The following is a 52,163-nucleotide window of genomic DNA, read 5'->3' as shown; positions in this document are numbered from 1 at the left end:
GTCGAGTACCGGCACCGGCTCACCAAAGGTGAATGCCTCCATTTTCGGGGCGCTGGCGGTCATTTTTTTTGCCGCAGGTTGCGGTGTTTTCCCTTTTTTCTTGCTCATCAGTAAAACTCCAGAATGGTGGATGTCAGCGGGGTGCTGATACCGGCGGTGAGTGGCTCATTTAACAGGGCGTGCATGGTCGCCCAGGCGAGGTCGGCGTGGCTGGCTTCCTCGCTGCGGCTGGCCTCATAGGTGGCACTGCGTCCGATGCTGGTCATGGTCTTGCGGATAGCCATAAACGAGCTGGTGATGTCGGTGGCGCTGACGTCGTATTCCAGACAGCCACGGCGGATGACGTCTTTTGCCTTGAGCACCATTGCGGTTTTCATTTCCGGCGTGTAGCGGATGTCGCGCGCGGCGGGATAGAACGAGCGCACGAGCTGGAACACGCCGACACCGAGGCCGGTGGCATCAATACCGATGTATTCGACGTTGTATTTTTCGGTGAGTTTGCGGATGGATTCAGCCTGGGTGGCAAAGTCCATGCCTTTCCACTGGTGACGCTCAAGTATTCTGAATTTGCCACCGGCCACCACCGGCGGTGCCAGTACCACGCATCCGGCGCTGTCGCCACGGTGTGACGGGTCGTAACCAATCCATACCGGGCGGGAGCCGAACGGATTGGCGGCAAACGGCGCATAGTCTTCCCATTCTTCCAGCGTGTCGACCATGCAGCGTTGCAGCTCCTCGAACGGGAACACCGATGCCTTGTCGTCAACAAATTCACACATGAACAGGTTTTTAAAATCGTCGGCGCTGTTTTCGCGTTTGAGCTGCTCAATGTCGAACAGCGTGCAGCCGCCTTTCAGGGCGTCCTCAATGGTGACAATCTGTCGCCACTGGCCGTCCGCACAGAGAAGCCCACCGGCAAGGGCGTTATGACTGACGTCGATTTCCACGCGTTCGGCGGCGCTGGCGCGTCCCCGGTTAAACAGTTCACCCGACCAGAACGGGTAGGCGTCGTGCGCCAGCGTGGACGGGGTGGAGAAATAGGTCGAGCGCAGGTGACTCTGTGAGGCCATACCTGATGCCACCTTACGCAGTACCTGAAAATTCGGGATCCAGAAAATCTCATCGACGTACAGGTCGCCGTTATGACTCTGCGCGGTGTTGGAGTTGGTGCCGAGAAAAATCAGTTTTGCGCCGTTATTGCCCAGGACAATCGGGTCACCGGTCAGGTCAACGTCAACCAGACGGGCAAAGGCGATGATGTATTCGCGGAACACATACGCCTGCGTTTTACTGGCCGACAGAAAAATCTGGTTATGACCGGTTTTCAGGGCACGCAGCAGCGCCTCGCGGGAAAAATAAAACGTCGCGCCAATCTGGCGGGATTTCAGGATATCGCGGATGCGGTGCTCAAGCCCGGCGCGATACCAGTGCAACTGATAGTCGAAAGACTGCTCAAAGAAAATCTGCTCCAGCTTTTCGATGGCCTCGTCACTGAAAAAATTCTTTTTCGGTTTGCGACGCCCGCCTTTGTTGCGGTTAGCGACGTTCGGATTAAGGTCTGCCTCGTTGCCGGTCTGACTGTAACGGTTGACCCGCGCCAGTCGTTCAATCTGGCGTCCGAGCAGGTCAATTTCCTTGAAATCACCGCCGGTTTTCTGCGGTTTGATGATGAGCTGGGTCAGCCGCGCTTCCAGGCTCATTTCGACACGGCTGATGGGGGCAACACTGTCCCAGCCGTCGCGCTGTTTCCAGCTCTGCACCGTCGGGCGTTTCATCTGCAACATGGCGGCAATCTGCGGCACGGAAAACCCCTGCCAGTACAGCAGCGCCGCCTGACGACGCGGGTCGTGTAAAAGAGTGGTGTCTGTGGTGATGGTCATGAATACCTCGCCGTGATAAATACACGGCAAGGCTACTGAGTCGCGCCCTGCGATTCGCTAAGGTGCTGTTGTGTCAGTGATAAGCCATCCGGGACTGATGGCGGAGGATGCGCATCGTCGGGAAACTGATGCCGACATGTGACTCCTCTAATCACTATTCAGGACTCCTGACAATGGCAAAAAAAGTCTCAAAATTCTTTCGTATCGGCGTTGAGGGTGACACCTGTGACGGGCGTGTCATCAGTGCGCAGGATATTCAGGAAATGGCCGAAACCTTTGACCCGCGTGTCTATGGTTGCCGCATTAACCTGGAACATCTGCGCGGCATCCTGCCTGACGGTATTTTTAAGCGTTATGGCGATGTGGCCGAACTGAAGGCCGAAAAGATTGACGATGATTCGGCGCTGAAAGGCAAATGGGCGCTGTTTGCGAAAATCACCCCGACCGATGACCTTATCGCGATGAACAAGGCCGCGCAGAAGGTCTATACCTCAATGGAAATTCAGCCGAACTTTGCCAATACCGGCAAATGTTATCTGGTGGGTCTGGCCGTCACCGATGACCCGGCAAGCCTCGGCACGGAATACCTGGAATTCTGCCGCACGGCAAAACACAACCCCCTGAACCGCTTCAAATTAAGCCCTGAAAACCTGATTTCAGTGGCAACGCCTGTTGAGCTGGAATTTGAAGACCTGCCTGAAACCGTGTTCACCGCCCTGACCGAAAAGGTGAAATCCATTTTTGGCCGCAAACAGGCCAGCGATGACGCCCGTCTGAATGACGTGCATGAAGCGGTGACCGCTGTTGCTGAACATGTGCAGGAAAAACTGAGCGCCACTGAGCAGCGCCTCGCTGAGATGGAAACCGCCTTTTCCGCACTTAAGCAGGATGTGACTGACAGGGCGGATGAAACCAGCCAGGCATTCACCCGCCTGAAAAACAGCCTCGACCACACCGAAAGTCTGACCCAGCAGCGCCGCAGCAAGGCCACCGGTGGTGGCGGTGACGCCCTGATGACGAACTGCTGACCGGCGTCAGTCAGTCCGGGAAAACCTTCACGATTAACCCTTAATTTCAGGAAAAACTATGCGCCAGGAAACCCGCTTTAAATTTAATGCTTACCTGTCCCGTGTTGCCGAACTGAACGGCATCGACGCCGGTGATGTGTCGAAAAAATTCACCGTTGAACCGTCGGTCACCCAGACCCTGATGAACACCATGCAGGAGTCCTCTGACTTTCTGACCCGCATCAACATTGTGCCGGTCAGCGAAATGAAAGGGGAAAAAATTGGTATTGGTGTCACCGGCTCCATCGCCAGCACCACAGACACCGCCGGTGGCACCGAGCGTCAGCCGAAGGACTTCTCGAAGCTGGCGTCAAACAAGTACGAATGCGACCAGATTAACTTCGATTTTTATATCCGCTACAAAACGCTTGACCTGTGGGCGCGTTATCAGGATTTCCAGCTCCGTGTCCGTAACGCCATTATCAAACGCCAGTCCCTTGATTTAATCATGGCCGGTTTTAACGGCGTGAGGCGTGCCGAAACCTCTGACCGCAGCAGTAACCAGATGCTGCAGGATGTGGCGGTCGGCTGGCTGCAGAAATACCGCAATGAAGCCCCGGCGCGCGTGATGAGCAAGGTTACTGACGAGGAAGGTCACACGACCTCTGAGGTCATCCGCGTGGGTAAGGGCGGTGATTATGCCAGCCTCGATGCACTGGTGATGGATGCGACCAACAACCTGATTGAGCCGTGGTATCAGGAAGACCCTGACCTTGTGGTGATTGTGGGGCGTCAGCTACTGGCGGACAAGTATTTCCCCATCGTCAACAAGGAGCAGGACAACAGCGAGATGCTGGCCGCTGACGTCATCATCAGCCAGAAACGCATCGGTAACCTGCCGGCGGTACGCGTCCCGTACTTCCCGGCGGATGCGATGCTCATCACAAAGCTGGAAAACCTGTCCATCTACTACATGGATGACAGCCATCGCCGCGTGATTGTGGAAAACCCGAAACTCGACCGCGTGGAGAACTACGAGTCAATGAACATTGATTACGTGGTGGAAGACTACGCCGCCGGTTGTCTGGTGGAAAAAATTAAGGTCGGTGACTTCTCCACACCGACTAAAGTGACCGCAGAGCCGGGAGCGTAACCGATGACGAGTCCCGCACAGCGCCACATGATGCGGGTCTCGGCAGCGATGACCGCGCAGCGGGACGCCGCCCCGCTGCGACATGCAACTGTCTATGAGCAGATGCTGGTCAAGCTGGCCGCAGACCAGCGCACACTGAAAGCGATTTATTCAAAAGAGCTGAAGGCCGCGAAAAAACGCGAACTGCTGCCGTTCTGGTTGCCGTGGGTGAACGGCGTGCTGGAGCAGGGCAAAGGTGCACAGGATGACATTCTGATGACGGTCATGCTGTGGCGTCTGGATACCGGCGATATTGCCGGTGCGCTGGAGATTGCCCGTTATGCCCTGAAGTACGGTCTGACCATGCCGGGTAAACACCGCCGCACCCCGCCGTATATGTTCACCGAGGAGGTGGCGCTCGCGGCCATGCGCGCCCACGCTGCCGGTGAGTCTGTGGATACCCGCCTGCTGACGGAGACCCTTGCACTGACCGCCACGGCAGACATGCCTGATGAAGTGCGCGCAAAGCTGCACAAAATCACCGGTCTGTTTCTGCGTGACGCTGGTGATGCCGCCGGTGCGCTGGCTCACCTGCAACGTGCGACACAGCTCGACTGTCAGGCAGGCGTCAAAAAAGAGATTGAACGACTGGAGCGGGAGCTGAAACCGAAGCCGGAGCCGCAGCCCAAAGCGGCCACCCGCGCCCCGCGTAAGACCCGGAGCGTGACACCGGCAAAACGTGGACGCCCGAAAAAGAAAGCCAGTTAACAACCGAATGCGCCCCGCGCCAGGGCGGCACGCCGGTCAGTGAGGGTGAATCACCTGACACTGCACCGGCGTCCACCGCCCGACTTTTCAGAGGTAGTCATGATGACGCTGATTATTCCGCGAAAGGAGGCTCCCGTGTCCGGTGAGGGTACGGTGGTCATCCCGCAACCGGCAGGCGACGAGCCGGTGATTAAAAACACGTTCTTTTTTCCCGATATCGACCCGAAGCGCGTCCGGGAACGTATGCGCCTTGAGCAGACCGTCGCCCCCGCCCGTCTGCGTGAGGCCATCAAGTCAGGCATGGCGGAGACGAATGCGGAGCTGTACGAGTACCGCGAACAGAAAATTGCCGCCGGTTTTACGCGTCTGGCGGAAGTCCCGGCGGACGATATCGACGGTGAAAGCATCAAAGTTTTTTACTACGAGCGCGCCGTGTGTGCGATGGCGACCGCATCGCTTTATGAGCGTTATCGCGGCGTGGATGCCAGTGCCAAAGGCGACAAGAAGGCCGACAGCATTGACAGCACCATTGATGAGCTGTGGCGGGATATGCGCTGGGCAGTGGCGCGCATCCAGGACAAGCCGCGCTGCATTGTGAGTCAAATCTGATGAAGACCTTTGCGCTACAGGGCGACACGCTCGACGCCATCTGTGTCCGGTATTACGGGCGCACTGAGGGCGTGGTTGAGACCGTGCTCGCCGCAAATCCGGGACTGGCTGAACTGGGTGCGGTGCTGCCACACGGCACCGCCGTCGAACTGCCCGACGTTCAGACCGCGCCCGTGGCTGAAACTGTCAATCTGTGGGAGTAACGCATGACAGCAGAAGAAAAAAGCGTCCTGTCGCTTTTCATGATTGGGGTGCTGATTGTTGTCGGCAAGGTGCTTGCCGGTGGTGAACCCATCACCCCGCGTCTGTTTATCGGGCGCATGTTGCTCGGTGGTTTTGTCTCGATGGTTGCCGGTGTTGTTCTGGTGCAGTTTCCTGACCTGTCACTGCCTGCGGTGTGCGGTATCGGCTCCATGCTGGGTATCGCCGGTTATCAGGTGATTGAGATTGCCATTCAGCGCCGCTTTAAGGGTAGGGGGAAACCGTAATGCCGGTTATTAACACGCATCAGAATATCGCCGCCTTTCTCGACATGCTGGCCGTGTCCGAAGGGACGGCAAACCATCCGCTGACGAAAAACCGGGGCTATGACGTGATAGTCACCGGACTGGACGGGAAGCCGGAAATTTTCACCGACTACAGTGACCACCCGTTCGCACATGGCCGACCGGCGAAGGTGTTTAACCGTCGCGGTGAAAAATCCACGGCCTCAGGTCGCTATCAGCAGCTTTACCTGTTCTGGCCGCATTACCGCAAACAGCTTGCCCTGCCGGATTTCAGTCCGTTGTCACAGGACAGACTTGCCATTCAGTTGATCCGCGAACGCGGTGCACTGGATGACATCCGGGCGGGACGCATTGAGCGAGCCATTTCACGCTGTCGCAATATCTGGGCGTCCCTGCCGGGTGCCGGTTACGGTCAGCGTGAGCATTCACTGGAAAAACTGGTCACCGTCTGGCGTACCGCTGGCGGCGTACCGGCTTAAACGGAGTAAACACCATGAAGAAATTATCCCTTTCACTGATGCTGAACGTGTCGCTGGCGCTGATGCTGGCACTGTCCCTGATTTACCCGCAGAGCGTGGCCGTCAATTTTGTCGCCGCCTGGGCGATTCTGGCGACGGTTATCTGTGTGGTTGCCGGTGGTGTCGGCGTGTATGTCACTGAGTATGTGCTGGAACGCTACGGGCGGGAGCTGCCGCCAGAATCGCTGGCCGTGAATATTGTCGCGTCGCTGTTTTTGCAGCCGGTGCCGTGGCGCAGACGGGCGGCGGCTCTGGTGGTGATGGTGGCGACGTTTATCTCGCTGGTCGCTGCCGGGTGGATTTTTACCGCGCTGATTTACCTCGTGGCGTCGGTGTTCTTCCGGTTGATACGCACGGCCTGTCGTCAGCGTTTTGAGGGGCGGGAACCATGTCAAAGCTGATGATTGTACTGGTTGTGTTGTTATCGCTGGCGGTGGCGGGGCTGTTTCTGGCGAAGCATGAAAACGCCAGACTGCGCGCTTCGCTGGGCAGGGCGAACAACGTCGCCAGTGAACAGCAGACGACCATCACCGTGCTGAAAAATCAGCTTCATGTTGCCATCACCAGGGCAGATAAAAACGAGCTGGCGCAGGTTGCACTGCGTCAGGAGCTGGAGAACGCCGCGAAGCGTGAAGCACAGCGCGAGAAAACCATCACGAGGTTACTTAATGAAAACGAAGATTTTCGCCGCTGGTACGGCGCTGACCTGCCTGATGCTGTGCGCCGGTTGCACCAGCGCCCGGCCTGCACCGACGCCAGTGATTGTCCACAACGCCTGCCCGAAAGTGAGTCTTTGCCCGATGCCGGGCAGTGACCCGGAGACGAACGGCGATTTAAGTGCCGATATCCGGCAGCTTGAGAACGCGCTGGCACGCTGTGCCAGCCAGGTAAAAATGATTAAACACTGTCAGGACGAAAACGATGCTCAAACCCGACAGCCTGCGCAGGGCGCTGACTGATGCCGTCACGGTGCTGAAAACCAGTCCCGAGATGCTGCGGATATTCGTGGATAACGGGAGTATTGCCTCCACACTGGCGACGTCGCTGTCATTTGAAAAGCGTTACACGCTCAATGTCATTGTGACCGACTTTACCGGTGATTTTGACCTGCTCATCGTGCCGGTGCTGGCGTGGCTGCGGGAAAATCAGCCCGACATCATGACCACCGACGAAGGCCTGAAAAAAGGCTTCACATTTTATGCAGACATCAACAATGACAGCAGCTTTGATATCAGCATCAGCCTGATGCTGACCGAGCGCACGCTGGTCAGTGAGGTTGACGGCGCGCTACATGTGAAGAATATCCCGGAACCCCCGCCGCCGGAGCCGGTCACCCGCCCGATGGAGCTGTATATCAATGGCGAACTGGTGAGCAAGTGGGATGAATGAGTTTAAGCGTTTTGAAGACCGGCTGACCGGACTGATTGAATCGCTGTCACCGTCAGGGCGTCGGCGACTGAGCGCCGAACTGGCGAAACGTCTGCGTCAGAGTCAGCAGCGCCGGGTGATGGCACAGAAAGCCCCGGACGGCACACCCTACGCGCCACGCCAGCAGCAGAGCGCCAGAAAAAAGACCGGTCGTGTTAAGCGAAAAATGTTTGCGAAACTTATCACCAGTCGTTTTTTGCATATCCGCGCCAGCCCGGAACAGGCATCAATGGAATTTTACGGCGGGAAGTCACCGAAAATCGCCAGCGTGCATCAGTTTGGTCTGTCGGAAGAAAACCGGAAAGACGGTAAGAAAATTGATTATCCGGCGCGTCCTCTGCTCGGCTTTACCGGTGAGGATGTGCAGATGATTGAAGAGATTATCCTGGCTCATCTCGACCGTTAGTTGTGCCATTCCCGACACCTCATCGTCACATTGCCGCCGGTATGACCCGGCGGCATCCTTCCCGTTATGAACACTCTCGCAAATATTCAGGAACTCGCGCGCGCACTGCGCAACATGATCCGCACCGGCATTATCGTCGAAACCGACCTTAACGCCGGTCGCTGCCGTGTGCAGACCGGCGGCATGTGCACCGACTGGCTTCAGTGGCTGACCCATCGCGCCGGTCGTTCGCGCACATGGTGGGCACCTTCCGTGGGGGAACAGGTGCTGATTCTGGCCGTGGGCGGTGAACTCGACACGGCGTTCGTTCTGCCGGGGATTTATTCCGGCGATAACCCCGCGCCGTCTGCGTCGGCGGATGCCCTGCATATCCGTTTCCCTGACGGGGCGGTGATTGAGTATGAACCTGAAACCAGCGCACTCACGGTAAGCGGAATTAAAACAGCCAGCGTGACGGCTTCTGATTCTGTTACTGCCACGGTGCCGGTGGTCATGGTGAAAGCATCAACCCGCGTCACTCTGGACACACCGGAGGTGGTCTGCACCAACAGGCTGATTACCGGCACGCTGGAAGTGCAGAAGGGCGGGACGATGCGCGGCAACATTGAACACACCGGCGGTGAACTCTCATCAAACGGTAAGGTACTGCACACTCATAAACACCCCGGCGACAGCGGCGGCACAACCGGGAGTCCTCTATGACAGCGCGTTATCTCGGAATGAATCGCAGTGATGGCCTGACGGTCACTGACCTCGAGCATATCAGCCAGAGTATCGGCGATATCCTGCGCACACCAGTCGGCTCACGGGTGATGCGTCGTGATTACGGCTCGTTGCTGGCGTCAATGATTGACCAGCCGCAGACCCCGGCGCTTGAGTTGCAGATTAAGGTCGCCTGTTACATGGCGGTGCTGAAATGGGAACCCCGCGTCACCCTGTCATCCGTCACCACTGAGCGCAGTTTTGACGGGCGAATGACGGTCACGTTAACCGGCCAGCACAACGACACTGGCCAGCCACTTTCGTTAACCATCCCTGTGAGTTGAAACCATGCCGATTATCGACCTGAACCAGCTACCCGCACCGGATGTGGTCGAGGAGCTGGACTTTGAAACCATTCTTGCCGAACGCAAGGCGACACTGATTTCCCTTTACCCGGAAGACCAGCAGGAGGCGGTCGCCCGTACCCTGACGCTGGAATCCGAGCCTCTCGTCAAACTGCTGGAGGAAAATGCGTATCGCGAGCTTATCTGGCGTCAGCGTGTGAATGAGGCTGCACGGGCGGTGATGCTGGCCTGTGCAGCCGGTAATGACCTTGATGTGATTGGTGCCAATTACAACACCACGCGCCTGACTATCACCCCGGCAGATGATTCGACTATCCCGCCGACACCGGCAGTGATGGAGTCTGACACCGATTATCGTCTGCGTATTCAGCAGGCGTTTGAAGGCTTAAGCGTCGCCGGGTCGGTGGGAGCCTATCAGTATCATGGTCGCAGTGCCGACGGGCGTGTCGCGGATATCTCTGTCACCAGTCCGTCTCCGGCCTGTGTCACCATCTCTGTGCTGTCACGTGAAAATAACGGTGTGGCATCTGAAGACCTGCTGGCGGTGGTGCGCAACGCCCTGAATGGCGAGGACGTCAGACCGGTGGCCGACCGTGTGACCGTGCAGTCTGCCGCCATCGTTGAATACCAGATAAATGCCACGCTTTACCTTTACCCTGGCCCCGAAAGCGAACCCATTCGCGCTGCCGCCGTGAAAAAACTGGAAGCGTATATCACGGCACAGCACCGGCTGGGGCGCGACATCCGACTGTCTGCCATTTATGCCGCTTTGCATGTGGAGGGCGTGCAGCGTGTCGAGCTGGCCGCACCACTGGCCGACATCGTGCTCAACAGTACGCAGGCGTCTTTCTGCACCGAATACCGCGTCGTGACCGGAGGCTCGGATGAGTGATTCGCGCCTGCTGCCGACCGGCTCATCACCGCTTGAAGTCGCCGCTGCAAAAGCCTGTGCGGAAATTGAAAAAACGCCGGTCAGTATTCGTGAGCTGTGGAACCCGGATACCTGCCCGGCAAATCTGCTGCCGTGGCTGGCGTGGGCGTTTTCGGTCGACAGGTGGGATGAAAAGTGGCCGGAAGCGACAAAACGCGCCGTTATCCGCGATGCCTATTTCATCCACTGTCATAAAGGCACTATAGGTGCAATCCGGCGTGTGGTGGAGCCGCTCGGCTATCTCATCAACGTGACGGAGTGGTGGGAAAACAGTGACCCGCCCGGCACTTTCCGGCTCGATATTGGTGTACTGGAAAGCGGCATCACAGAGGAAATGTATCTGGAAATGGAGCGGCTGATTGCTGATGCCAAACCTGCAAGCCGTCACCTTATTGGTCTGAACATTACCCAGGACATTCCCGGCCACCTGTTCGCCGGTGGTGTGGCTTATGACGGCGATGTAATTACGGTTTACCCCGGATAAGTGAGGAATAATGAGCACAAAATTCAAAACCGTTATCACCACTGCCGGTGCAGCAAAGCTGGCAGCGGCAACCGCGCCGGGAGGGCGGAAGGTCAACATTACCACGATGGCCGTCGGGGACGGTGGCGGTCAATTGCCGGTGCCGGATGCCGGACAGACAAAACTTGTTAATGAGGTCTGGCGACATGCCCTGAATAAAATCAGTCAGGCCAATCGACACAGTAATTATATTATCGCAGAGCTGGTCATCCCGCCGGAGGTGGGCGGTTTCTGGACGCGTGAGCTTGGCCTGTACGATGATGCGGGAACGTTAATTGCTGTGGCGAACATGGCCGAAAGTTATAAGCCAGCTCTTGCCGAAGGCTCAGGACGTTCGCAGACCTGCCGCATAGTCATTATCGTCAGCAGTGTGGCCTCAGTGGATCTGACCATCGACACCACAACAGTGATGGCAACGCAGGATTACGTTGATGACAAGATTGCAGAGCATGAACAGTCACGACGTCACCCGGACGCCTCGCTGACCGCAAAAGGTTTTACTCAGTTAAGCAGCGCGACCAACAGCACGTCTGAAACACTGGCCGCAACGCCGAAAGCGGTAAAGGACGCCTATGACCTTGCTAACGGGAAATATACTGCACAGGACGCCAGCACGGGGCGAAAAGGTCTTGTTCAGCTAAGTAGTGCCATCAACAGCGAATCTGAGACGCTCGCAGCAACGCCAAAGGCGGTTAAGACAGCATATGACCTTGCTAATGGCAAATACACTGCACAGGACGCCACCACGGCACGAAAAGGGATTGTTCAGTTAAGCAGCGCCACTAACAGCGATTCTGAAACACTTGCCGCGACTCCAAAAGCGGTTAAAGCCGCGAATGACAATGCAAACGGGCGCGTTCCTGGTGAGCGTAAGGTCAATGGCAAACCGCTGACCAATGATGTCAATATTACATCGCAGGATATTTTTAACGGTCAGAGTATTGGGATTGGTGCAAACCAGAATCTGGATAATTACAAAACGCCGGGACTGTACCATCAGCCACTGAATGCGAATACAAGCGCATCGCTGAAATACCCGGAGAATCTTGCAGGTACTCTGGTTGTGCTTAGAAATGCCGGAATAACACAAATTTACTATGTCTATAACACATCAAGAAGCTATACCCGCAGCCAGTATTCAACGGGTGGCTGGACACCATGGACACCGCAGGATTCATTTCCGGTAGGTGCTCCAATCCCGTGGCCTTCTGATTCAGTACCTACAGGCTATGCCCTGATGCAGGGGCAGGCTTTTGATAAAGCAGCCTATCCCCTGCTTGCAGTAGCTTATCCGTCAGGGGTGATTCCAGATATGCGCGGCTGGACAATCAAGGGCAAACCCGCCAGTGGTCGCGCCGTATTATCACAGGAACAGGACGGAATTAAATCACATACCCACAGTGCCAGTGCATCCAGTACGGATTTAGGGACGAAAACAACCAGTTCGTTTGATTACGGGACAAAAACGGTCAGCACGTTTAACCACGGCACAAAAACGACAAACAATACGGGAGCGCATACACACACTGTCGGTGGTCGTTACGGTGGTGACTCCATCGGGGGTAAACAACGCGTACAGGTATCAGGAACCAACCAGGTGTCAAGCTCTGCGGGAGCACACGCCCATACAGTCGACATTGGTCAGCATAATCACACGGTTGGCATTGGTGCTTACAGCCATTCCATTGCGATTGGCGCGCATAGTCATACCGTCACTGTAAGTGCCACAGGTAATTCAGAGAACACCGTAAAAAACGTTGCGTATAACTATATTGTGAGGCTGGCATAATGACTTTCAGAATGAGTGCAGAGACACAAACTATCCGCGTTTTCAATTTACTTGATGGAACCAATGAATTTATTGGCGAAAGTGACGCATATATTCCGCCGCATACAGGTCTTCCTGCAAACAGTACAGACATTGCACCTCCAGATATTCCGGTGGGTTTTGCCGCCGTTTTCAATGCAGATGAAATGAAATGGGATCTGGTGGAAGACCATCGTGGAAAGACTGTCTATGAAACAAAAACAGGAGCAGCCATTTATATTTCTGAACTTGGCGCATTACCTCCAGACGTGACAGCCATTTCCCCGGATGGGGATTATCAGAAATGGAACGGAAATGCGTGGGTGAATGATGAGAATGCAGAGCGTGATGCGCTTGTCAGAGCGGCTGACTCTCAGAAGAAAGAGCTGGTTGCATATGCAGGTGAAATTATTGCCACGCTGCAGGATGCTGTCGATTTAGATATGGCTACCGAGGAAGAAAGGTTAAGCCTGACACACTGGAAAAAATACCGTGTGCTACTGAATCGCGTTCAGTCGGAAAATACTCCGGATATAGAATGGCCAGAAATGCCGCAATAAATCGTATTAGCTCTGGTGTGAGATTACTCATCTATGGCACAGAGTAAAACCTAATCTGACTGTCCGCTCTGTGCTAGGAGCGGACGTGATGCATATCTGTCACCAAATTTAATGTGCCACTACAAACAGAGTATATAGTTGAATATTATAGTGCTCCCCGGCCTAATGAATATAACGGTGGATTACCGCCGAACGAGTCGGAAAATAGATACTGGAAAAACTCTAAAATCGAGGCCGGTTTTTGCTGTTCTCTACAATAATAATCGGATTTTCCCATGACAAGTTTAATAGTATTTAGGTGCCTGAAGTGAAGTTGAAGAAGCTATTGATGAAAGTTGTGAAAGTGGTAAAGGAGCAGGTTCTAAGTACCGTTATTTCGGGAATAATAGGCATAGCGGCTACAGTAGGGCTTTTCCATTTCACTTCACAGCCAATACGATCTGCTGATGTTCGCGAAAAATTAGTTGAAATGGCTCGGGAGTGCATCCAGCAGCAGCTTGCCACACATTTGGACTCAGTGGCGTTTGACTCAGTGGCTAGCGAGTCTCTCGATCTAAGCACCTCAAACTCCGTTGTAGTCTACGGAAGAGCTGTGAGCACAAATGGTGCCCTTAGCCGTTTCCTGATGGTCTTCGAGCCCTCTGGACAGAGTCTGATAGATAAGGTGGTTGGCAGACCTGGATTCTACGATATTGGGTATTGGGCAATCATCCCAGACGCAGGGGACGACGAGGTTGTGGCTTCTTCAGTAAACATTGAAGACCTCGACAAAGATGGTAACAAGGACATACTAGTCCGCTTAAAGTCAACTTACGCGGATGGTGTATCCAAAGGGCTTCTTATACTTAAAAAGGATATCCATGATGTATGGCATTTGATGGGGCTTCCATCAATGACAGAGATCATGCATTCCATTGCTGCAGGTCAGCCTCCCCAGCCGGAAGGTCTTCACCTTCCACTTCCGGCAATACAATGGTTTAGTAATGACGAAAAACTCAAACCAAAGTCTGATATCAAACAATATCTTAATTGGGAAATTGACGAAGATAACTTGCAGGTCGCTGATTCCACTGGAAATCATTCTTTTTGGATGTTCAGAAACGGCACCAAGATAAAAATGTTCGAGAATGGACAAGCCGGCTACAAGCACTTTGGTGTACTGGTCAACATCAATGATGAAGAGGCGATACAGGGAAGGCATCATCTCATGGTCAGCTTTTTCAAGATAGAGAATAATAGTTTGGTTCCTGATCCGAATTGGAACTGGGCCTATCCCATGTTCTCTATCGGATTAGAGGATAGCCAGGAAGTTGAATTGAGTGAAATGCAGGAAGCGGGCTTACAAGCTCATGTTTCTGGTAGCTCCGTTTTCGGCCTGACAGAGTTTGGGAAAATGGACTCAGATTAATATTCGCTAACCTTACCAACGAAGAGCAGGTCACAGGTATGGCCTAATTATGTTTTCAGAGGAGTCAGGGCTCAAGAATGCCCCCAGATAAGCCATAAATCCTGTAGCGCAAAATCGTCTCAGATGACGCAGAGATATTAAAAACGCCTCAACCTGTTCATCAATTAATTGATAGGTTGAACTGTTAGTTAAACCTTCACCAACAGAAAGGTATGAACTTTTTCGACTCGCTCAAAGCTGGCTGTCAGAGCTGATAGCATTTTGGCTACGTAAATTGTCAGTTGGAAACTGAGCGAGTACAAATCAAGACTGGCGGGTTGATTGCCCGCCTTTTCTTTATCTGTTGTTTCATCCACTGACCAGTCAGGTCAAATAGCGTCTCATGCACTGCCCAACAGAAAATAGTTGCACCCATTAACCACGGAGTTAAACGGATGAGTGACTATCATCACGGAGTGCAGGTGCTGGAGATTAACGAGGGCACCCGCGTCATTTCCACCGTATCCACGGCCATTGTCGGCATGGTCTGCACGGCCAGCGATGCGGATGCGGAAACATTCCCCCTCAATAAACCGGTGCTGATTACCAATGTGCAGAGCGCAATTGCAAAGGCCGGTAAAAAAGGTACGCTGGCGGCGTCGTTGCAGGCCATCGCTGACCAGTCAAAACCGGTCACCGTTGTCGTACGCGTGGAAGACGGCACCGGCGACGACGAAGAAACGAAACTCGCGCAGACCGTTTCCAATATTATCGGCACCACCGACGAAAACGGTCAGTACACCGGGCTGAAAGCCCTGATGGGGGCGGAGTCGGTTACCGGCGTTAAACCACGCATTCTCGGCGTACCGGGACTGGACACCAAAGAGGTTGCCGTCGCACTGGCATCGGTATGCCAGGAACTGAATGCATTCGGGTATATCAGCGCATGGGGCTGTAAAACCATTTCCGAGGCAAAAGCCTACCGTCAGAATTTCAGCCAGCGTGAGCTGATGGTCATCTGGCCGGATTTCCTCGCATGGGATACGGTTACCAGTACCACTGCCACCGCGTATGCCACCGCCCGTGCGCTGGGGCTGCGTGCCAAAATCGACCAGGAGCAGGGCTGGCATAAAACGTTGTCCAATGTCGGGGTGAACGGTGTTACCGGCATCAGCGCCTCTGTATTCTGGGATTTGCAGAAGTCCGGCACTGATGCTGACCTGCTTAATGAGTCAGGCATCACTACGCTGATTCGCCGCGACGGCTTCCGCTTCTGGGGTAACCGTACCTGCTCTGATGACCCGCTGTTCCTCTTTGAAAGCTACACCCGCACCGCGCAGGTACTGGCCGACACGATGGCCGAGGCGCACATGTGGGCTATTGATAAGCCAATTACCGCAACGCTGATTCGCGACATCATTGATGGCATTAATGCCAAATTCCGCGAACTGAAAAACAACGGTTATATCGTGGATGGCACATGCTGGTTCAGTGAAGAAGCCAATGATGCGGAAACCCTCAAGGCCGGAAAACTGTATATCGACTACGACTATACCCCGGTGCCTCCTCTCGAAAACCTGACCCTGCGCCAGCGTATTACTTCCAGATACCTGGCAAGTCTGGTTACCTCGGTTAACAGCAATTAAGGAGCCTGACCGATGGCAATGCCGCGCAAACTCAAGTTAATGAACGTCTTTCTGAACGGCTACAGCTATCAGGGCGTTGCAAAGTCCGTCACGCTGCCAAAACTGACCCGTAAATTCGAAAACTATCGCGGTGCGGGGATGAACGGAAGCGCACCGGTAGACCTCGGCCTTGATGACGATGCGCTGTCAATGGAGTGGTCGCTCGGGGGCTTCCCGGATTCGGTTATCTGGGAGCTTTACGCCGCAACCGGTGTGGATGCCGTGCCGATTCGTTTTGCAGGCTCTTACCAGCGTGACGATACCGGCGAAACGGTGGCCGTCGAGGTGGTCATGCGTGGCCGTCAGAAAGAAATCGACACCGGCGAGGGTAAACAGGGAGAAGACACCGAGTCGAAAATCTCCGTGGTCTGCACCTATTTCCGGCTGACGATGGACGGTAAGGAGCTGGTCGAAATTGACACCATCAACATGATTGAGAAGGTGAACGGCGTCGACCGGCTGGAGCAACACCGCCGCAATATCGGCCTGTGATTTTCATCCGGTCAGCCCGGCTGACCGGTTAACACCGATTCAGAAGTGAGAAAACCATGAACAAAGAAAATGTGATTACCCTGGACAATCCGGTCAAGCGTGGTGAGCAGGTTATCGAACAGGTCACGCTGATGAAACCCAGTGCGGGGACGCTGCGCGGTGTCAGTCTGGCTGCGGTCGCAAACTCCGAAGTCGATGCACTGATTAAGGTGCTGCCGCGCATGACCGCACCGATGCTGACTGAGCAGGAAGTCGCCGCGCTGGAACTGCCTGACCTTGTGGCGCTGGCAGGTAAGGTGGTCGGTTTTTTGTCGCCGAACTCGGTGCAGTGACGTTTCCGAAAAATCTCTCGGTCGATGACCTGATGGCGGATGTTGCAGTGATATTTCACTGGCCGCCATCAGAACTGTATCCCATGAGCCTGACCGAACTCATCACATGGCGCGAAAAGGCGCTCCGGCGAAGCGGAAACACGAATGAGTAACAATGTAAAATTACAGGTATTGCTCAGGGCTGTTGACCAGGCATCCCGCCCGTTTAAATCCATCCGCACAGCGAGCAAGTCGCTGTCGGGGGATATCCGGGAAACACAAAAATCACTGCGCGAGCTGAACGGTCACGCATCCCGTATTGAGGGATTTCGCAAGACCAGTGCACAGCTTGCCGTGACTGGTCATGCACTTGAAAAGGCGCGGCAGGAAGCCGAAGCCCTTGCCACACAGTTTAAAAATACCGAACGACCGACCCGTGCTCAGGCGAAAGTGCTGGAATCCGCAAAGCGTGCGGCGGAGGACTTACAGGCGAAATATAACCGCCTGACGGATTCCGTTAAACGCCAGCAGCGGGAACTGGCCGTTGTGGGAATTAATACCCGCAATCTTGCACATGATGAGCAGGGACTGAAAAACCGTATCAGTGAAACCACCGCACAGCTTAACCGTCAGCGTGACGCGCTGGCGCGTGTCAGTGCACAACAGGCAAAACTTAACGCAGTCAAACAGCGTTATCAGGCAGGAAAGGAACTGGCCGGAAATATGGCCTCAGTGGGCGCTGCCGGTGTGGGGATTGCTGCTGCGGGAACGATGGCCGGAGTTAAGCTGCTGATGCCCGGTTATGAGTTTGCGCAGAAAAACTCAGAATTACAGGCTGTGCTCGGAGTGGCAAAAGACTCCACCGAAATGGCCGCACTACGCAAACAGGCGCGCCAGCTCGGCGATAATACCGCAGCCTCGGCAGATGATGCAGCCGGTGCGCAGATTATTATTGCGAAAGCCGGTGGGGATGTTGATGCCATTCAGGCGGCAACGCCGGTCACGCTGAATATGGCGCTGGCGAACCGTCGCACGATGGAAGAAAACGCCGCCCTGCTGATGGGGATGAAATCCGCCTTTCAGCTTTCAAACGATAAGGTCGCTCATATCGGGGATGTTCTCTCCATGACGATGAACAAAACCGCCGCCGATTTTGACGGTATGAGCGATGCGCTGACCTATGCCGCACCTGTGGCAAAAAATGCCGGTGTCAGCATTGAAGAAACCGCCGCAATGGTCGGGGCACTGCATGATGCAAAAATTACCGGTTCAATGGCGGGGACGGGAAGCCGTGCCGTGTTAAGCCGCCTGCAGGCACCGACGGGAAAAGCATGGGATGCACTCAAAGAGCTTGGTGTGAAAACCTCAGACAGCAAGGGAAACACCCGGCCAGTATTTACCATTCTGAAAGAAATGCAGGCCAGTTTTGAGAAAAACCGGCTCGGTACTGCCCAGCAGGCTGAATACATGAAAACCATTTTCGGGGAGGAGGCCAGCTCAGCCGCCGCTGTGCTGATGACTGCCGCCTCAACCGGAAAGCTGGACAAACTGACCGCTGCGTTTAAAGCCTCAGACGGAAAGACCGCAGAGCTGGTAAATATCATGCAGGACAACCTCGGCGGTGACTTTAAGGAGTTTCAGTCCGCTTATGAGGCGGTGGGGACTGACCTGTTTGACCAGCAGGAAGGCGCACTGCGTAAGCTCACGCAGACGGCCACAAAGTATGTGTTAAAACTCGACGGCTGGATCCAGAAAAATAAATCACTGGCGTCAACCATCGGCATTATTGCCGGTGTTGCACTGGCGCTGACTGGCATCATTGGTGCCATTGGCCTCGTAGCCTGGCCGGTTATCACCGGCATCAATGCCATCATCGCGGCAGCAGGCGCAATGGGGGCAATCTTCACGACGGTTGGCAGTGCCGTTATGACGGCCATCGGGGCGATTAGCTGGCCGGTTGTGGCTGTGGTGGCCGCCATTGTCGCCGGGGCGTTGCTTATCCGTAAATACTGGGAGCCTGTCAGCGCATTCTTTGGCGGTGTGGTTGAAGGGCTGAAAGCGGCATTTGCGCCGGTGGGGGAATTGTTCACGCCACTTAAACCGGTGTTTGACTGGCTGGGTGAAAAGTTACAGGCCGCGTGGCAGTGGTTTAAAAACCTGATTGCCCCGGTCAAAGCCACCCAGGACACCCTGAACCGTTGCCGTGACACGGGCGTCATGTTCGGGCAGGCACTGGCTGACGCGCTGATGCTGCCGCTTAATGCGTTCAACAAACTGCGCAGTGGTATTGACTGGGTACTGGAAAAACTCGGTGTCATCAACAAAGAGTCAGACACACTTGACCAGACCGCCGCCAGAACTCAAGCCGCCACGTATGGCAGCAGTGGTTATATTCCGGCGACCAGCTCTTATGCAGGCTATCAGGCTTATCAGCCGGTCACGGCACCGGCTGGTCGCTCTTATGTAGACCAGAGTAAAAACGAATATCACATCAGCCTTACGGGTGGTACTGCGCCGGGGACACAGCTTGACCGCCAGTTACAGGATGCGCTCGAAAAATACGAGCGGGATAAACGTGCGCGCGCCCGTGCCAGCATGATGCATGACGGTTAAGGAGGTGAGGAAAAATGATGCTCGCGTTAGGTATGTTTGTTTTTATGCGCCAGACGCTGCCACACCAGACCATGCAGCGTGAATCAGATTATCGCTGGCCGTCAAATTCCCGTATCGGTAAACGGGATGCCTTTCAGTTTCTCGGTGTTGGCGAGGAAAACATTACGCTTGCCGGTGTGCTTTATCCCGAACTGACAGGCGGAAAGCTGACGATGACCACGCTCAGACTGATGGCAGAGGAAGGCCGGGCGTGGCCGTTGCTGGATGGTACCGGCATGATTTACGGCATGTATGTCATCAGCAGGGTGAGTGAAACAGGGAGTATTTTCTTTGCAGACGGCACACCCCGGAAAATTGATTTTACGCTGTCGCTCACCCGCGTTGATGAATCACTGGCCGCGCTTTATGGCGATATCGGTAAACAGGCGGAATCGCTCATCGGTAAGGCTGGCAGTATGGCGACCAGATTCACGGGTATGACGGGGGCGGGATAATGCTGGATGCGCTGACATTTGATGCAGGCAGTACGCTGACGCCGGATTACATGCTGATGCTCGACAGCAGGGATATTACCGGCAATATCAGCGACCGTCTGATGAGCATGACCCTGACGGATAACCGGGGCTTTGAGGCTGACCAGCTTGATATTGAACTGAACGATGCCGACGGGCAGGTCGGGCTGCCGGTTCGTGGCGCTGTCCTGACGGTGTATATCGGCTGGAAAGGTTTTGCCCTGGTATGCAAAGGGAAATTCACCGTTGATGAGGTTGAACACAGGGGCGCGCCGGATGTGGTCACTATCCGCGCCCGGAGTGCAGATTTTCGCGGGACGCTCAATTCCCGCCGTGAAGGCTCCTGGCATGACACCACGCTCGGTGCGATTGTTGAGGCGATAGCCTCCCGTAACAGGCTGGAAGCCAGTGTCGCTCCGTCACTGGCCGGAATTAAAATCCCGCACATCGACCAGTCGCAGGAGTCTGATGCAAAATTCCTGACCCGCCTTGCTGAACGCAACGGCGGTGAGGTGTCGGTAAAAATGGGAAAATTGTTGTTTCTCAAAGCGGGGCAGGGGGTGACGGCCAGCGGTAAAAAAATCCCGCAGATTACCATCGCCCGCAGCGACGGCGACCGTCATCATTTTGCGATTGCTGACCGTGGAGCCTACACCGGCGTAACGGCAAAGTGGTTACACACCAAAGACCCGAAGCCACAAAAGCAGAAGGTAAAACTGAAACGCAAAAAGAAAGAGAAACACCTGCGCGCACTGGAGCACCCGAAAGCGAAACCGGTCACGCAGAAGAAAGCGCCAAAAGTACCGGAAGCGCGCGAAGGTGAATACATGGCCGGTGAGGATGACAATGTTTTTGCCCTGACCACGGTATATGCCACGAAAGCGCAGGCCATGCGCGCCGCTCAGGCGAAGTGGGATAAACTGCAACGGGGCGTTGCGGAGTTCTCCATCAGCCTGGCTACCGGTCGGGCAGATATTTACACGGAAACACCGGTTAAGGTGTCAGGCTTTAAGCGCGTCATAGACGAGCAGGACTGGACCATCACTAAGGTGACACATTTTCTGAATAATAGCGGCTTCACGACGTCCTTAGAGCTTGAGGTCAGGCTTTCTGATGTGGAGTACGAAACAGAAGATGATGAGTGATGTTTTTATTTTATCTGTTTGTTTTATAAGGATAAATTAACTAAAATGGCACCATCAACAAAACCGGAAGAGGTGCTCGCGATGTTTCATTGTCCTTTATGCCAGCATGCCGCACATGCGCGTACAAGTCGCTATATCACTGACACGACAAAAGAGCGTTATCACCAGTGTCAGAACGTGAATTGCAGCGCCACGTTCATCACTTATGAGTCGGTACAGCGATACATCGTGAAGCCGGGAGAGGTCCACGCCGTAAGGCCGCACCCGTTGCCATCAGGACAGCAAATTATGTGGATGTAATTACAAACAGAAAGCCCCTCAGTCGAGGGGCTTTTTTGTCGATGTGGTCAATGTGTGGACGTGACCAGAAATAAATCCTTTTATTTCATGTGATTAGATATCAAAAAATGTCACCAATAACTGACATTGCGGTGTTTCTCCAGATGTGGCCCATCTGAGGCCGTGTTGATGCGCAGCTCGCAGGCTGCGTCGAGTCTGTTTTGGCAGTCACCTTAAAGTATAGATAGCTGACAAAAAAGGCTCTGTTGTTAAAAAAGGCCCCACTTTCGTGGAGCCTTTATTGTACGCTTTTTACTGTACGATTTCAGTCAAATCTAATTACATAGACTGAGTGAAGGTACGAGTAATAACGTCCTGCTGCTGTTCTTTAGTCAGCGAGTTGAAACGTACTGCGTAGCCAGATACACGGATGGTCAGCTGCGGATATTTTTCCGGGTTTTCCATCGCATCGAGCAGCATTTCACGGTTCATTACGTTCACGTTCAGGTGCTGACCACCTTCGATGGACGCTTCGTGGTGGAAGTAACCATCCATCAGACCTGCCAGGTTGGTCTTACGAACTTCGTCGTCTTTACCCAGTGCGTTTGGAACGATAGAGAAGGTGTAAGAGATACCATCTTTAGCGTAAGCAAACGGCAGTTTAGCAACGGAAGTCAGAGAAGCTACAGCACCTTTCTGGTCACGACCGTGCATCGGGTTAGCGCCCGGTCCGAACGGCGCGCCAGCGCGACGACCGTCTGGGGTGTTACCCGTTTTCTTACCATACACAACGTTAGAAGTGATGGTCAGAACAGACTGAGTCGGGATAGCGTCACGGTAGGTGTGCAGTTTCTGAATTTTCTTCATGAAACGTTCTACCAGGTCAACAGCCAGATCATCTACACGAGGATCGTTGTTACCAAACTGCGGATATTCGCCTTCGATTTCGAAGTCGATAGCCAGACCGTCTTCGTCACGAATCGGTTTAACTTTCGCATATTTGATTGCAGACAGGGAGTCAGCAGCAACGGACAGACCAGCGATACCACACGCCATGGTGCGGATAACGTCACGGTCGTGCAACGCCATCAGAGAGGCTTCGTAGCTGTACTTGTCGTGCATGTAGTGGATGATGTTCAGTGCAGTGATGTACTGTTTAGCCAGCCAGTCCATGAAGTGATCCATGCGCTCCATCACTTCATCGTAGTTCAGGACGTCGCCTTTGATCGGTTCAGATTTCGGACCAACCTGCATTTTCAGTTTTTCGTCAACGCCGCCGTTGATTGCGTACAGCATGGTTTTCGCCAGGTTTGCACGCGCACCGAAGAACTGCATTTGTTTACCAACGATCATCGGGCTTACGCAGCAAGCGATAGCGTAGTCATCGTTGTTGAAGTCCGGACGCATCAGGTCATCGTTCTCATACTGCAGAGAAGAGGTATCGATGGACACTTTAGCAGCGAATTTCTTGAAGTTCAGCGGCAGTTTTTCAGACCACAGAATGGTCATGTTCGGTTCCGGAGACGGACCCATTGTGTACAGGGTGTTCAGGAAACGGAAGCTGTTTTTGGTAACCAGCGTACGACCGTCGAGGCCCATACCACCGATAGATTCGGTTGCCCAGATCGGGTCGCCAGAGAACAGTTCATCGTACTCAGGAGTACGCAGGAAGCGAACCATACGCAGTTTCATGACCAGGTGGTCAACCATTTCCTGCGCTTCTTGTTCGGTGATCTTACCTGCTTTCAGATCACGTTCGATGTACACATCCAGGAAGGTGGAGGTACGACCGAAGGACATTGCAGCACCGTTCTGAGACTTAACAGCAGCCAGATAGCCGAAGTAAGTCCACTGGATAGCTTCCTGAGCGTTGGTAGCCGGACCAGAGATGTCATAGCCGTATTTAGCAGCCATTTCTTTCATCTGACCCAGAGCGCGATGCTGTTCAGCGATTTCTTCGCGCAGACGGATGGTCTGTTCCAGGTTTACGCCGTTTTCCAGATCGGTCTGCAGAGAGGTAAACTGTGCCAGTTTATCTTTCATCAGGTAGTCGATACCGTACAGTGCAACGCGACGGTAGTCACCGATGATACGACCACGACCATAAGCATCTGGCAGACCAGTCAGAACACCGGATTTACGGCAACGCAGGATGTCTGGAGTATAAACGTCGAACACACCCTGGTTATGGGTTTTACGGTATTCAGTGAAGATTTTTTTGATCATCGGATCCAGTTCGCGGTTGTACGCTTTGCAGGAACCTTCGATCATTTTGATACCACCGAACGGGATAAGAGCACGTTTCAGCGGAGCTTCAGTCTGCAGACCAACGATTTTCTCAAGCTGTTTGTTGATATAGCCAGCGTCGTGAGAAGTGATGGTGGAAGCAACAGCGGTGTCAAAGTCAACTGGCGCGTGAGTGCGGTTTTCCAGTTTAACGCCTTCCATTACTTTGTCCCACAGGGTAGTGGTCGCTTCAGTAGCGCCAGCCAGGAAGGACTCGTCACCCTCGTACGGAGTGTAGTTTTTCTGAATGAAGTCACGGACGTTTACTTCATTCTGCCAGTCACCTTTGGTAAAACCTTCCCAGGCTGTGGCTAACTTTTCATTAAGCTCGGACATGTAACACCTACCTTCTTAAGTGGATTTTTTATTTACTGCGTACTTCGACACCGATTAATGGTGATCGTTTTCACGCAGGTAAATGACCCAGTATGTCAACCCAACCAACAAACCACCGCCGATAATATTACCGATCGTAACCGGAATCAGGTTATCAGTGATGAAATTCATCACGGTCAGGTGAGAAAAATTTTCCGGTGCTGAACCGACAGCGGTCCAGAATTCCGGCGTAGCGAAGTCGCGGATTACAATACCCATAGGGATCATAAACATGTTTGCGATACTGTGCTCAAAACCGCTGGCAACAAACATCGCGACCGGCAGCACCATGATAAACGCTTTATCCATCAGGCTGCGACCAGAATAGCTCATCCATACTGCCAGACACACCATCAGGTTAGCCAGGATACCGAGGCAAACGGCCTCAATAAAAGTATGGTGCACTTTGTGGTCGGCGGTTTGTAGGACATTCAGTCCCCACTGACCGTTGGCGGTCATATACTCGCCGGAAAGCCACATTAAAAGTACAAACAACAACGCGCCGACAAGGTTGCCAAAATAGACATTCAGCCAGTTTTTCGCTAACTGGCCCCAGGTGATGCGCCCGCTCGCCTTGGCAACAACGATCAATACCGTGGAAGTAAAGAGATCGGCGCCGCAGACAACACAAAGAATCAGTCCCAGAGAGAAGCAAATGCCGCCAACCAGTTTTGCCATGCCGAAGGGCATTGTACCTGTGCCAGTGGTTGCTGTGATATAGAAGACGAATGCGATTGAGATGAAAACACCGGCAGTTATCGCCAGATAGAAAGTCTTAAGCGGATGTTTCGTTGCTTTATAGACACCCGCTTCTTCGGCCACTTTGGCCATTGCTGCAGGAAGTAAAAGATCAAAAGGGTTGTCAGCTTTCACACTAACTCTCTCTTTATTAAGTCGGCGACGAGATACTAACAAAGCATTATAGATGAGAATTTGATATAGATCATATCTCGCCTGGCTTATAGGCCCGTAACTCGCATGGTTTTTATGCAAATACGGAGTAAATATTTGATTATCCAAATAAAAATAAATTTTAAAAATTAACAAATGAGTTGAATTTTTTCCGTATCCTCCACCAAAACAGTTAATTAAAAGGGAGCATCAGGCAAATAAAGCAACAATATCGATCGTATTTATTAAATACAAATTACCGACATTTAACTTTATAATTACAATTATTTTGTTAATGCGAATATAGGTAAAGCGGGGCATTAAAAAACGCCCCGTAATATAACCCAGAGTAATGATTAAGCCTACATTGCGTAGGTTATTTGATTTTATTTTGCCCAGAACGCTGCTTTGGCGCGCTGTAATTTTTCGTAGGCTTTCAACAGCGATTGATGGGATGCGAAGGCTTGCAGGTCGCTGTCTACAGGTTGCAGACCATAAAACGCCGCGTCGCCGCTTATTGCCGCATTGGCGGCTTCTACCGCACCTGCGCCGTACATACGGATAAAGGCGTTCAGATATTGCAGCGGCTGGCGATCTTCTTCCTGCGCGAGTAATAACAATGTTTGCAGGCAACGATAATAGTTGGCGCGTTCTGCGCTAAACACCGAAGCATTAAATTCCATTGTCCATTCGGTCCAGACCAGAGCCTGTTCCAGATCGCCACCAGCCAGTGCCAGCATCGCTTTTAGTTCACCGATGCGAAGGGTGTACCAGCCATTATTTGGTCCCGTCGCCAGACCCAGCAGTTCACGTACACGGGTAAAGTCATCAAAACCTTCTTCATCCAGTTGCTCGATGAGGTTCAGATAATCTTCTTTTTCCCACTGACTGCCTGGCAGTGACAAAATGGTTTCGCGCAGATGGCTACCCATGCTGTTGTTGGCGAGCCATAAATCTTCTGCCGGATAAATGTCAGACATGCCAGGGACAATAATGCGGCAAGCATAAACGCCCAGATGTTCATAATCGGCAATATAAACTTCTTTATCTTCTCTATTGAAGATAGCCATCAGTGTGGCGAACTCCTCTTCGGTAGTGCCGGAGAAATTCCAGTCTACAAAGGGATAATCTGCCTCTTGCTTGAACAAGTCCCAGGAGATCAAACCGCTGGAATCGATAAAGTGGGTTTCGAGGTTGGTATGTTCTGCAACTTCTTCATCATCGAAGGTCGGAGGGGTAAAGACATCCAGATCTTTCAGACTACGGCCCTGCAGTAATTCGGTTACTGTGCGTTCCAGCGCAACGCCAAAATCAGGATGCGCGCCGAAGGATGCAAAGCAGGTACCGTTAGTCGGATTGAACAGTACTACGCAAATCACCGGATACTGACCACCAAGCGAACCGTCATAAGCGAAGATAGGGAAACCTTCCGCTTCCAGTGTTTCGATGGCTTCAACTACCGCTGGATAGCGTGCCAGCACTTCGCTCGGGATCTCCGGCAGGCTGATGCTTTCAGCAATGATGCGGTTTTTTACATAACGTTCGAAAACTTCGGATAACCCCTGAACACGCGCTTCGTTGCGGGTATTACCAGCAGACATACCATTAGAAACATACAGGTTGCCAATGATGTTCATCGGAATATAGACGGTTTGATTATCCGACTGGCGGGTGAATGGCAGGCCGCAAATGCCGCGCTCTTCGTTACCGGATTGCAGATCAATCAACATACTGCCAGTCAGTTCATTTTCCGGGTCATAAAACGCACGCAGACGATCATCGAGCAGGCCTTCTGGCACGTCGTCACTTTCGGTTAGAGGAAACCATTTTTCGTTGGGATAATGCACAAACGGGCTGTTGGCGATGGTCTCGCCCAACCAGAAATCAGCAAAAAAGTAGTTCGTAGAAAGACGCTCGAAATATTCACCAAGAGCAGAAGCCAGCGCTGCTTTTTTAGTCGCACCTTTACCGTTGGTAAAACATAACGCGCACTCTTTGTCGCGAATATGCACAGACCAGACGTTAGGCACCGGATTCAGCCAGGAAGCCTCTTCAATTTGAAAACCGAGGTCGGAGAGTTTTTGCTGGAAGCGAGCGATGGAGTCTTCCAGTGCGGCATCTTTGCCGGGGATAAATGTTTGCGTCATGAAAATCACTTTAGTCGTACGGAAAGCGCGCAATAATACGGGTTTTATCGCAAAGGTGCCATCATTGCCGCCATACAGACTGGCTGTTGGTTATATGCTTTTAGCGGATAATCCATGATAAACGCATAAGAATGAAGGTATGCATAATATAAAGCCATGCCGGGAGCCGATGGCTATGACCACATTCAGTGTAGCGAAATCATTCACATGAATGCGGGTGAAAAACAATTATGTCCACATTGTGTAAATCCAGTATTGACGAAGGTAAGTTGGATAAAACGGATGGCCTGACAGCAAAAATATCGGTTTTTGGGTAATAATCCGAGAGATTCTGTTGTGTGACGCGTGCCACATTTTTGCCCTCAACGGTTTTACCCATTGCGGCGCGTGCCACTGAATGATAAAACCGATATCCACAGGAATAATGTATCGCCCGGGTCGCAATCGATTGACTGTGGGTTAATAGCAACGCAACGTGGTGAGGGGAAATGGCTCAAATCTTCAATTTTAGTTCTGGTCCGGCAATGCTACCGGCAGAAGTGCTTAAACAGGCTCAACAGGAACTGCGCGACTGGAATGGTCTGGGTACATCGGTGATGGAAGTGAGCCACCGTGGCAAAGAGTTCATTCAGGTTGCAGAGGAAGCCGAGAAGGATTTTCGCGATCTTCTTAACGTCCCCTCCAACTACAAAGTATTGTTCTGCCACGGCGGCGGCCGCGGTCAGTTTGCTGCTGTACCGTTGAATATTCTTGGTGATAAAACCACCGCAGATTATGTCGATGCCGGTTACTGGGCGGCCAGTGCCATTAAAGAAGCCAAAAAATACTGCACGCCAAATGTCTTTGACGCTAAAGTGACCGTTGACGGTCTTCGCGCGGTTAAACCAATGCGTGAATGGCGACTCTCTGATAATGCTGCTTATATGCATTATTGCCCGAATGAAACCATCGACGGTATCGCCATTGATGAAACGCCAGACTTCGGCAAAGATGTCGTGGTTGCTGCCGACTTCTCTTCAACGATTCTTTCGCGTCCGATAGATGTCAGTCGTTATGGAGTAATTTATGCGGGCGCGCAGAAAAATATCGGTCCGGCGGGTCTGACAATCGTCATTGTTCGCGAAGACTTGTTGGGTAAAGCAAATATCGCTTGCCCATCGATTCTGGATTATTCCATTCTCAACGATAACGACTCCATGTTTAACACGCCGCCGACCTTTGCCTGGTACTTATCTGGCCTGGTTTTCAAATGGCTGAAGGCGAACGGCGGTGTGGCAGCGATGGATAAAATCAATCAGCAAAAAGCCGAACTGCTGTACGGTGTGATTGATAACAGCGATTTCTACCGTAATGATGTGGCGAAAGCTAACCGTTCGCGGATGAACGTCCCATTCCAGTTAGCAGACAGTGCTCTGGATAAACTGTTCCTCGAAGAGTCTTTCGCCGCGGGCCTTCATGCGCTGAAAGGTCACCGTGTGGTCGGTGGAATGCGTGCTTCTATTTATAACGCCATGCCGCTGGAAGGCGTTAAAGCGCTGACAGACTTCATGGTTGAATTCGAACGTCGTCACGGCTAATGCCGAAATTTTGCTTAATCCCCACAGCCAGACTGTGGGGTTTTTATTTCTGTTGTAGAGAGTTGAGTTCATGGAATCCCTGACGTTACAACCTGTCGCTCGTGTCGATGGTACGATTAATCTGCCTGGTTCCAAGAGCGTATCTAACCGCGCTTTATTATTGGCGGCATTAGCACACGGCAAAACAGTATTAACCAATCTGCTGGATAGCGATGATGTTCGCCATATGCTTAATGCGTTAAAGGCGTTAGGGGTAAGCTATACGCTTTCTGCCGAGCATACGCGTTGCGAAATCATCGGCAATGGTGGCCCATTACATGCTGAAGGCGCGTTGGAGTTATTTCTCGGTAATGCCGGAACGGCAATGCGTCCACTGGCTGCGGCACTTTGCTTGGGACACAATGATATTATTCTGACCGGCGAGCCACGCATGAAAGAACGCCCGATTGGTCACCTGGTGGATGCGCTGCGCCAGGGCGGAGCGAAAATCACTTACCAGGAACAAGAGAATTATCCACCGTTGCGTTTACTGGGCGGTTTCATCGGCGGCAACGTTGAAGTTGACGGCTCTGTTTCCAGTCAGTTTCTCACCGCATTATTAATGACTGCGCCGCTTGCGTCGCAAGATACGGTCATTCGCATTAAAGGCGATCTGGTCTCTAAGCCTTATATTGATATCACGCTGAACATGATGAAAGCGTTTGGTGTTGAGATTGAAAATCAGCACTACCAACAGTTTGTGGTGAAAGGCGGGCAGTCTTACCAATCTCCGGGGAGCTATTTAGTGGAAGGTGATGCCTCCTCGGCCTCTTACTTCCTTGCCGCAGCAGCGGTTAAAGGCGGTACAGTAAAAGTGACCGGCATTGGACGCAACAGTATGCAAGGCGATATTCGTTTTGCTGACGTGCTGGAAAAAATGGGGGCGACCATTAGCTGGGGGGATGATTATATTTCCTGCACGCGTGGCGAACTGAACGCTATTGACATGGATATGAACCATATCCCTGATGCGGCGATGACTATTGCAACGACGGCGTTGTTTGCAAAAGGCACTACCACGCTACGCAATATTTATAACTGGCGCGTAAAAGAGACGGATCGTCTGTTTGCGATGGCGACCGAACTACGCAAAGTTGGTGCGGAAGTGGAAGAGGGGAATGACTTTATCCGCATCACGCCGCCGGAAAAATTGCGGTTTGCTGAAATCGCGACTTATAACGATCACCGTATGGCGATGTGTTTTTCGCTGGTGGCATTGTCAGATACACCGGTGACGATTCTCGACCCAGGATGCACCGCTAAAACGTTCCCGGATTATTTCGAACAACTGGCGCGGATTAGTTTCTAGTTTTTTCTTTTCCGCCGCACCGTCCGGTGCGGCGATTCCTTACTTTTTCTGGCATTTTGCGTCGCTTATTTATTCTACAATCAACTTCAATCATTCTGTATTTTGCACGCAGAGTTAACGATTTGTGGCGTTGGCGCGTATAATGCGCGGCGATTATGTTAACAGTACGCCTGTGTTAAGGAGATAAAGATGACGGCAATTGCCCCGGTAATCACCATTGATGGCCCAAGCGGTGCAGGGAAAGGCACCTTATGTAAGGCTATGGCGGAAGCATTGCAATGGCATCTGCTGGACTCGGGTGCAATTTATCGCGTACTGGCGCTGGCGGCATTGCATCATCATGTCGATATCGCGTCGGAAGACGCCCTGGTGCCGCTGGCATCCCATCTGGATGTGCGTTTTGTGTCGACCAATGGCAATCTGGAAGTGATCCTCGAAGGGGAAGATGTCAGTGGTGAAATTCGCACTCAGGACGTGGCGAATGCTGCGTCACAAGTGGCGGCATTTCCTCGTGTGCGTGAGGCGCTGTTGCGTCGACAGCGCGCATTCCGTGAGTTACCCGGACTGATCGCCGATGGCCGGGACATGGGAACGGTGGTATTCCCTGATGCGCCAGTGAAAATTTTCCTTGACGCTTCCCCGGAAGAACGTGCGCATCGCCGCATGCTACAGTTGCAGGAGAAGGGCTTTAGTGTTAACTTTGAGCGCCTTTTGGCCGAGATAAAAGAACGCGACGACCGCGATCGTAACCGTGCGGTAGCGCCATTGGTTCCGGCAGCCGATGCTCTGGTGTTGGATTCCACCACCTTAAGCATTGAGCAAGTGATTGAAAAAGCGCTACAATACGCGCGCCAAAAACTGGCTCTCGCATAAGCGACCGAATTTGCAGTACCCCCGTTGCAATGGAATGACAGCGGGTATGTTAAACAACCCCATCCGGCACGGAGCTAGGTGGACGTTAAATATAAACCTGAAGATTAAACATGACTGAATCTTTTGCTCAACTCTTTGAAGAGTCCTTAAAAGAAATCGAAACCCGCCCGGGTTCTATCGTTCGTGGCGTTGTTGTTGCTATCGACAAAGACGTAGTACTGGTTGACGCTGGTCTGAAATCTGAGTCCGCCATCCCGGCTGAGCAGTTCAAAAACGCCCAGGGCGAGCTGGAAATCCAGGTAGGTGACGAAGTTGACGTTGCTCTGGACGCAGTAGAAGACGGCTTCGGTGAAACTCTGCTGTCCCGTGAGAAAGCTAAACGTCACGAAGCCTGGATCACGCTGGAAAAAGCTTACGAAGATGCTGAAACCGTTACCGGTGTTATCAACGGCAAAGTTAAGGGCGGCTTCACTGTTGAGCTGAACGGTATTCGTGCGTTCCTGCCAGGTTCTCTGGTAGACGTTCGTCCGGTGCGTGACACTCTGCACCTGGAAGGCAAAGAGCTTGAATTCAAAGTAATCAAGCTGGATCAGAAGCGCAACAACGTTGTTGTTTCTCGTCGTGCCGTTATCGAATCCGAAAACAGCGCAGAGCGCGATCAGCTGCTGGAAAACCTGCAGGAAGGCATGGAAGTTAAAGGTATCGTTAAGAACCTCACTGACTACGGTGCATTCGTTGATCTGGGCGGCGTTGACGGCCTGCTGCACATCACTGACATGGCATGGAAACGCGTTAAGCATCCGAGCGAAATCGTCAATGTGGGCGACGAAATCACTGTTAAAGTGCTGAAGTTCGACCGCGAACGTACCCGTGTATCCCTGGGCCTGAAACAGCTGGGCGAAGATCCGTGGGTAGCTATCGCTAAACGTTATCCGGAAGGTACCAAACTGACTGGTCGCGTGACCAACCTGACTGACTACGGCTGCTTCGTTGAAATCGAAGAAGGCGTTGAAGGCCTGGTACACGTTTCCGAAATGGATTGGACCAACAAAAACATCCACCCGTCCAAAGTTGTTAACGTTGGCGATGTAGTGGAAGTTATGGTTCTGGATATCGACGAAGAACGTCGTCGTATCTCCCTGGGTCTGAAACAGTGCAAAGCTAACCCGTGGCAGCAGTTCGCGGAAACCCACAACAAGGGCGATCGTGTTGAAGGTAAAATCAAGTCTATCACTGACTTCGGTATCTTCATCGGCCTGGACGGCGGCATCGACGGCCTGGTTCACCTGTCTGACATCTCCTGGAACGTTGCAGGCGAAGAAGCAGTTCGTGAATACAAAAAAGGCGACGAAATCGCTGCAGTTGTTCTGCAGGTTGACGCAGAACGTGAACGTATCTCCCTGGGCGTTAAACAGCTCGCAGAAGATCCGTTCAACAACTGGGTTGCTCTGAACAAGAAAGGCGCTATCGTAACCGGTAAAGTAACTGCAGTTGACGCTAAAGGCGCAACCGTAGAACTGGCTGACGGCGTAGAAGGTTACCTGCGTGCTTCTGAAGCATCCCGTGACCGCGTTGAAGACGCTACTCTGGTTCTGAGCGTTGGCGACGAAGTTGAAGCTAAATTCACTGGCGTTGATCGTAAAAACCGCGCAATCAGCCTGTCTGTTCGTGCGAAAGACGAAGCTGACGAGAAAGATGCAATCGCAACTGTTAACAAACAGGAAGATGCAAACTTCTCCAACAACGCAATGGCTGAAGCTTTCAAAGCAGCTAAAGGCGAGTAATTCTCTGACTCTTCGGGATTTTTATTCCGAAGTTTACTGAGTTTACTTGACAGATTGCGGGTTTCGTCCTGTAATCAAGCACTAAGGGCGGCTACGGCCGCCCTTAATCAATGCAGCAACAGCAGCCGCTAAATTTGCCTTTAAGGAACCGGAGGAATCATGACCAAGTCAGAATTGATAGAAAGACTTGCCACCCAGCAATCGCACATTCCCGCTAAAACGGTTGAAGATGCAGTAAAAGAGATGCTGGAGCATATGGCCTCGACTCTTGCGCAGGGCGAGCGTATTGAAATCCGCGGTTTCGGCAGTTTCTCTTTGCACTACCGCGCACCTCGTACCGGACGTAATCCGAAGACTGGCGATAAAGTGGAACTGGAAGGAAAATACGTTCCTCACTTTAAACCCGGTAAAGAACTGCGCGATCGCGCCAATATTTACGGTTAAGTTTTAAGAAAACTTGAGCGCGAAAAAAGCACCTGGCAGGTGCTTTTTTCATTTCTGTCATCTGGAACTGGAAGCTGCTTCGCAGAGTTTTGTGTAGTTTTCACCTTTCCGTTAAATTCTTTTGAACGCGCCTCGGGGAAAGCAAAACTCCCGCCAGACAACCGCTTAACAAAATTGCACACTTTCCAAAAACAGGGAGGAGTGCATGAAAATAACGACGGTCGGCGTATGCATAATTTGCGGAATTTTTCCGCTGCTGATTTTGCCGCAATTGCCTGGGACATTGACCCTTGCGTGTCTGACTGCCTTCGCCTGCGTACTTGCATTTATTTCTGTTAAAGCCGTCCGTTATATATCGCTGACATTACTGTTTTTTCTTTGGGGCGTATTAGCAGCGAAGCAAATTTTATGGGCAGGAGAAACCTTAACCAGCACGACGCAGGATGTAATCGTCGAGATTACCGCCACTGATGGTATGACCACTCATTATGGCCAAATTACCCGTCTCCAGGGACGGCAGCTATTCCCGTCGCCAGGTATCACACTGTATGGCGAATATTTGCCGCAAGCGGTTTGTGCCGGGCAGCAATGGGCAATGAAGCTCAAAGTACGTGCGGTTCACGGTCAACTTAATGACGGCGGTTTTGACAGCCAACGTTCTGCTGTTGCCCAGCACCAGCCGCTAACCGGGCACATTCTTCAGGCGAGTGTCATCGAACCGGGTTGTCGTCTGCGAGCGCAATATCTGGCGTCGTTACAAATGACTCTGCAACCCTATCCGTGGAACGCGGTTATTCTTGGTTTAGGTATGGGCGAACGGTTATCTGTGCCTAAAGAAATCAAAAATATTATGCGCAATACCGGTACGGCGCATTTGATGGCGATATCGGGCTTACATATCGCCTTTGCGGCATTGCTGGCAGCGGGGCTAATTCGCGGGGGGCAAATTTTTCTTCCTTCGCGTTGGATTTACTGGCAGATGCCATTGATTGGCGGAATTTGCTGTGCCGCTTTTTATGCCTGGCTGACCGGAATGCAGCCGCCAGCACTGCGTACTGTAGTGGCGCTCGCGACCTGGGGAATGCTTAAGTTGAGCGGGAGGCAATGGAGCAGTTGGGATGTATGGATATGCTGCCTGGCGGCAATTTTACTGATGGATCCCGTTGCTATTCTTTCGCAAAGCTTGTGGCTCTCTGCCGCTGCAGTGGCTGCGCTAATTTTCTGGTATCAGTGGTTTCCCTGTCCTGTCTGGTCGCTGCCGCCCACCTTGCGCACAGCCGTTTCACTCATCCATCTGCAGTTGGGAATAACGCTCCTGTTACTACCAATACAAATCGTCATGTTTCACGGTATTAGTCTGACCTCATTTCTGGCGAATTTGTTTGCAATTCCCTTGGTGACATTTATTTCGGTCCCATTGATCCTTGCCGCGATGATTGTGCATTTAAGCGGACCGATCATCGTGGAACAGTGGCTTTGGCTTATTGCTGACCGTTCGTTAGCCTTACTCTTTTGGGCGTTAAAAAATTTACCCGAAGGATGGATCAATATTGCTGAACGCTGGCAATGGCTGTCATTTTCTCCGTGGCTATTGTTGATTATATGGCGATTCAACGCATGGAGGACGCTGCCTGCGGTGTGTCTGGCTGGAGGAATTATGATGTGCTGGCCGCTATGGCAAAAACCCCGGCCTGATGAATGGCAGGTGTACATGCTTGATGTCGGGCAAGGGCTGGCAACGGTGATAGCCAGAAATGGCAAAGCGATTCTCTATGATACGGGACTGGCCTGGCCGGAGGGGGATAGTGGGCAACAACTGATTATCCCCTGGCTGCGTTGGCATAATATTGAACCGGAAGGCATCATTCTTAGCCACGAGCATTTGGATCATAGGGGAGGGCTGGACTCAATATTGCATACCTGGCCGACGTTATGGGTCAGAAGCCCATTAAACTGGGAGCATCACCAGCCCTGTGCACGTGGTGAAGCGTGGCAATGGCAAGGATTGCGCTTTAGTGCTCATTGGCCCTTGCCTGGTAGTGATGACAAAGGAAATAACCATTCCTGCGTGGTTAAGATTGATGATGGAACATATAGCATTCTTTTGACTGGCGATATTGAAGCATCGGCTGAACAAAAAATGCTAAGTCGTTACTGGACGCAGTTGCAGGCAACATTACTCCAGGTGCCTCATCACGGCAGTAATACGTCATCATCATTGCCATTCATTCAACGAGTGAATGGCAAGGTGGCGCTGGCGTCAGCATCACGCTATAACGCATGGCGATTGCCTTCGAACAAAGTTAAGCATCGCTATCAACAACAGGGTTATCAATGGCCGGATACCCCACATCAGGGGCAAATAACAGTCAATTTTTCTGCGCGAGGTTGGAGAGTAAGCAGCCTAAGGGAACAAATTTTACCTCGTTGGTATCATCAGTGGTTTGGCGTGTCAGTGGATAACGGGTAGAATATGCGGCTATTTCAACAAATGCTGGTTTTTTGAATGCATAACGACAAAGATCTCTCTACGTGGCAGACATTCCGCCGACTGTGGCCAACCATTGCGCCCTTTAAAGCGGGTCTGATCGTGGCGGGCGTAGCGTTAATCCTCAACGCAGCCAGCGATACCTTCATGTTATCGCTCCTTAAGCCACTTCTTGATGATGGCTTTGGTAAAACAGATCGCTCCGTGCTGATGTGGATGCCGCTGGTGGTTATTGGTCTGATGATTTTACGTGGTATCACCAGCTATATCTCCAGCTACTGCATCTCCTGGGTATCGGGCAAAGTGGTAATGACCATGCGTCGCCGTCTGTTTGGCCATATGATGGGAATGCCGGTGTCATTTTTTGACAAACAGTCAACCGGAACACTGTTGTCACGTATCACATATGATTCCGAACAGGTTGCTTCGTCATCTTCTGGTGCGCTGATTACAGTGGTGCGTGAAGGCGCATCCATTATTGGCCTGTTCGCCATGATGTTCTATTACAGCTGGCAGCTGTCAATTATTTTGATTGTGCTGGCGCCGATTGTCTCGATTGCAATCCGTATTGTTTCTAAGCGTTTCCGCAGCATTAGTAAGAACATGCAGAACACCATGGGGCAGGTGACTACCAGTGCGGAACAGATGCTGAAAGGCCACAAAGAGGTGTTGATTTTTGGTGGTCAGGAAGTAGAAACGAAGCGTTTTGATAAAGTCAGCAACAAGATGCGTCTGCAGGGGATGAAGATGGTATCTGCATCGTCTATCTCTGATCCGATCATTCAGCTGATCGCCTCTTTGGCGCTGGCCTTTGTTCTGTATGCGGCGAGCTTCCCAAGCGTCATGGATAGCCTGACTGCCGGTACGATTACTGTCGTTTTCTCTTCGATGATTGCGTTAATGCGTCCGCTGAAATCGTTGACCAACGTTAACGCTCAGTTCCAGCGCGGTATGGCCGCTTGTCAGACGTTGTTCACCATTCTGGATAGTGAACAAGAGAAAGACGAAGGTAAACGAGAGATTGAACGTGCCACCGGCGATGTGGAATTCCGCAACGTTACCTTTACCTATCCTGGGCGTGATGTTCCTGCGTTGCGTAATATCAACCTGAAAATTCCGGCAGGGAAAACAGTCGCGCTGGTCGGGCGTTCTGGGTCGGGTAAGTCGACTATCGCCAGCCTGATTACCCGTTTTTACGATATTGAGGAAGGCGAGATCCTGATGGATGGTCACGATCTGCGCGAATATACTCTGACATCGTTACGTAATCAGGTTGCGCTGGTGTCGCAGAATGTTCATCTGTTTAACGATACGGTTGCCAACAACATTGCTTATGCGCGTACTGAACAGTATAGCCGTGAGCAAATTGAAGAAGCGGCGCGTATGGCCTATGCCATGGACTTTATCAATAAGATGGATAAAGGTCTTGATACGGTAATTGGTGAAAACGGTGTGTTGCTCTCCGGTGGTCAGCGTCAGCGTATTGCCATCGCCCGGGCTTTGTTGCGTGACAGCCCGATATTGATCCTTGATGAAGCCACTTCGGCGCTGGATACCGAATCTGAACGTGCAATTCAGGCGGCGTTGGATGAGCTGCAGAAAAACCGTACTTCATTAGTGATTGCCCACCGCTTGTCTACCATCGAGAAAGCAGACGAAATCGTGGTCGTTGAGGACGGGGTTATTGTGGAGCGTGGTACGCACAACGATTTGCTGGAGCACCGTGGCGTCTACGCGCAACTTCACAAAATGCAGTTTGGCCAATGATCGAAAAAATCTGGTCTGGTGAATCTCCTCTGTGGCGGCTGTTGCTGCCACTCTCCTGGCTGTATGGCCTGGTGAGTGGCGCTATCCGCCTTTGCTATAAATTAAAACTGAAACGCGCCTGGCGCGCTCCGGTGCCTGTGGTCGTGGTTGGAAACCTGACTGCAGGCGGCAACGGAAAAACGCCGGTTGTTATCTGGCTGGTGGAACAACTGCAACAACGTGGTATTCATGTTGGTGTCGTGTCCCGCGGTTATGGTGGTAAAGCTGAGTCGTATCCGTTGTTGCTGTCGGCAGATACTACCACCACACAGGCAGGCGATGAACCTGTACTGATTTATCAGCGTACTGGTGCGCCCGTTGCGGTTTCTCCTGTACGTTCTGATGCGGTAAAAGCGATTCTGGCGCAACATCCCGATGTGCAAATTATCGTGACTGACGACGGTTTACAGCATTATCGTCTGGCGCGGGATGTGGAGATTGTCGTTATTGACGGCGTGCGTCGCTTTGGTAATGGTTGGTGGTTGCCTGCGGGGCCAATGCGTGAGCGAGCCAGTCGCTTAAAATCGGTTGATGCGGTTATTGTCAACGGTGGAGTACCGCGCAGTGGTGAAATTCCAATGTATCTTATACCCGGTCAGGCGATAAATTTGCGTACCGGTGCTCGTAGTGATGTCGCACAACTGGAACATGTGGTGGCGATGGCTGGAATTGGTCACCCACCGCGCTTTTTCGCTACGCTGAAGATGTGCGGGGTTCAACCGGAGAAATGTGTCGCGCTGGCCGATCATCAGTTCCTTGATCATGCGGGGGTTAGTGCGTTGTTAAGCGCCGGGCAGACGCTGGTCATGACGGAAAAAGATGCGGTGAAATGCCGTGCTTTTGCGGAAGATAACTGGTGGTATTTGCCCGTTGATGCGCGGCTTACGGGCGATGAACCAGACGAACTGCTCGCGCAACTTTCTTCGCTGGCTTCTGGCAACTAATTTCGCCACGGCAGCGTTCAATTGATGGAGCCATGAATGTCGCTGCCGCACCTTTCCCTTACCGATGCACGTAATCTGCACCTTGCCGCGCAAGGCTTGTTAACAAAATCCCGCAGCCGTGCGTTGCCGGGGGATATCCTGGCGACGATTTCTCGCATGTCTCTGTTGCAAATCGACACCATAAATATCGTGGCGCGTAGTCCCTATCTGGTGCTTTTCAGCCGTCTGGGGCATTATCCCCCGCAGTGGTTGGATGAGTCGCTGGTACGTGGTGAATTAATGGAATACTGGGCGCATGAAGCCTGCTTTATGCCGCGTAGCGATTTCCATCTCATTCGCCATCGAATGTTGGCACCTGAGAAAATGGGCTGGAAATACAAAGACACCTGGATGCAGGAACATGTGGCAGAAATAGAACAGCTAATTCAGCATATTCAGGATAACGGACCGGTTCGCTCAGCCGATTTTGAACATCCGCGTACAGGAGCGAGCGGCTGGTGGGAGTGGAAGCCGCATAAACGGCATCTGGAAGGACTATTTACCGCTGGGAAGGTGATGGTGGTTGAACGGCGCAATTTCCAGCGTGTCTATGATTTAACCCATCGCGTCATGCCGCATTGGGATGACGAACGTGATCTCATTTCGCAAGCGGAAGCTGAAATTGCCATGCTGGATAATAGTGCGCGTAGTCTGGGAATCTTTCGAGAACAGTGGCTGGTCGATTACTATCGACTGAAGCGCCCGGCGTTGGGGAATTGGCGCGATATGCGGGCTGAACAGCGGCAAATCATTGCTCTGCATGTTGAAAAGTTGGGAAATCTTTGGCTGCATGCCGATTTATTGCCGCTGCTGGAACGCGCGCTCGCAGGAAATCTCATTGCAACGCACAGCGTGGTGTTGTCCCCTTTTGATCCTGTTGTCTGGGATCGCAAACGCGCAGAGCAACTCTTTGATTTTAGCTATCGGCTCGAGTGCTACACGCCAGCGCCCAAACGTCAGTATGGCTATTTCGTTCTACCGTTATTACACCGTGGGCAATTAGTCGGGCGAATGGATGCCAAAATGCATCGTCAGGCGGGTGTTCTTGAAATTATCTCCCTCTGGTTACAGGATGGCATCAAACAGACGGCTCCTCTTCAAAAAGGACTGCGCCAGGCGATTACTGATTTCGCTAGCTGGCAGCAGGCGACGCGGGTGACATTAGGACGCTGTCCACAAGGTCTCTTTACCGATTGCCGTACAGGCTGGGAAATAGCCCCCTACGTATAAATGATTATGATAAGATTTATGCATTCATAACCCGATCCATCAGGAGGAACTATGGATCATCGTCTGCTTGAAATCATTGCCTGTCCGGTTTGCAACGGCAAACTTTGGTATAACCAGGAAAAACAAGAACTGATTTGCAAACTGGACAACCTGGCTTTCCCGCTGCGCGATGGCATTCCAGTGCTACTGGAAACGGAAGCCCGTGTGCTGACTGCTGATGAGAGTAAATCATGAGTTTTGTTGTCATTATTCCTGCTCGTTACTCTTCTACGCGCTTGCCCGGTAAACCGCTTGTTGATATCAACGGCAAGTCCATGATTGTTCATGTGCTTGAGCGCGCCCGAGAATCGGGAGCTGAGCGCATCATTGTTGCAACCGATCATGAAGATGTCGCTCGCGCCGTTGAAGCCGCGGGGGGGGAAGTATGCATGACGCGAGCCGATCATCAGTCAGGCACTGAGCGTCTGGCGGAAGTTGTCGAAAAATGTGCGTTTAGCGACGACACGATCATCGTGAATGTACAGGGTGATGAACCCATGATCCCCGCGACAATCATTCGTCAGGTTGCCGATAACCTCGCCCAGCGTCAGGTGGGAATGGCGACTCTGGCGGTGCCTATTCACAGCGCGGAAGAAGCCTTTAACCCAAATGCGGTGAAAGTGGTTCTCGATGCCGAAGGTTATGCACTGTACTTTTCGCGTGCCACCATTCCGTGGGATCGTGACCGTTTCGCAAAAAGTCAGCAAACCGTTGGCGATTATTTCCTGCGTCATTTGGGGATTTATGGCTACCGCGCGGGCTTTATTCGTCGTTATGTTAACTGGCAACCGAGCCCGTTAGAACACATCGAAATGCTGGAGCAACTTCGCGTCCTGTGGTACGGCGAAAAAATCCACGTTGCTGTAGCCCAGGAAGTACCGGGAACGGGCGTCGATACTCCCGAAGATCTCGAACGCGTTCGTGCTGAAATGCGTTAACTCATTTCCAGAACACTCCTCCCAATACTGGGAGGAGTGTCGTACCGTTACGATTTTCCTCAATTTTTCTTTTCAACAATTGATCTCATTCAGGTGACATCTTTTATATTGACGCTCATTATGAAAGCAGTAGCTTTTATGAGGGTAATCTGAATGGAACAGCTGCGTGCCGAATTAAGCCATCTGCTGGGCGAAAAACTCAGTCGTATTGAGTGTGTTAATGAAAAAGCGAATACAGCATTGTGGGCTTTGTACGACAGCAAGGGAAACCCAATGCCGTTGATGGCAAGAAGCTTTAGTACTCCAGGGCAGGCCCGGCAGTTGGCATGGAAAACGACCATGTTGGCACGAAGTGGGACTGTTCGGATGCCGACAATCTATGGCGTGATGACGCATGAGGAGCATCCTGGACCTGATGTCTTGTTGCTGGAGCGAATGCGTGGCGTTTCTGTCGAAGCGCCCGCACGTACGCCAGAACGCTGGGGGCATCTAAAAGATCAAATCGTGGAAGCGTTGCTGGCCTGGCACCGTCAGGACAGTCGCGGCTGCGTCGGTCCGGTAGATAATACTCAGGAAAATTTCTGGCCTTCCTGGTATCAGCAACATGTTGAAGTGCAATGGGCGACACTCAATCAGTTCAATAATACTGGCTTAACCATGCAGGATAAACGGATCCTGTTCCGTACACGTGAATGTCTGCCGGCACTGTTTGAAGGATTTAACGATAATTGCGTGCTGATCCACGGCAATTTTTGCTTGCGCAGTATGTTGAAAGATTCCCGCAGCGATCAGTTGCTGGCGATGGTCGGGCCTGGCCTCATGCTCTGGGCGCCGCGCGAGTATGAGCTGTTTCGCTTGATGGATAATCCCCTGGCGGAAGATTTGCTCTGGAGTTATCTGCAACGCGCGCCAGTGGCAGAATCCTTCATCTGGCGGCGTTGGCTATATGTTTTATGGAATGAGGTTGCGCAACTGGTTAATACCGGGCGCTTTAACCGCAGTAACTTCGACCTGGCGGCAAAATCACTGTTGCCCTGGCTTGTCTGACGGAGCTTTTAGCCATTGCCAGAGACGACCGAGCGTTTCGTAACCCACACGATCGCTATGCATCAACCAGACCGGAGACGGAATTGCTCGTTCCCATGGATTAAGCGGTGAGTCGATAGCCAACTGATTTGCCGGCGCCGGCAGTGGTTTCAGCCCTGCTTGTTGAAAAAAGATCATCGCGCGGGGTAAATGAGATGCAGAAGTCACCAGCAGGAAAGGGGCGTTGCCAATTGCCTGTTTCACCGCTGCAGCTTCTTCTTCGGTATCCTTTGGTAAATCCAGGGTGATAATTTGCTCGCGCGGGACGCCGAGCGATTGTGCAACTCTGGCTCCCACTTCCGCTGCGCTGACCGTATTGGTTTGCGCCACCCCACCGGTAAAGATTAACTTTGCGCCAGGATTGGCGCGCCACAGACGAACCCCCTCGTTCAGGCGCGGCAAACTGTTATTAATTAAATTCGAGCCTGGTGCCCACTGCGGGTTCTAGGTATAGCCGCCACCCAATACCACGATATAGTCCATTTTTTGCGAATTATTCCATGTCGGATAGGTGCTTTCTATGGGGCGCAGCAGGTAGTCGGCTATGGGCTGCAAACTTAATAAGAAAAGCGCCAGCCATCCAATGCTAATAAATATTTTTCCAGTTTTTTGAAAACGACTAAACCAGAGTAGCGCCAGACCCACGCCGATAATTATCAGCATCAATGGAAGCGGCAGTAGCATACCGCCAATCACTTTTTTCAGTGTAAAAAGCATCCTTCCTGGTTCCTTTTTTAACCATATAGCGAGAGATCGACCGTGATATTACACCAGACGGGTTCATTCTCATCGCGGCTGTGACAAAATAGCGCCTTTATCAGAAAACGTCTTAGCCAACCGGTGGAGAAAGCAATGCAGGATCGCAACTTTGATGATATTGCGGAAAAGTTTTCCCGTAACATTTACGGCACCACCAAAGGGCTGCTTCGACAGGCTATTCTGTGGCAAGATCTCGATCGCGTACTGGCAGATATAGGTCAGCAAAAACTGCGTGTGTTAGATGCCGGCGGTGGTGAAGGACAGACCGCGATCAAAATGGCTGAGTGCGGACATCAGGTCATTTTATGCGATCTCTCGGAGCAGATGATTGGTCGCGCAAAACAGGCGGCTGAGGCAAAAGGTGTGAGCGACAACATGCAATTTATACATTGCGCCGCTCAGGACGTTGCTTCACATTTGGAAACGCCCGTTGATCTGATATTGTTCCATGCGGTGCTGGAATGGGTAGCCGATCCCCGTGGCGTATTACAAACACTGTGGTCAGTGTTACGCCCGGGCGGCGTGTTGTCGTTAATGTTCTACAATGCGCATGGCTTGCTGATGCACAACATGGTTGCAGGGAATTTTGATTACGTGCAGGCGGGAATGCCGAAAAAGAAAAAACGGACGCTTTCGCCAGACTATCCACGCGATCCGGCGCAGGTTTATCTGTGGCTGGAAGAAGCTGGCTGGCAAATTACAGGTAAAACAGGCGTTCGCGTGTTTCATGATTATCTGCGTGAAAAGCACCAACAGCGCGATTGCTACGAAGCATTACTTGAATTAGAAACGCATTATTGCCGCCAGGAACCGTATATTAACCTGGGGCGTTATATTCATGTCACCGCGCGCAAACCGCAGAGCAAGGATAAAGTATGAGTGAATTTTCCCAGACAGTCCCCGAACTGGTTGCCTGGGCCAGAAAAAATGACTTCTCCATCTCGTTGCCGGTAGACCGACTCTCCTTTCTGCTGGCGGTTGCCACGCTGAACGGCGAGCGTCTGGACGGTGAGATGAGCGAAGGCGAGCTGGTGGATGCATTCCGCCATGTGAGTGATGCGTTTGAGCAAACCAGCGAAACCATCGGTGTGCGCGCCAACAACGCGATCAACGACATGGTGCGTCAACGTCTGCTGAACCGCTTTACCAGCGAACAGGCGGAAGGGAACGCCATTTACCGTCTGACGCCGCTCGGCATTGGCATTACGGATTACTACATTCGTCAGCGCGAGTTTTCTACGCTGCGCCTTTCTATGCAGTTGTCGATCGTTGCAGGCGAACTGAAGCGTGCAGCGGATGCCGCAGAAGAGGGCGGTGATGAGTTTCACTGGCATCGTAACGTTTATGCGCCGCTGAAATATTCGGTGGCGGAAATTTTCGACAGTATCGACCTGACGCAACGTCTGATGGACGAACAGCAGCAGCAGGTGAAAGACGACATCGCTCAGTTGCTGAATAAAGACTGGCGAGCAGCGATTTCCAGCTGTGAATTGTTGCTTTCGGAAACCTCAGGAACGCTGCGTGAATTGCAGGATACACTGGAAGCGGCAGGCGACAAATTGCAGGCCAACCTGTTACGCATTCAGGAAGCCACCATGACCCATGATGATCTACATTTTGTCGATCGTCTGGTATTCGATCTGCAAAGCAAGCTCGATCGTATTATCAGTTGGGGCCAGCAATCCATCGACTTGTGGATCGGCTATGACCGCCACGTACATAAATTTATCCGTACTGCTATCGATATGGATAAAAACCGCGTCTTTGCCCAGCGATTGCGTCAGTCGGTACAAACCTACTTTGATGCTCCGTGGGCGCTGACTTACGCCAATGCCGATCGTCTGCTGGATATGCGTGACGAAGAGATGGCATTGCGTGACGACGAAGTGACCGGGGAACTTCCGCCAGATTTAGAGTACGAAGAGTTTAACGAGATCCGTGAGCAACTGGCGGCGATCATCGAAGAGCAGCTTGCTGTATATAAAACCAGACAAGTACCGCTGGATCTTGGTCTGGTGGTACGCGAATATCTGTCGCAGTATCCACGTGCGCGTCACTTTGATGTTGCGCGCATCGTTATTGATCAGGCGGTACGCCTCGGCGTAGCGCAAGCAGACTTCACCGGACTGCCAGCGAAATGGCAGCCGATTAATGATTACGGAGCCAAGGTACAGGCGCATGTCATCGACAAATATTGAACAAGTGATGCCGGTTAAGCTGGCGCAAGCGCTGGCGAATCCGTTATTTCCGGCGCTGGATAGCGCTTTACGTTCAGGTCGCCATATCGGCCTCGACGAACTGGACAATCATGCTTTCCTGATGGATTTTCAGGAATATCTGGAAGAGTTTTACGCGCGTTATAACGTTGAGCTTATTCGCGCGCCGGAAGGTTTCTTCTATTTACGTCCACGTTCCACCACGTTGATCCCGCGTTCCGTGTTATCAGAGCTGGACATGATGGTCGGGAAAATCCTTTGTTATCTTTATCTTAGCCCGGAGCGGCTGGCGAACGAGGGAATCTTTACCCAGCAGGAATTGTATGACGAACTGCTCACCCTGGCCGATGAAGCGAAACTGCTGAAACTGGTAAACAACCGTTCTACCGGTTCAGACGTCGATCGCCAGAAGTTGCAGGAAAAAGTACGTTCCTCGCTTAACCGTCTGCGTCGCTTAGGTATGGTGTGGTTTATGGGGCATGACAGCAGCAAATTCCGCATTACGGAATCGGTGTTTCGTTTTGGTGCGGATGTGCGTGCTGGCGACGATCCGCGCGAGGCCCAGCGTCGCCTGATTCGCGATGGTGAAGCAATGTCGCTGGAAAATCACCTGCAACTCAATGATGAAACCGAAGAGAATCAGCCAGATAGCGGAGAGGAAGAATAATGATTGAACGCGGTAAATTTCGCTCACTGACGCTGATTAACTGGAACGGCTTTTTTGCCCGTACCTTTGACCTTGATGAGCTGGTCACGACGCTTTCCGGCGGTAACGGGGCTGGTAAATCCACCACCATGGCGGCGTTTGTTACGGCGCTGATTCCCGACCTGACCCTGCTGCATTTCCGTAACACCACGGAAGCAGGGGCCACAAGTGGTTCACGCGATAAAGGCTTGCACGGGAAGTTGAAAGCCGGGGTCTGTTATTCGATTCTCGACACCATTAATTCACGCCATCAGCGTGTACTGGTTGGTGTGCGTTTACAACAGGTCGCCGGGCGCGATCGTAAAGTCGATATCAAACCGTTTGCGATTCAGGGCTTGCCGATGTCGGTGTTGCCGACGCAACTGGTGACCGAAACCCTGAATGAACGCCAGGCGCGTGTGCTGCCGCTGAACGAGCTGAAAGAGAAGCTCGAGGCGATGGAAGGCGTGCAGTTTAAGCAGTTCAACTCCATTACCGATTACCATTCGCTGATGTTCGATCTGGGCATCATTGCGCGTCGTTTGCGCTCGGCCTCTGACCGTAGCAAATTCTACCGTCTAATCGAAGCTTCGCTGTACGGTGGTATTTCCAGCGCCATTACCCGTTCTCTGCGCGACTACCTGTTGCCGGAAAACAGCGGTGTGCGTAAAGCGTTTCAGGATATGGAAGCGGCGCTGCGTGAAAACCGTATGACGCTGGAAGCGATTCGCGTCACTCAGTCGGACCGTGACCTGTTTAAGCATCTGATTAGCGAAGCTACCAACTACGTGGCGGCAGACTACATGCGTCACGCCAACGAGCGCCGTGTTCATCTTGATAAAGCGCTGGAGTTTCGTCGTGAGCTACATATTTCGCGTCAGCAACTGGCGGCGGAGCAGTACAAACACGTCGATATGGCACGTGAACTGGCGGAACACAACGGCGCCGAAGGCGATCTGGAAGCAGATTATCAGGCTGCCAGCGATCACCTGAATCTGGTGCAGACAGCACTGCGTCAACAGGAGAAGATCGAACGCTACGAAGCGGACCTTGATGAGCTGCAGATCCGTCTGGAAGAGCAAAACGAAGTAGTAGCGGAAGCCATTGAGCGCCAGGAAGAAAACGAAGCGCGTGCAGAAGCTGCCGAGCTGGAAGTGGATGAACTGAAAAGCCAGCTTGCTGACTACCAGCAGGCGCTGGACGTCCAGCAAACGCGTGCAATTCAGTACAACCAGGCGATTGCCGCGCTTAATCGTGCCAAAGAGTTGTGTCATCTGCCGGACTTAACCGCCGACAGCGCCGCAGAATGGCTGGAAACCTTCCAGGCGAAAGAGCTGGAAGCGACCGAAAAAATGCTCTCTCTTGAGCAGAAAATGAGCATGGCGCAAACCGCGCACAGCCAGTTTGAACAGGCTTACCAATTAGTCGTAGCAATCAACGGCCCGCTGGCGCGTAACGAAGCATGGGATGTCGCTCGCGAATTGCTGCGTGAAGGGGTCGATCAGCGCCACCTGGCAGAACAGGTTCAGCCGCTGCGGATGCGCTTAAGCGAACTGGAACAGCGCCTGCGCGAGCAGCAGGAAGCCGAGCGCCTGCTGGCAGATTTCTGCAAACGTCAGGGCAAGAATTTTGATATCGACGAGCTGGAAGCCCTGCATCAGGAACTCGAAGCACGTATAGCTTCACTTTCTGATAGCGTTTCCAGTGCCCGTGAAGAGCGGATGGCGCTGCGTCAGGAACAGGAACAACTGCAGTCTCGCATTCAGAGTCTGATGCAGCGTGCGCCGATTTGGCTGGCCGCGCAGAACAGTCTCAACCAATTGAGCGAACAGTGCGGTGAAGAATTCACCTCCAGCCAAGACGTTACCGAATATCTGCAACAGTTGCTGGAGCGCGAGCGCGAGGCCATTGTTGAACGTGATGAAGTGGGCGCGCGCAAAAACGCCGTCGATGAAGAGATTGAGCGTTTAAGCCAGCCAGGCGGTTCTGAAGATCAGCGTCTGAATGCTCTGGCAGAACGGTTTGGTGGTGTGTTGCTGTCAGAAATTTATGATGATGTCAGCCTGGAAGATGCACCATATTTCTCGGCGCTGTATGGCCCGTCTCGCCACGCCATTGTGGTACCGGATCTGTCGCAAGTTGCTGAACAACTGGAAGGTTTAACCGATTGCCCGGAAGATCTCTACTTGATCGAAGGGGATCCGCAGTCGTTTGATGACAGCGTGTTCAGCGTTGATGAGCTGGAAAAAGCGGTAGTGGTGAAAATCGCCGATCGCCAGTGGCGTTACTCCCGCTTCCCGGAAGTGCCGTTGTTTGGTCGTGCGGCGCGTGAAAGTCGTATCGAAAGTCTTCATGCCGAGCGTGAAGTGCTTTCCGAACGTTTCGCTACGCTCTCCTTTGATGTACAGAAAACCCAGCGTCTGCATCAGGCGTTCAGCCGCTTTATCGGCAGCCATCTGGCAGTGGCGTTTGAGTCTGACCCGGAAGCCGAAATCCGTCAACTAAACAGCCGTCGCGTCGAACTGGAGCGGGCGTTGAGTAATCATGAAAATGATAACCAGCAGCAGCGTATTCAGTTTGAGCAGGCGAAAGAGGGCGTTACGGCGCTGAACCGCATTCTGCCGCGTCTCAACCTGTTGGCTGATGACAGCCTGGCGGATCGCGTCGATGAAATCCGCGAACGTCTGGATGAAGCCCAGGAAGCGGCGCGTTTTGTTCAGCAGTTTGGCAATCAACTGGCGAAACTGGAACCGATCGTTTCGGTATTGCAGAGCGACCCGGAACAGTTCGAACAGTTAAAAGAAGATTACGCGTACTCTCAGCAGATGCAGCGAGATGCCCGTCAGCAGGCGTTTGCCCTGACGGAAGTGGTGCAGCGTCGTGCGCACTTTAGCTACTCTGACTCGGCAGAAATGCTCAGCGGTAATAGCGATCTCAACGAAAAACTGCGTGAGCGTCTGGAACATGCAGAAGCAGAGCGTACTCGCGCCCGTGAAGCGCTGCGCGGTCATGCCACTCAGTTGAACCAGTACAACCAGGTGCTGGCATCACTAAAAAGTTCTTATGACACCAAAAAAGAGCTGCTTAACGATCTGCAACGCGAACTGCAGGATATTGGCGTGCGTGCCGATAGCGGTGCAGAAGAGCGCGCGCGTATTCGTCGTGATGAGCTTCACGCGCAACTGAGCAATAACCGTTCTCGTCGCAACCAACTGGAGAAAGCGCTTACTTTTTGCGAAGCGGAGATGGACAACCTGACCCGGAAACTGCGCAAGCTGGAGCGTGACTACCATGAAATGCGCGAGCAGGTGGTGACCGCCAAAGCGGGCTGGTGTGCGGTTATGCGCATGGTGAAAGATAACGGCGTTGAGCGTCGCTTACATCGTCGTGAGCTGGCTTATCTCTCTGCTGACGATCTGCGTTCCATGTCGGATAAGGCGTTGGGTGCGTTGCGTCTGGCGGTGGCGGATAATGAACATCTGCGCGACGTACTGCGTATGTCGGAAGATCCAAAACGCCCGGAACGTAAAATTCAGTTCTTCGTGGCGGTTTATCAGCATCTGCGCGAGCGTATTCGTCAGGATATTATTCGTACTGATGATCCGGTGGAAGCTATCGAGCAGATGGAGATCGAACTTAGCCGTCTGACCGAAGAGCTAACTTCCCGCGAGCAGAAACTGGCGATCAGCTCTCGCAGCGTGGCGAACATTATTCGCAAAACCATTCAGCGCGAGCAGAACCGTATTCGCATGCTTAACCAGGGCTTGCAGAGTGTATCGTTTGGTCAGGTTAACAGCGTGCGTCTCAACGTGAACGTGCGTGAAACTCACGCCATGTTGCTGGATGTGCTTTCTGAACAGCATGAACAACACCAGGATTTGTTTAACAGCAACCGTCTGACCTTCTCGGAAGCGCTGGCGAAATTGTATCAGCGTCTTAATCCGCAAATTGATATGGGCCAGCGTACGCCGCAGACTATTGGTGAAGAACTGCTGGATTACCGTAACTACCTGGAGATGGAAGTTGAGGTTAACCGTGGTTCCGATGGCTGGTTGCGAGCGGAGTCTGGCGCATTGTCGACCGGTGAGGCCATCGGTACTGGTATGTCGATTCTGGTGATGGTGGTGCAGAGCTGGGAGGATGAATCACGCCGTCTGCGCGGTAAAGATATCTCTCCTTGCCGTCTACTGTTCCTTGATGAGGCAGCGCGACTGGATGCTCGTTCGATCGCCACGCTGTTTGAATTGTGTGAACGTTTGCAAATGCAGCTCATCATCGCGGCACCAGAAAATATCAGCCCGGAGAAAGGCACCACCTATAAACTGGTACGTAAAGTCTTCCAGAATACCGAACACGTTCACGTCGTCGGCCTGCGAGGCTTTGCACCGCAACTCCCTGAGACGCTTCCAGGAACTGACGAAGCGCCCTCCCAGGCGAGCTAAGATTAGGGCGGCAGCAATGCCGCCTTTTCCTTTTCGGAAAACTCCGTTTCTGCACTAAAATAATGCCGCATTACAGCGCACTTTTCTTTAAACTTCTTTACATTAGGTTAGGTAAAAACGTATCGGCGTTTATATACTGAAGGTAAGTCTGATGAGTAACAGGCTTGCTCGTCATACTTTCGTGAGTATTGGCGTTTTACAGGCAAGTCGTAAAATAACAGCCTGGCTATTCAGAGTATGATAAAAACAGGGGGCAAGGGATGTTGCTTAACATGATGTGTGGTCGTCGGCTTTCGGCAATCAGTTTATGCCTGGCCGTAACATTCGCTCCACTGTTCAGTGTGCAGGCCGATGAGCCTGAAGTGATCCCTGGTGACAGTCCAGTGACTGTTAGCGAACAGGGCGATGTACTGCCGCAGGCGCAAGCTACGGCAATAATGGCGGGGATCCAGCCGTTACCGGAAGGTGCGGTAGAAAAAGCCCGCGCGCAAATCGAATCTCTATTACCCGCAGGTTATAAGCCGGTTTATCTGAACCAGCTTCAACTGCTGTATGCTGCACGCGATATGCTGCCGATGTGGGAAAACCGCGATGCTGTTAAAGCCTTTCAACAGCAACTGGCGGAAGTGGCGATTGCCGGTTTTCAGCCGCAATTTAACAAATGGGTGGAGTTGCTGACCGATCCTGGCGTTAACGGAATGGCACGTGATGTGGTGCTTTCGGATGCGATGATGGGGTATCTCCACTTTATTGCAAATATCCCGGTTAAAGGGACTCGCTGGCTATACAGCAGTAAACCTTATGCACTTTCAACACCTCCGCTTTCGGTGATCAACCAATGGCAGGTGGCGCTGGACAATGGTCAATTACCTACTTTTGTTGCAGGGCTGGCGCCGCAGCATCCGCAATATGCTGCGATGCATGAGTCTTTATTGGCCTTGTTAAGCGATAACAAACCGTGGCCACAGTTGACGGGAAAGGCAACACTTCGTCCTGGTCAGTGGAGTAACGACGTTCCGGCGCTACGCGAGATTTTACAACGTACTGGAATGCTGGAAGGGGGGCCGAAAATAGCTCTTCCAGGAGATGACACGCAGCCTGATGGGGCGGTTAGCCCGTCTGCCGCTGCCGTTGAAACAGCAGGAACGCAGCCGATAAACAGACAAACGACGGCCCACAGTAAACCCGCACCAGCCGTCCGCGCGGCCTATAATAGTGAACTGGTGAATGCTGTTAAACGTTTTCAGGCGTGGCAAGGATTAGGCGCGGATGGCACTATTGGTCCGGCTACGCGTGACTGGTTAAACGTCACCCCGGCTCAGCGTGCCGGGGTTCTGGCGCTCAATATCCAACGTTTACGCTTGCTACCTGCTGAGCTTTCTACTGGCATCATGGTTAATATTCCAGCCTATTCTTTGGTCTATTACCAGAACGGCAATCAGGTGCTGGACTCGCGAGTGATTGTCGGTCGCCCCGATCGCAAAACGCCAATGATGAGTAGCGCTTTAAATAACGTGGTGGTTAACCCACCGTGGAATGTGCCGCCGACTCTGGCCCGTAAAGATATTCTGCCGAAAGTGCGTAACGATCCGGGATATCTTGAAAGCCATGGTTATACGGTGATGCGCGGCTGGAACAGCAAAGAAGCAATTGATCCGTGGCAAGTTGACTGGTCAACGATCACGGCCTCGAATTTGCCGTTCCGCTTCCAGCAGGCTCCTGGCCCACGAAACTCACTGGGACGGTATAAATTCAATATGCCGAGTTCAGAGGCAATTTATTTGCATGACACGCCGAATCACAACTTGTTCAAGCGTGATACCCGCGCGTTGAGCTCTGGCTGTGTGCGGGTGAATAAAGCATCTGAACTGGCGAATATGCTGTTGCAGGATGCTGGCTGGAATGACAAACGTATTTCCGATGCGCTGAAGCAGGGCGATACCCGGTACGTTAATATCCGGCAGTCAATTCCAGTGAATCTCTACTACCTGACAGCCTTCGTTGGCGCAGACGGTCGTACCCAGTATCGAACAGATATTTACAATTATGATCTGCCTGCGCGATCCAGCTCGCAAATCGTATCGAAAGCGGAACAATTAATCAGGTAAATGAAGTAGTTCGGGAAAATCAGTTGTCGTAATAATTAGCATGATCGGGGGGAATTCTCTGCAGCCCCCGTCACTGCTGGGGTTGAGGCATC

Annotated in this window: 48 protein-coding genes and 4 pseudogenes; 46 read left to right on the top strand and 6 right to left on the bottom strand. The window is 52.4% G+C overall.

Going from position 1 to position 52,163, the window contains the following annotated elements; genetic code table 11:
- Nucleotides 1-108, bottom strand: a pseudogene (locus tag EA14781_RS24155) (phage portal protein); the annotation flags it as partial.
- Complete coding sequence (locus EA14781_RS05710) at nt 108-1,880, bottom strand: terminase ATPase subunit family protein (protein WP_000156857.1); 1,773 nt, start codon at nt 1,878-1,880, stop codon at nt 108-110. The gene EA14781_RS05710 and the pseudogene EA14781_RS24155, both read right to left, overlap by 1 nt.
- 173 nt (nt 1,881-2,053) lie before the next feature.
- On the opposite strand from EA14781_RS05710, the gene EA14781_RS05705 reads away from it, so the two are divergent.
- From EA14781_RS05705 to ogrK, 28 genes and pseudogenes are all read left to right on the top strand, one after another.
- On the top strand, nt 2,054-2,908 hold the full coding sequence (locus EA14781_RS05705; protein WP_001085948.1) for a GPO family capsid scaffolding protein: 855 nt from the start codon (nt 2,054-2,056) through the stop codon (nt 2,906-2,908).
- Nucleotides 2,909-2,966: 58 nt separating this feature from the next.
- Entirely contained in the window at nt 2,967-4,040 is a 1,074-nt protein-coding gene (locus tag EA14781_RS05700) for a phage major capsid protein, P2 family (RefSeq protein ID WP_001248590.1), read from the top strand.
- 3 nt (nt 4,041-4,043) lie between these two features.
- Nucleotides 4,044-4,787, top strand: a complete 744-nt coding sequence (locus EA14781_RS05695; RefSeq protein WP_000203418.1) for a phage terminase small subunit — start codon at nt 4,044-4,046, stop codon at nt 4,785-4,787.
- A gap of 99 nt (nt 4,788-4,886) precedes the next feature.
- Nucleotides 4,887-5,396 (top strand): head completion/stabilization protein, encoded by a 510-nt coding sequence (locus tag EA14781_RS05690; protein WP_000988642.1) that lies wholly within the window; start codon nt 4,887-4,889, stop codon nt 5,394-5,396.
- The gene (locus EA14781_RS05685; RefSeq protein ID WP_000846409.1) at nt 5,396-5,599 is read left to right on the top strand and encodes a tail protein X; all 204 of its coding nucleotides are present in this window, start codon (nt 5,396-5,398) and stop codon (nt 5,597-5,599) included. Before EA14781_RS05690 ends, EA14781_RS05685 begins: the two co-directional genes overlap by 1 nt.
- 3 nt (nt 5,600-5,602) lie before the next feature.
- Nucleotides 5,603-5,884: a phage holin family protein gene (locus EA14781_RS05680; RefSeq protein ID WP_000123123.1), complete on the top strand. Its 282-nt coding sequence runs from the start codon at nt 5,603-5,605 to the stop codon at nt 5,882-5,884.
- Nucleotides 5,884-6,381: a glycoside hydrolase family 24 protein gene (locus tag EA14781_RS05675; protein WP_001144101.1), complete on the top strand. Its 498-nt coding sequence runs from the start codon at nt 5,884-5,886 to the stop codon at nt 6,379-6,381. Before EA14781_RS05680 ends, EA14781_RS05675 begins: the two co-directional genes overlap by 1 nt.
- Before the next feature lie 14 nt (nt 6,382-6,395).
- On the top strand, nt 6,396-6,821 hold the full coding sequence (locus tag EA14781_RS05670; RefSeq protein ID WP_000736574.1) for a DNZ54_00345 family protein: 426 nt from the start codon (nt 6,396-6,398) through the stop codon (nt 6,819-6,821).
- The gene (gene lysB / locus EA14781_RS25635) at nt 6,809-7,234 is read left to right on the top strand and encodes an Rz-like lysis system protein LysB (protein WP_000040636.1); all 426 of its coding nucleotides are present in this window, start codon (nt 6,809-6,811) and stop codon (nt 7,232-7,234) included. The genes EA14781_RS05670 and lysB overlap by 13 nt, the downstream gene beginning before the upstream one ends.
- A complete protein-coding gene (gene lysC / locus EA14781_RS25410; protein WP_225103931.1) occupies nt 7,134-7,379 on the top strand; it encodes an Rz1-like lysis system protein LysC in 246 nt (81 codons plus the stop codon). The genes lysB and lysC overlap by 101 nt, the downstream gene beginning before the upstream one ends.
- On the top strand, nt 7,342-7,809 hold the full coding sequence (locus tag EA14781_RS05655; RefSeq protein ID WP_000917183.1) for a phage tail protein: 468 nt from the start codon (nt 7,342-7,344) through the stop codon (nt 7,807-7,809). Before lysC ends, EA14781_RS05655 begins: the two co-directional genes overlap by 38 nt.
- On the top strand, nt 7,802-8,254 hold the full coding sequence (locus tag EA14781_RS05650; RefSeq protein WP_001001780.1) for a phage virion morphogenesis protein: 453 nt from the start codon (nt 7,802-7,804) through the stop codon (nt 8,252-8,254). Before EA14781_RS05655 ends, EA14781_RS05650 begins: the two co-directional genes overlap by 8 nt.
- Before the next feature lie 66 nt (nt 8,255-8,320).
- Nucleotides 8,321-8,956: a phage baseplate assembly protein V gene (locus EA14781_RS05645; protein WP_001093710.1), complete on the top strand. Its 636-nt coding sequence runs from the start codon at nt 8,321-8,323 to the stop codon at nt 8,954-8,956.
- Entirely contained in the window at nt 8,953-9,300 is a 348-nt protein-coding gene (locus tag EA14781_RS05640; protein WP_000127164.1) for a GPW/gp25 family protein, read from the top strand. Before EA14781_RS05645 ends, EA14781_RS05640 begins: the two co-directional genes overlap by 4 nt.
- 4 nt (nt 9,301-9,304) lie before the next feature.
- On the top strand, nt 9,305-10,213 hold the full coding sequence (locus tag EA14781_RS05635) for a baseplate assembly protein (RefSeq protein WP_001121497.1): 909 nt from the start codon (nt 9,305-9,307) through the stop codon (nt 10,211-10,213).
- Nucleotides 10,206-10,736, top strand: coding sequence for a phage tail protein I (locus EA14781_RS05630; protein ID WP_001285328.1), 531 nt, complete (start codon nt 10,206-10,208; stop codon nt 10,734-10,736). Before EA14781_RS05635 ends, EA14781_RS05630 begins: the two co-directional genes overlap by 8 nt.
- Nucleotides 10,737-10,746: 10 nt before the next feature.
- Nucleotides 10,747-12,564 carry a phage tail protein gene (locus EA14781_RS05625; RefSeq protein WP_000104694.1) on the top strand — a complete coding sequence of 606 codons (1,818 nt, stop codon included), beginning with the start codon at nt 10,747-10,749 and terminating at the stop codon, nt 12,562-12,564.
- The gene (locus tag EA14781_RS05620) at nt 12,564-13,142 is read left to right on the top strand and encodes a tail fiber assembly protein (RefSeq protein ID WP_000144008.1); all 579 of its coding nucleotides are present in this window, start codon (nt 12,564-12,566) and stop codon (nt 13,140-13,142) included. Before EA14781_RS05625 ends, EA14781_RS05620 begins: the two co-directional genes overlap by 1 nt.
- A gap of 125 nt (nt 13,143-13,267) precedes the next feature.
- Nucleotides 13,268-13,402, top strand: a pseudogene (locus EA14781_RS24670) (IS3 family transposase); the annotation flags it as partial.
- Between the two features lie 68 nt (nt 13,403-13,470).
- The gene (locus EA14781_RS05615; RefSeq protein ID WP_000869700.1) at nt 13,471-14,550 is read left to right on the top strand and encodes a hypothetical protein; all 1,080 of its coding nucleotides are present in this window, start codon (nt 13,471-13,473) and stop codon (nt 14,548-14,550) included.
- 434 nt (nt 14,551-14,984) lie between these two features.
- The gene (locus tag EA14781_RS05610; protein ID WP_001286742.1) at nt 14,985-16,175 is read left to right on the top strand and encodes a phage tail sheath protein; all 1,191 of its coding nucleotides are present in this window, start codon (nt 14,985-14,987) and stop codon (nt 16,173-16,175) included.
- A 12-nt stretch (nt 16,176-16,187) separates the two neighbouring features.
- Nucleotides 16,188-16,706, top strand: a complete 519-nt coding sequence (locus EA14781_RS05605; protein WP_001251402.1) for a phage major tail tube protein — start codon at nt 16,188-16,190, stop codon at nt 16,704-16,706.
- Nucleotides 16,707-16,762: 56 nt separating this feature from the next.
- On the top strand, nt 16,763-17,038 hold the full coding sequence (locus EA14781_RS05600) for a phage tail assembly protein (RefSeq protein WP_001031307.1): 276 nt from the start codon (nt 16,763-16,765) through the stop codon (nt 17,036-17,038).
- Complete coding sequence (locus tag EA14781_RS05595; RefSeq protein ID WP_000143830.1) at nt 17,035-17,190, top strand: GpE family phage tail protein; 156 nt, start codon at nt 17,035-17,037, stop codon at nt 17,188-17,190. The genes EA14781_RS05600 and EA14781_RS05595 overlap by 4 nt, the downstream gene beginning before the upstream one ends.
- Nucleotides 17,183-19,630, top strand: a complete 2,448-nt coding sequence (locus EA14781_RS05590) for a phage tail tape measure protein (RefSeq protein WP_000069949.1) — start codon at nt 17,183-17,185, stop codon at nt 19,628-19,630. Before EA14781_RS05595 ends, EA14781_RS05590 begins: the two co-directional genes overlap by 8 nt.
- A 14-nt stretch (nt 19,631-19,644) precedes the next feature.
- A complete protein-coding gene (locus tag EA14781_RS05585; protein WP_000978897.1) occupies nt 19,645-20,124 on the top strand; it encodes a phage tail protein in 480 nt (159 codons plus the stop codon).
- Nucleotides 20,124-21,287, top strand: coding sequence for a phage late control D family protein (locus EA14781_RS05580; RefSeq protein ID WP_000882960.1), 1,164 nt, complete (start codon nt 20,124-20,126; stop codon nt 21,285-21,287). The genes EA14781_RS05585 and EA14781_RS05580 overlap by 1 nt, the downstream gene beginning before the upstream one ends.
- An 81-nt stretch (nt 21,288-21,368) precedes the next feature.
- Nucleotides 21,369-21,587 carry a prophage transcriptional regulator OgrK gene (ogrK, locus tag EA14781_RS22745; RefSeq protein WP_000468308.1) on the top strand — a complete coding sequence of 73 codons (219 nt, stop codon included), beginning with the start codon at nt 21,369-21,371 and terminating at the stop codon, nt 21,585-21,587.
- Between the two features lie 318 nt (nt 21,588-21,905).
- Here the strand turns inward: ogrK and pflB are convergent, their stop codons facing one another.
- The 3 genes from pflB to ycaO all read right to left on the bottom strand — a co-directional run bounded on the left by pflB (nt 21,906) and on the right by ycaO (nt 27,265).
- Entirely contained in the window at nt 21,906-24,188 is a 2,283-nt protein-coding gene (gene pflB, locus EA14781_RS05570) for a formate C-acetyltransferase (protein WP_001292823.1), read from the bottom strand.
- A 54-nt stretch (nt 24,189-24,242) separates the two neighbouring features.
- Complete coding sequence (gene focA / locus EA14781_RS05565) at nt 24,243-25,100, bottom strand: formate transporter FocA (protein ID WP_000642550.1); 858 nt, start codon at nt 25,098-25,100, stop codon at nt 24,243-24,245.
- Between the two features lie 404 nt (nt 25,101-25,504).
- Nucleotides 25,505-27,265, bottom strand: a complete 1,761-nt coding sequence (ycaO, locus tag EA14781_RS05560) for a 30S ribosomal protein S12 methylthiotransferase accessory factor YcaO (protein ID WP_002462377.1) — start codon at nt 27,263-27,265, stop codon at nt 25,505-25,507.
- Between the two features lie 147 nt (nt 27,266-27,412).
- On the opposite strand from ycaO, the pseudogene EA14781_RS25630 reads away from it, so the two are divergent.
- The 13 genes and pseudogenes from EA14781_RS25630 to EA14781_RS05500 form a co-directional block, all read left to right on the top strand.
- Nucleotides 27,413-27,556 (top strand): annotated as a pseudogene (locus tag EA14781_RS25630) (DUF421 domain-containing protein); the annotation flags it as partial.
- A gap of 197 nt (nt 27,557-27,753) precedes the next feature.
- Nucleotides 27,754-28,842, top strand: a complete 1,089-nt coding sequence (serC, locus tag EA14781_RS05555) for a 3-phosphoserine/phosphohydroxythreonine transaminase (protein ID WP_000057156.1) — start codon at nt 27,754-27,756, stop codon at nt 28,840-28,842.
- 70 nt (nt 28,843-28,912) lie between these two features.
- Nucleotides 28,913-30,190 carry a 3-phosphoshikimate 1-carboxyvinyltransferase gene (aroA, locus tag EA14781_RS05550; protein ID WP_000445275.1) on the top strand — a complete coding sequence of 426 codons (1,278 nt, stop codon included), beginning with the start codon at nt 28,913-28,915 and terminating at the stop codon, nt 30,188-30,190.
- Nucleotides 30,191-30,379: 189 nt separating this feature from the next.
- Nucleotides 30,380-31,063, top strand: a complete 684-nt coding sequence (cmk, locus tag EA14781_RS05545) for a (d)CMP kinase (protein WP_000124000.1) — start codon at nt 30,380-30,382, stop codon at nt 31,061-31,063.
- 110 nt (nt 31,064-31,173) lie between these two features.
- Nucleotides 31,174-32,847, top strand: coding sequence for a 30S ribosomal protein S1 (gene rpsA, locus EA14781_RS05540; protein ID WP_000140327.1), 1,674 nt, complete (start codon nt 31,174-31,176; stop codon nt 32,845-32,847).
- A 159-nt stretch (nt 32,848-33,006) separates the two neighbouring features.
- A complete protein-coding gene (ihfB, locus tag EA14781_RS05535; protein WP_000167336.1) occupies nt 33,007-33,291 on the top strand; it encodes an integration host factor subunit beta in 285 nt (94 codons plus the stop codon).
- 205 nt (nt 33,292-33,496) lie between these two features.
- A complete protein-coding gene (locus tag EA14781_RS05530) occupies nt 33,497-35,761 on the top strand; it encodes a ComEC family protein (protein ID WP_000705672.1) in 2,265 nt (754 codons plus the stop codon).
- A 36-nt stretch (nt 35,762-35,797) separates the two neighbouring features.
- Entirely contained in the window at nt 35,798-37,546 is a 1,749-nt protein-coding gene (gene msbA / locus EA14781_RS05525) for a lipid A ABC transporter ATP-binding protein/permease MsbA (protein WP_000551258.1), read from the top strand.
- The gene (gene lpxK, locus EA14781_RS05520) at nt 37,543-38,529 is read left to right on the top strand and encodes a tetraacyldisaccharide 4'-kinase (protein WP_000570517.1); all 987 of its coding nucleotides are present in this window, start codon (nt 37,543-37,545) and stop codon (nt 38,527-38,529) included. The genes msbA and lpxK overlap by 4 nt, the downstream gene beginning before the upstream one ends.
- A 36-nt stretch (nt 38,530-38,565) precedes the next feature.
- Nucleotides 38,566-39,798 carry a crosslink repair DNA glycosylase YcaQ gene (ycaQ, locus tag EA14781_RS05515; RefSeq protein WP_000056560.1) on the top strand — a complete coding sequence of 411 codons (1,233 nt, stop codon included), beginning with the start codon at nt 38,566-38,568 and terminating at the stop codon, nt 39,796-39,798.
- 51 nt (nt 39,799-39,849) lie between these two features.
- Nucleotides 39,850-40,032, top strand: coding sequence for a protein YcaR (gene ycaR / locus EA14781_RS05510; protein ID WP_000350058.1), 183 nt, complete (start codon nt 39,850-39,852; stop codon nt 40,030-40,032).
- Entirely contained in the window at nt 40,029-40,775 is a 747-nt protein-coding gene (gene kdsB / locus EA14781_RS05505; protein WP_000011625.1) for a 3-deoxy-manno-octulosonate cytidylyltransferase, read from the top strand. The genes ycaR and kdsB overlap by 4 nt, the downstream gene beginning before the upstream one ends.
- A gap of 153 nt (nt 40,776-40,928) precedes the next feature.
- Nucleotides 40,929-41,822: a YcbJ family phosphotransferase gene (locus EA14781_RS05500; protein ID WP_000436934.1), complete on the top strand. Its 894-nt coding sequence runs from the start codon at nt 40,929-40,931 to the stop codon at nt 41,820-41,822.
- Here EA14781_RS05500 and elyC read toward each other — a convergent pair.
- Nucleotides 41,799-42,578: pseudogene (gene elyC / locus EA14781_RS05495) on the bottom strand (envelope biogenesis factor ElyC). The gene EA14781_RS05500 and the pseudogene elyC overlap by 24 nt on opposite strands.
- Before the next feature lie 135 nt (nt 42,579-42,713).
- Between elyC and cmoM the strand changes: the two are divergent.
- The 5 genes from cmoM to ldtD all read left to right on the top strand — a co-directional run bounded on the left by cmoM (nt 42,714) and on the right by ldtD (nt 52,071).
- Nucleotides 42,714-43,499: a tRNA uridine 5-oxyacetic acid(34) methyltransferase CmoM gene (gene cmoM / locus EA14781_RS05490; RefSeq protein ID WP_002462371.1), complete on the top strand. Its 786-nt coding sequence runs from the start codon at nt 42,714-42,716 to the stop codon at nt 43,497-43,499.
- Entirely contained in the window at nt 43,496-44,818 is a 1,323-nt protein-coding gene (gene mukF / locus EA14781_RS05485; RefSeq protein ID WP_001288860.1) for a chromosome partition protein MukF, read from the top strand. Before cmoM ends, mukF begins: the two co-directional genes overlap by 4 nt.
- Complete coding sequence (gene mukE / locus EA14781_RS05480) at nt 44,799-45,503, top strand: chromosome partition protein MukE (protein ID WP_010329756.1); 705 nt, start codon at nt 44,799-44,801, stop codon at nt 45,501-45,503. The genes mukF and mukE overlap by 20 nt, the downstream gene beginning before the upstream one ends.
- Nucleotides 45,503-49,963, top strand: coding sequence for a chromosome partition protein MukB (gene mukB / locus EA14781_RS05475; RefSeq protein WP_000572612.1), 4,461 nt, complete (start codon nt 45,503-45,505; stop codon nt 49,961-49,963). The genes mukE and mukB overlap by 1 nt, the downstream gene beginning before the upstream one ends.
- Before the next feature lie 260 nt (nt 49,964-50,223).
- On the top strand, nt 50,224-52,071 hold the full coding sequence (ldtD, locus tag EA14781_RS05470; protein ID WP_000926034.1) for a L,D-transpeptidase: 1,848 nt from the start codon (nt 50,224-50,226) through the stop codon (nt 52,069-52,071).
- The last annotated feature ends 92 nt before the right edge of the window (nt 52,072-52,163 follow it).

It is taken from the genome of Escherichia albertii NBRC 107761 = DSM 17582 (genome assembly GCF_000759775.1).
Lineage (GTDB): Bacteria > Pseudomonadota > Gammaproteobacteria > Enterobacterales > Enterobacteriaceae > Escherichia > Escherichia albertii.
This window is presented reverse-complemented; position numbering and strand designations above follow the sequence as displayed.

Excerpts from the sequence above, each read along its gene's own strand:
- EA14781_RS05710 (WP_000156857.1), bottom strand. The coding sequence starts at position 1,880 with ATGACCATCACCACAGACACCACTCTTTTACACGACCCGCGTCGTCAG.
- EA14781_RS05705 (WP_001085948.1), top strand. The coding sequence starts at position 2,054 with ATGGCAAAAAAAGTCTCAAAATTCTTTCGTATCGGCGTTGAGGGTGAC.
- EA14781_RS05700 (WP_001248590.1), top strand. The coding sequence starts at position 2,967 with ATGCGCCAGGAAACCCGCTTTAAATTTAATGCTTACCTGTCCCGTGTT.
- EA14781_RS05695 (WP_000203418.1), top strand. The coding sequence starts at position 4,044 with ATGACGAGTCCCGCACAGCGCCACATGATGCGGGTCTCGGCAGCGATG.
- EA14781_RS05690 (WP_000988642.1), top strand. The coding sequence starts at position 4,887 with ATGATGACGCTGATTATTCCGCGAAAGGAGGCTCCCGTGTCCGGTGAG.
- EA14781_RS05685 (WP_000846409.1), top strand. The coding sequence starts at position 5,396 with ATGAAGACCTTTGCGCTACAGGGCGACACGCTCGACGCCATCTGTGTC.
- EA14781_RS05680 (WP_000123123.1), top strand. The coding sequence starts at position 5,603 with ATGACAGCAGAAGAAAAAAGCGTCCTGTCGCTTTTCATGATTGGGGTG.
- EA14781_RS05675 (WP_001144101.1), top strand. The coding sequence starts at position 5,884 with ATGCCGGTTATTAACACGCATCAGAATATCGCCGCCTTTCTCGACATG.
- EA14781_RS05670 (WP_000736574.1), top strand. The coding sequence starts at position 6,396 with ATGAAGAAATTATCCCTTTCACTGATGCTGAACGTGTCGCTGGCGCTG.
- lysB (WP_000040636.1), top strand. The coding sequence starts at position 6,809 with ATGTCAAAGCTGATGATTGTACTGGTTGTGTTGTTATCGCTGGCGGTG.
- lysC (WP_225103931.1), top strand. The coding sequence starts at position 7,134 with ATGCTGTGCGCCGGTTGCACCAGCGCCCGGCCTGCACCGACGCCAGTG.
- EA14781_RS05655 (WP_000917183.1), top strand. The coding sequence starts at position 7,342 with ATGCTCAAACCCGACAGCCTGCGCAGGGCGCTGACTGATGCCGTCACG.
- EA14781_RS05650 (WP_001001780.1), top strand. The coding sequence starts at position 7,802 with ATGAATGAGTTTAAGCGTTTTGAAGACCGGCTGACCGGACTGATTGAA.
- EA14781_RS05645 (WP_001093710.1), top strand. The coding sequence starts at position 8,321 with ATGAACACTCTCGCAAATATTCAGGAACTCGCGCGCGCACTGCGCAAC.
- EA14781_RS05640 (WP_000127164.1), top strand. The coding sequence starts at position 8,953 with ATGACAGCGCGTTATCTCGGAATGAATCGCAGTGATGGCCTGACGGTC.
- EA14781_RS05635 (WP_001121497.1), top strand. The coding sequence starts at position 9,305 with ATGCCGATTATCGACCTGAACCAGCTACCCGCACCGGATGTGGTCGAG.
- EA14781_RS05630 (WP_001285328.1), top strand. The coding sequence starts at position 10,206 with ATGAGTGATTCGCGCCTGCTGCCGACCGGCTCATCACCGCTTGAAGTC.
- EA14781_RS05625 (WP_000104694.1), top strand. The coding sequence starts at position 10,747 with ATGAGCACAAAATTCAAAACCGTTATCACCACTGCCGGTGCAGCAAAG.
- EA14781_RS05620 (WP_000144008.1), top strand. The coding sequence starts at position 12,564 with ATGACTTTCAGAATGAGTGCAGAGACACAAACTATCCGCGTTTTCAAT.
- EA14781_RS05615 (WP_000869700.1), top strand. The coding sequence starts at position 13,471 with ATGAAAGTTGTGAAAGTGGTAAAGGAGCAGGTTCTAAGTACCGTTATT.
- EA14781_RS05610 (WP_001286742.1), top strand. The coding sequence starts at position 14,985 with ATGAGTGACTATCATCACGGAGTGCAGGTGCTGGAGATTAACGAGGGC.
- EA14781_RS05605 (WP_001251402.1), top strand. The coding sequence starts at position 16,188 with ATGGCAATGCCGCGCAAACTCAAGTTAATGAACGTCTTTCTGAACGGC.
- EA14781_RS05600 (WP_001031307.1), top strand. The coding sequence starts at position 16,763 with ATGAACAAAGAAAATGTGATTACCCTGGACAATCCGGTCAAGCGTGGT.
- EA14781_RS05590 (WP_000069949.1), top strand. The coding sequence starts at position 17,183 with ATGAGTAACAATGTAAAATTACAGGTATTGCTCAGGGCTGTTGACCAG.
- EA14781_RS05585 (WP_000978897.1), top strand. The coding sequence starts at position 19,645 with ATGATGCTCGCGTTAGGTATGTTTGTTTTTATGCGCCAGACGCTGCCA.
- EA14781_RS05580 (WP_000882960.1), top strand. The coding sequence starts at position 20,124 with ATGCTGGATGCGCTGACATTTGATGCAGGCAGTACGCTGACGCCGGAT.
- ogrK (WP_000468308.1), top strand. The coding sequence starts at position 21,369 with ATGTTTCATTGTCCTTTATGCCAGCATGCCGCACATGCGCGTACAAGT.
- pflB (WP_001292823.1), bottom strand. The coding sequence starts at position 24,188 with ATGTCCGAGCTTAATGAAAAGTTAGCCACAGCCTGGGAAGGTTTTACC.
- ycaO (WP_002462377.1), bottom strand. The coding sequence starts at position 27,265 with ATGACGCAAACATTTATCCCCGGCAAAGATGCCGCACTGGAAGACTCC.
- serC (WP_000057156.1), top strand. The coding sequence starts at position 27,754 with ATGGCTCAAATCTTCAATTTTAGTTCTGGTCCGGCAATGCTACCGGCA.
- aroA (WP_000445275.1), top strand. The coding sequence starts at position 28,913 with ATGGAATCCCTGACGTTACAACCTGTCGCTCGTGTCGATGGTACGATT.
- cmk (WP_000124000.1), top strand. The coding sequence starts at position 30,380 with ATGACGGCAATTGCCCCGGTAATCACCATTGATGGCCCAAGCGGTGCA.
- rpsA (WP_000140327.1), top strand. The coding sequence starts at position 31,174 with ATGACTGAATCTTTTGCTCAACTCTTTGAAGAGTCCTTAAAAGAAATC.
- ihfB (WP_000167336.1), top strand. The coding sequence starts at position 33,007 with ATGACCAAGTCAGAATTGATAGAAAGACTTGCCACCCAGCAATCGCAC.
- EA14781_RS05530 (WP_000705672.1), top strand. The coding sequence starts at position 33,497 with ATGAAAATAACGACGGTCGGCGTATGCATAATTTGCGGAATTTTTCCG.
- msbA (WP_000551258.1), top strand. The coding sequence starts at position 35,798 with ATGCATAACGACAAAGATCTCTCTACGTGGCAGACATTCCGCCGACTG.
- lpxK (WP_000570517.1), top strand. The coding sequence starts at position 37,543 with ATGATCGAAAAAATCTGGTCTGGTGAATCTCCTCTGTGGCGGCTGTTG.
- ycaQ (WP_000056560.1), top strand. The coding sequence starts at position 38,566 with ATGTCGCTGCCGCACCTTTCCCTTACCGATGCACGTAATCTGCACCTT.
- ycaR (WP_000350058.1), top strand. The coding sequence starts at position 39,850 with ATGGATCATCGTCTGCTTGAAATCATTGCCTGTCCGGTTTGCAACGGC.
- kdsB (WP_000011625.1), top strand. The coding sequence starts at position 40,029 with ATGAGTTTTGTTGTCATTATTCCTGCTCGTTACTCTTCTACGCGCTTG.
- EA14781_RS05500 (WP_000436934.1), top strand. The coding sequence starts at position 40,929 with ATGGAACAGCTGCGTGCCGAATTAAGCCATCTGCTGGGCGAAAAACTC.
- cmoM (WP_002462371.1), top strand. The coding sequence starts at position 42,714 with ATGCAGGATCGCAACTTTGATGATATTGCGGAAAAGTTTTCCCGTAAC.
- mukF (WP_001288860.1), top strand. The coding sequence starts at position 43,496 with ATGAGTGAATTTTCCCAGACAGTCCCCGAACTGGTTGCCTGGGCCAGA.
- mukE (WP_010329756.1), top strand. The coding sequence starts at position 44,799 with ATGTCATCGACAAATATTGAACAAGTGATGCCGGTTAAGCTGGCGCAA.
- mukB (WP_000572612.1), top strand. The coding sequence starts at position 45,503 with ATGATTGAACGCGGTAAATTTCGCTCACTGACGCTGATTAACTGGAAC.
- ldtD (WP_000926034.1), top strand. The coding sequence starts at position 50,224 with ATGTTGCTTAACATGATGTGTGGTCGTCGGCTTTCGGCAATCAGTTTA.